The organism is Streptomyces sp. NPDC056738 (assembly GCF_042790435.1).
In the GTDB taxonomy this organism is placed as follows: domain Bacteria; phylum Actinomycetota; class Actinomycetes; order Streptomycetales; family Streptomycetaceae; genus Streptomyces.
Map to the genome: position 1 here is coordinate 1 of NZ_JBHTZF010000001.1, position 56,148 is coordinate 56,148.

The following is a 56,148-nucleotide window of genomic DNA, read 5'->3' on the forward strand; positions in this document are numbered from 1 at the left end:
GGGGGGGGGCCGGGGTTGCCGGGGCCGCCCCCGGGGGGGGGGTGGGTGTCCATTTTGCCCGGGGCCCCGGGCGGGGGGGGGGGGGGGCCCGGGCCCCCCCCCCCCGCCGGTCCGTCAAGCGAGGACGACGCCGCACACACTCATCAACGCAGCTGAACGGGAGGCGCCCAAGCGGGGTCGCGGCCGACGTAAGCGACCAGCCGGTCCAGAGGCGTGTGCTTGCATCGATGGCGACTTCGGGACTGAAGGGCTCTCAACCACGAGCAGGGGCAGCGACGCCAGGCCGGCCGTGGGGGCAGTTCCCTCCCCCGGTCGTCCTGGGGACGCGCATCCGGCGCAGCAGGGCGCGGGTGAGCCGGGTGTCGAGTGTGGTGCGCCAGGTGATGCCAGGATACTGGGAATGCAGACGTGACAGGGCTCTGGTGCCCAGTCCGCAGTCGCGGAAGGGTTCGTCCAGGGTGACATCGGTGATCACGCCCTCGGCGCACGCCTCGCACGCGCGATAGGTCACCCGCCCGATCACTCTGCGGATGTGCACCAGCAGGAGGCACTCCCCACTTGCGTCCTCCGGCGAGGAAGACAGCAGGATCTCGACGCCGCGATAGGCAAGCAGCCTGCGATGCCATCGGCCCCGACGCCGTTTGGTGCGCCGGTGCCTTCCCTCGGCGGGCCGTGGTGTGGGGCGCGCCCAAAGCCCGTCCCGAACAGGAGGGTTACTCGTGGCATACGTCTGATTTACCTGCATAGCCATCGCGGGTGCCCCCTCACCACGGACGCATGTCACCCCGCTGCAAATCGTCTTGACGGCTCCGGCACCTGAGCGAGCGAGGCATGCCCTGCGATTCATCGTCCAGGTCGGCATGATCGGACTCATCAGGGCATCGACCGCTTCGAACTCACCCGCGACCGAGTTCACCTCCTTCGCGGGCCCCTACATCGTCGGCGAGATGAAGCGCTTTCCGCGACACCTCCTGGGCCGTCCCACGTCATCGGCCGTATCGGTCTTCGACCCTCACGCAGCTCTACCGGGGCGAGATCATCTCCCTGTCGCCGACGGGCCCCAGCAGGGCCGTTGGACATCAGTCTGAACCGCAGTAGGTCAGGTCGGAGACCTTCGCAATCGACTCGACCACGATTCCGTACCACAGTTCGGCAGCGCCGTGATTGCACGAGCAGCGGTCAAGACTGTGTCGTCCGTGAGCATGCCCTGCTGAAGGAGCCGCTCGGCGCTGATGGATGCAGTCCTGCACCAAGACGCCCAGCACGGCCACGTCAGGAAGCAACGGCTCCACCAGCGCCCACTGCTCATTCGTCAGGTCCGACGGATACCCACACCCAACACCGCTCAGTGTGCGCCCAACGAACGCTTCAGCAACGTGACACGGCAGATCTCAAACGCAGCCTCAGGGGCCAGGAAGGGTGCCGACCGCGTGGCAGGGAGGCAGGACCCGGCTGCCTCCCTGCTTGCCCTCGTTGTGGGGCTTGTACGCCAGCCTTGCGTCAGAGGGACTTGGCGGCTTCCCGGATGACGTCGAGGACGAAATCGGGCTGTGACAGCATCGGCACGTGGCTGCTGTCGACGGGGCGAGGGTGTGCACCCATGCGGGCGACGGCAGCACGCTGCAGCTCAGGGTTTACCGTCTCGTCCTGGTTGCCCACGATGAACCAGCTCGGCTTCGTGCGCCAGGCGGTGCCGGGCACCTGCTGGTCGAAGATGTCGGCGATCGGCACGGCACCCGTCGCCAGCACTAGCTTCTGCTCGGCCTCGGGCAGGTCGCCGCAGAAGTGGCCGATGCCCGACTCCTTCAGGTACACGCGGTTGTCGGCGACCTCGATGTGCCCGAACACCGGCGTCTTGTCGAACTTGTTCTGCTGATCCTGCGAGGTCTCGGTCTCGTCCGGGGCGAGCGCGCAGATGTACACCAGCGCGCCGACACGGTCGTGCATGCCCGCCTTGGTGATCAGGGTGCCGCCGTACGAGTGACCCACGAGCACGACCGGCCCAGGAACGTGGTTGATGCCGCGGGTGACGCACGCGACGTCTCCCTCGAGCGAGTCGAGGCCGTGCTGCGAGGCCCAGACCGTGTGCCCCTCGGCCTGAAGCGTGGGGATGAGTTTGCTGAAACACGAGCCGTCAGCCCAAAGCCCGTGCGCGAAAACAATGCTGGCCTTGTCCGTCATGATTTCCTCCTTCAGGAAAACCCGGAAACCGGCAAATTGCAGTGTGTTGGCTTTCCGCCTGATGGCCTCGTGTGGCACTCAGGCCGGATTTATGACCTGCCGCAGGTCCGAGCTCTTGTTTCGGGCCCAAGGCGTCATGCGGGCGAACATCTGACGTGGTGTTCGAAGTCGGTCGAAACGCGTGGACGGTGCATTGTCGCGAGCTTCCGGGAACCGGGGGCCACGCTCCACGGGATTCGAGTCCGAGGACCATCACCACGACCATCATCACCTCACTGACGGGGCCAATCCCTCACCTGTTTACGTGATGGAGTCGAGGGCGGCGTAGCAGATCGCCGGCGAGTCCGAACCACTCAGACTGCGCTGACCAGCGCAAACAACGGCTACAGGCGGCCGCTCACCCAAGACGGGGTGAGCATGGCGGATTGCCCTGCCCCTGGGCGGCCTGGCCGCGACAACGGCGCAGCGTGAGCCCCTCGCTCCCGCGCCAGAGGCGAACCCCCCGGAGCAGCCGGTGCTTTATACACGTAACTGCGAGTAAGTCTCACACCACCCGCGGGTTGGCCTACCTGCCATGCGAACCGCCGCACTGAATTTCGATCATGGTATTTGATCTAGAGTCCGGCCTATGCTGGGCGCGGAAAATTCTGTTCCTCGCATGCCTTCGCAGTGTCCATGCCGGTACTTCATCTGACGATGGAGATCGGCGCCGCCTCGAGCGCCGTTTCGCTGCGGCGCGGAAAATTTCACGGTGGTGCGCGTGTATCCGGGACCGTTGCGCGGCCGAAGCGAACCGGTGGCCAATGCCATCAGTGCCGTCCGAAGCGCAGTACACCATGGATCGAGCAGCCTGATCATGGTGAGCGGGCCGCCGGGTATCGGCAAGACGGCTCTGCTGCGAGAGGTGTCCTCCCAAACTGCCCGGATGGACGTACGGGTGGCTTCCGGCGGCTGTGAGCCGATGGACCAGGTCACCCCGGGCGCGCCAGTGATCGCCGCGCTGCGTAAAGGCCGCTCCCCCCTGGTGGATGCCGAGGAGTACGAGCAGATCGTCGCACTTTCCGGCCAGCCACTGCTGCTCGCCGAGCGGATCGCTGCCGTGCTTGAGTCCGCTGTGGCATCAGGGCCTGTGCTCGTGTGCCTCGATGACTGGCAGTGGGCGGATCGTGTCAGCCGGTTCATCACGAGGATGCTTCTCGACCGGTTCTTCGGCCTGCCCGTCCTCTGGTTGTTCGCCAGCCGCGACGAGGACGCTCTTACCGATTTGGCGGGATCGGACCCAGGCTCGATCGAACACATTCGGCTGGCGCCATTGACGACCGCCGACCTGGTGGACATCGCCCAGGATCGGCTCGGTCGCCTACCGGACGCGCGCACCCGCAGTTTCCTCGACGCAGCAGCCGGCAGCCCGCTGCTCGCCACGCAACTCCTCGACGACCTGGCACTGGCCGAGGTGCCCGGAAACCAGAACACCCTCTCGTTGCGGTTCAACACCGCCGTCGCCGAGCGTCTGTCGCAGGTGAGCCATGACGCGCGGACGCTGGTCGGCCTTGTGGCCGTAGCCGGTCGACCTGTGTCGCCCCGAGAAGCGTTGTACATGCTCTCGACCGCAGACAACGCTGGCGTGGGAGATGCAGTTGCCGAAGCATGCGCGTCCGGGCTGATCGAAGCCGACGGTGATTCCATGGCGACGCCTCACGATCTTGTGCGTGACGCGATTGTCGCGGCGATGCCGCGCGAGGATGTGCGCACATTCCATCGTCGGCTGGCCAGGTACTACTTCGAGTCGAAGGGCGACGTGCTCCTCGCCGCGGCGCATGCCAGCGATGCGGCAATGCCTGGCGACGTCACCAGCGCCCTCATCCTCGTGACCGCCGCGGAGCGCCTGGAGGACGTCAGCCCCGACGACGCGGGGGACCTTGCCGTACGTGCGTTCCGCATCCTGGCTCGCGAGCACGAGGAGTGGCTGGCGATGGGGCGGCGATGTCTGTCGGTGCTGCGCCGCACCGAACGGACGGACGATGCCATCAATGTCGCCGACCGGATCCTCGCGCGCATCGACGACACGAACGTCGCTGGCGAGGTGGAGAGCGAGGCGGCCCAGGCTCTTTGGCTCGGCGGCCGGCTCGGTCAGCTGCTCACCCGGGTCGAGCGGGTGCTGGCCAACGGTCCGCTGGCCCCCACGGTGGAGGCGCGACTGCGGTCTGCCAGTGCACTGGCCAACAGCCGCTTGCTGAGCGGTCAGCACGCAGCGAAGTTGGCCGAGGCTGCACTGGAGGGCGCCCGTGCGAGCGCCGACTCTGAGGCGATCGTCCTCGCGCTGCGTGCCTCCGGTGAAGCGGCACGTAACAGAGCTCTTCACCGGGAAGCACTGAAGTCGTTCCGCGAGCTGCGGACCTTGAGGGGATCCCTCCACCTGTCTGATGAGATCACGGAGCTTCAGTTCCTCGACCGCTACGACCACGCCCAGACCTTGCTCGATGAGGCCAGGGCGAACAGCGCGGACCGCACGACAGCGATCCTGCCGGCCTTGCAGTGCGCCCAGATCTGGCAGGACTACAACCTCGGCCGCAGTGACGAGGCCGAGGCGGGGGCGCGGACCCTGCTCGAGTTCGGGCGGGAGCTGGGAAACAATCTCTATGCCTTGGACGCGATCGTCGTGCAGACTGCGGTCGCCCTGCTGCGCGGGGACACGGAGGTCGGTGCCACCCGGTTCGCTGCCGCCGAGCGGCTGGCGGGCGCCGACAACGAGGTATGCCGGCCGGCGCTGATGGTTATGCGTGGTTGGCTTCGCGTAAGCCAAGGCGATATCGCCGCCGCGACGGCCGCATTCGGCCCACTCATGTCAGGCGATGCGAAGACCTGCAACTACTGGCCGCTGTGGCCGTGTTGGATGGGCCTGTTCTTCGCTGTCGGCTCCGCGGCGGCAGATCAGCGCTTCACCGACATGGTCGTGCAGGAAGCCGAAATCGCCGCTGAGCGCAATCCGGGTGTCGCCAGCTTCGAAGGGCTGGCTCTCAACGTCCGCGGCCGCAGCACCGGCGACCTTTCGCTGATCGCCGAGTCTGCGCAAGTGCTCGCCCGAAGCCCCCGTCCGCTTCTGCGCGCATTCGGGGCGGAGAGCTACGGAGAGGCGCTGCTGGCAATCGGGGACCGCTCCGCCGGACTCGCGCAGCTGGACAGCGCATGGGACAACTACGACCGGATCGGCGCAATCAAGTACCGCAACAAGGTCCAGAGCGTTATGAGCGACGCAGGCACCCGTCGGCGCGCCAAGTGGGCAGCCGCGGCCGCCCGCCCGAGCTCAGGCTGGGGCGCGCTCACTGAAGCGGAGCGTCGTGTGGCTGCCCTCGTCGCCAGCGGGCACACCAACCGATCTGCCGCCAAGGAACTCGGCGTGTCCGTGAATACAGTCGGAACCCACCTACGTCTGGTCTTCAGCAAGCTCAAAATCCAATCGCGGGTGCAGTTGGTCAACATCCTGCATGCCGAAGGGCGCGGATAGACACACCGCCGGTGAACGACAGCCTCGGGTTACTGTGTGGCCGGCAGTCACGGTCCAAGCCCGCGACTGCGCCGCACGCTTGTCCGGTCCCTGGTCGATCAGTCTCCGATTCGGGCAGCAACCACCGCCAGTCCGCCCGGCCTCTGCGCGAGCGGACCGCGCTCCAGCTCCCATGCCGTCCTGGCCCGATGTCGCGATCGCCCTCGCCACCAGCGCAACCGCGCCCTCGGCCTTCGTCGCCCGACACTTCGATTCTTCGTAGGTTGCTGCAGGTCGCGCGCCGAGCGCGGGAACCACATAAAGTCGGTACCAAATGCCACCATATGGGTCCAGGCGGCTGTGGACGCTGCGAACTCGGTGCCAGGAATGTCCCGCATGCAGACCGGTCCTCCGGCTCTGGTGTTGTAGGAAGGAGCCCGGTGTGGGCGTGACCCCCGGCTTCCGCGGCAAGAAGGGGTTCGATCTCAGCCGTCTCCCTCCGGGCCAATATCCCACCGAGGACTTTCCCGTGCTTTCTGCGGGGCACGACGCCGCGCATCAGCACCGATGAGTGGCGGTTCACGGTAACGACCCAGGCTGGCGACCGGAAAGTGTGGACGTGGACCCAGGTGATGGCGCTGCCACAGCAGGACATCGCCGCCGACCTGCACTGCGTCACTCGTTGGTCAAAGTTCGACACACGCTGGCGCGGGATCGCTGTCGAAGATGTCTTGGGCCAGGTCGACACGACCGATGCCTTCGTAGTCGCGCACAGCTACGGCGGCTACACCACCAACCTGCCTCTGGTGGACATCCTGGGCGGTCGGGCCTGGATCGTGCACAGCTTTGACGGCTTTGCGTTGTCGCCCGAGCACGGGGGGCCGGCACGGCTGCTCGTGCCCCACCTGTACTTGTGGAAGTCGGCCAAGTGGCTTAACGGGCTCACGCTGAGCAACGTGGACAAGCCAGGCTTTTGGGAGTCAGCGGGCTACCACAACTACGGCGATCCCTGGCGCGAACAGCGCGGCTGGAAGGACTGACGACCGCGTCGCGCGAGCGGCGCCTGAGACTCTCATCAGGGAGGCAATCGTGCGTGGTTTGACCCCCGGCTTCCGCACCCGGAGACGTGGTGATGGGGACCGCCTTCCCCCGGGCCAGTTCGTGACTGAGGATTTCCCGGTGCTCTCTGCCGGCCCCACGCCCGTCATCGCAACCGACGGCTGGACTTTTACCCTGACGACGGAAGCCGGTGCCCAACGCTCCTGGACGTGGCCCCAGTTGATGGCGCTGCCACAGGAGGACTTCACCACCGACCTGCATTGCGTTACCCGCTGGACCAAGTTCGGCACCCAGTGGCGCGGGGTGAGCCTGGATGTTCTCCTCGAAGGCGTCGTCACCGACGCGCGGTACGCATGGGTCGAGTCCTACGGCGGCTACACGACCAACCTGCCGCTGGCGGACCTGCAGGCGGGCAAGGCGTGGATCGCCCACACCTACGACGGAAGCCCCCTTGCGGCCGAGCACGGCGGGCCCGTACGACTGCTGGTCCCGCACCTGTATCTGTGGAAGTCCGCGAAGTGGGTCAGTGGAATCCAATTGCGGGTCAACGACCAGCAAGGCTTCTGGGAGTCCTTGGGCTATCACGACTACGGCGACCCCTGGAGCGAGCAGCGCACGTGGGGCGACTGACCGGGAGGCCACGATGGGCAACTGGACCACAGCTCAACTGGTGTCACGGACCGAGGAATCGGACACAGCCCGGACACTGCACCTTCAGGTCCCGAATTGGCCGGGTCACCTGTCCGGTCAGCACATCGATGTCCGGCTCACCGCCGATGACGGCTACCAGGCTGTTCGCAGCTACTCGCTCTCGGCGCCGGTGGACGGCGACCGGATCTCCATCTCCGTGCAGCCCGCCCCGTACGGCGAGGTATCGCCGTACCTGGCCGAGGAGTTTCCCGAAGGTGCTGAGATCGAGATTCGTGGGCCTCTGGGCGGCTGGTTCGTGTGGCGCCCAGACCGTGTAGAGCCGGTCCTGCTCGTCGCTGGCGGCTCGGGCGTAGCCCCGTTGGCTGCGATGCTGCGGACCCGTGTCGCACAGTCCGCAGGACCGCCGTTCCGTCTTGTCTACTCCCTGCGCAGCCCGCAGGAACGCTGGTTCGGCGACGCGCTGGACGCCCTCACCGACCAGGCGGGCGTGGGGGTGGACTACATCTACACCCGGCAGGCCCCTGAAGGTGCAACACGCCCGGTCGGCCGGATCGCGGAGGGGGACCTCCGGCTCAACGATTTCGACCCGGCTGTGGGACCGCTGTGTTTCATCTGCGGTCCCACAGCATTCGTAGAGCGGTGCGCCAACATCCTCGTCGCGCTCGGACACCGCCCGGACCAGGTGCGGACCGAGCGCTTCGGCTGAAGCTTGATCCAGGAGACAGCCATGACCATGCAAGATGGGAACGTGCTCGCCGGCCCGCTGTCGGAGGTCTTCGCCGTAGATCTGACGACCGCGCAGCGCCTATGCCCAGGTTGCGGAACCGACAGCGCTGTGGGGGCCCTCCACGTCTACGGCATGGGAGCCGCATCGGTCGCCCGTTGCCCGACTTGCGGGGATGTCGCCTTCCGAATCGCGCGGCATCCAGGCGTCCTCTGGCTCGACTTCGGAGGCGGTGGAGCCTTGCGCATTCCCATTCCTGAGTGAGGTTCTTCTCAGCGGTGATCACTTCAAGAATGGAGGATGCGAGTTGCGTGGGCAATGTCAACGATCCGGCTCGGATCACCAGGCCGCGATGGATGAACACGCGCAGACAACGACGCCCCCAGCCGCCTCGGCCGGATCCGCGACTGTCCCACGCACGGCACGCGAAGGATGCGGAGCGCCGATTCCGGTGACGCGGCAGGCGTCAGTTCTCTGACGGGATCCGCGCGGCGATCTCCCTCGCAAGCCGGTTCGCCTGCGGCGAGAGGGAATGTCCATCCTGCCCGATCGTCAGCAGGAGCTGGAGCAGGTCGTGTGCTTCCTGCAATGTCAGCAGGGCCAGTCTCTCGGTCTGATCGTCCATCGACGCAAAGTCGATCTCGTCGAGATCGAGGTGGTCGTAGTTGTCCATGGCGAGGCCAACTCCCTTGCCTGTGTTTGCGTTGCGGGCCGGCTCTGCCTGCGCTCTGCCAGGAGTATCTGCGCTGAGGCACGCAGAGCTTTTCCGGCAGCCCGTACCTGGTTCAGGTCGTGCTCAGTTGGCGCAGGTGTCGATCATGGAGGACAGTGCGCCCTTCTCGGCGTCGGTGGTGGTCAGTTTCCAGACCGCTTTGATGTGGGTGTAGTCCTTGGCGTAGGTGCACCAGAAGGCGTGGTTGGTGGGTTTCCAGTCGGCCGGACCGCTGTCGGACTTGGAGGAGTTCGATGACTCGGAGGCGATGAGGAGCTGGGGGTCTTTGAGGTCGTTGCCGAAGGCTTTGCGCTGCTCGGCGGTCCAGGTGTCGGCGCCGGAGCGCCATGCTTCGGCGAGGGGGACCATGTGGTCGATGGTGGCCTGGGCGACGACGGTGACGGTGGTGTCGTCGTAGGCGGAGTACCAGGCGCCGCTGGTGGGTTGGCAGGTGTTCGGCTGGTCTTGGATGTTCTTGCCGTCGCGGGCGAGGACGTCCTGGCGGGTGGTGCATCCGTCGGGCTGGGTGGACCAGATGTCGAACTTGTCGCGGGCGTAACCGTCCATGGAGTGCGGGGCGGCTACGCTCAGGGCGGCGAGTTCGCTGCGTGCGGTCGCGGTCGACGGGGGTGCGGGCGGCTCGGCCAGGGCCGGCCCGGCAGCCAGGCCGAGGATGACGAGGGAAACTGTGGGCAGGCCGAACATGGTGCGGCGGAACATGAACTCTCCAAAGGATGTGGGGGGTTGGAGATGCGCGTTCTTGAGGTAAGCGCACTGCCCACCGGCTGCGCTACGCGCGTTGAGCGGGCGTTTCAACCCCTCCACGCCGCCTTCACCACGCCGTCACCACCGTAGAAGCGCGCAACCGAACAGCGGGCCGGGCCTCAGGTGATTGGCCCGGCCGCACCGGCGTTACCACCGCTCGCCCGGCGAGGAGCAGTCCCGGGCGAGCGGGTGGTTCAGGTCCGGTCAGCGGTGGAAGTGGTGGCGGCCCCAGGAGGCGTCGTCGACGAAGCGGCCGTGGTCGTTGCGCAGGGTGGCGGTGTCGCGGTCGTTGTTCCACACGTAGGCGCGGCGGTCCTGGAACAGGTCGGTGCGACTGTCGCGGCCAATGCCGGTGTGGACACGGACCGTCGCACGGCCGGCCAAGCGGTAGTGGTCGAAGGTGTAGGTGTGGCCGTCCCGGTCAGAGAGGGTCCAGCCATCCAGGTTCACGCCACGGCGACCGTTGTTGGTGATCTCCACCCACTCCGCGTTCAAGGAGCGGTTGGAGCGGTCGTCACGGCCCGGCGAGTCGTACTGCACATCGCTGATCTCCACCGCCTGGCGGTGCGGGCGGGGATCAGCGGCCGATGCCGGGACCGCGATCGCGGCGGTGATGGCAGCGGCGGTCAGCGCGGCAGCGGTCAGGCGACGGGCAGACGTGGAAACGGTCATCGGGAATCCCCCTGCAATGGTGCGGGCACAGCCCTGAAACGCCCTGGTGGGTGCCGGGTTGTGCGGTGTGCGGGTGGCGGCCGGCCGGCCGCGCATTCACACCATGCCCGCCGACTCGTCAGGATGTGAACGCCATCCGGGGTGCGTTACCGATCAACCGCATCGCCGTGACACTTGGCTGCAAGAGCCATCCATACTGCATATGCGCGAAGTTGACGCATGCTCGGCTTCAGCGACCCTGCCGCAGTTGGCCTTCGGGCACTGTTCGCCATGCAGCGCCACCCCACCCGGCATCGAGTCGTCACCCGAAAGTGAGTAACAGCACTCCTGGGAAAGCATGGGAGCCGGCGCGCAAGCCCTCTTTTCGGTCGAGACGGCGCTCATGCGTCGGGAACACGCCGCCTTGTAAGGGCGGACGTAGCTGTCGGCATGTCTGTCCAGGTCACTACGGCTATAGCGGTGGCCCGGGTGAGCGGCACATCTCGACCGCGGCAAGCCGTCGTTGACCGTGGTTGACCGCACGATGTAGCACGGCCAATGCTCGATCCATGAACGGCTCTGCCCAAAGATCACCAGTAGACACTCTCGGCTCAAGCGTCCAGCTTACGGATCTGTCGTTGCGTCACCTTGTGTCGGACGCGACCAGAAAGCCGCTCCAGTTCGGAGCGACCCGCTTGTTGAGGAACGCGGGCCAGGGCGCGTACAGCAGTGCCAATCAGCGGGGTTCGCAAGGGCGCACGTTCGACCAGGTCTCCTAGGGTGCGGATGGATGCGGGGTGCGGCGGCAGCAAGGAGAGCAGCCAGGTGAACCCGGCGAGCGCAGGCAAGTTGTACGGGTCGTAGCCGCCGTCCCAGCGGCCCCCTCCGTCGGCGGCGAGGTCCAGCCAGGGCGTCACCGTCCGGCGGATCTCCTCGGTGCTGATCGGGGCGGTGAGGGCCAGCGCCCTGCGACCTGGGCGTATGCACGACGCCACGGGCGTCCGCACGAAGGCATCGCGGTCTGCTTCCAGCACTTCCCCGACGTCGAAGTCCTCCTGGACGACGGCTACCTCGGCCTGAGCCGCGACCACCGCGGCCAAGCGATCACACCGCCCAAAAACCGCGGCCGGGAGCATTGCCCGGCAGAGTCGAGCAGTGGGAACGGGACCGACACGGACACTCGTCCGACCGCATCACCGTCGAACACGCCCTCGCTGATCACAAACGCTGGAAGCAACTGACCCGCTGGACACACCGGCGAGATGTCCTGCCCGACACCTACCGCGCCATCGCCGGCCTCTCCGACCGCACCACTAACGTCTGAAAACCGGCCACGGCCAGGCCGAACACGCCTCACCCGCTTCACGCACCAACTCGTAGTCCCGCGCGCCGAACTGAACGACCGCAACGAGACCACAGACAAGGTCAGGACCGGGTAGTCCGGGACGCAAGGTACCGGCTGAAAACTTCGTGGCTGTCGGGGGTGAAGGACCATTCCAGTAGCGCCGATCCCAGATCCGGCTCGGTCAGCCAGTCGTGCCAGGCGATCTCATCGGGGTCGGCGGTCACGGTGTCCGGCACCACGGCTTCGTGCACGCCGAGCCAGTGAGGGCTCAAGCCGCTGCGGTTGATGAACGTGAACAGCAGGCGTGGCAGTGCACGGATGCCCAGCTCCTCGGTCAGCTCCCGCGCGGCGGCCTGTTCATAGGATTCGCCAACATTCACGGCGCCACCGACCATGACCTCGTGGAGCCCGGGGAAGCGCGAAAGGTGCTCAGACCGTCGGTGGACGAGGATCCGGTCACGCTCATCACGGCATACCGTCACGGCGATCCGGTGCAGCCAGCCCTCCTGGATGGCCTGCCGTCGGCTGACCACCACCCCAGCAAACGGTCTTGATCGTCGACACGTTCCACCCGTTCGTCCACGGCACACACCCTGGCAGAGCCCACTGACAACGCGCAGCGGGCGCTGCGCTGGACATGCATCTCGGGGATGGGCGTCAACGGGTTCTGTCGGATCAGAAGAGTTCGCCGAGTTCGGGGAGGGCTTGTTCGACTGAGGTGATCCGGTATCCGCCGCGCTGGTAGAGGCCGCCGTCTCGTCCGTGGAGGGTCCAGGCTTTCGCGGCCGCGCGGTCAGGTGTTGCCGCCATCAGGTGGAGTGTGAGGACCGGTACGTGCGTTGGTGAGCCGGCAGGGGGCGGGCATCAGCCTCGGCGACCATCAGGTGCGGCGCGCTGCGCCGGTCGGGACATGCCTCCCGGAACAGCGCGCCAGCGGAGGGGATGCCTTCGGGCAGCAGGAGGTGAGCCGGGGCATCGTCGCGCTCGGCGGCGCGACGATACGGCTGCCCGAGCGGGTCGGCTGGGGCAACGCCATGCGCTACCTCCTCACCGGTGACGAGTTCGACGCACACGAGGCCTGGCGCATCGGCCTGGTGCAGGAGGTGGTCCCCGCCAGCGAGCACCTGGACCGGGCGCTGGAACTGGCCCACCGGATCGCGGCACAGGCCCCGCTCGCGGTCGAGGCCACCCTGGCCGACGCGCGCACCGTTCTGGCCGGGCCCCTCGCGAGGTCGGCGGCCGCCCTGCGCGGCGAGGTGGGCCCGCGGCTCTTCGCCACGGGCGACGCCGCGGAAGGCGTCGCCTCCTTGATCGAGCGCAGGGCGCCCGTCTTCCGGGGTGCCTGACCGGCCGCCGAACACCCCGGCCACCGGCGGCTCCCGCCCGCGAACAGAGAGAAGAGCGCATGCACGCACGCATCGGCGACCAGCCACGGCACTACGAGAGGCTGGGTCTGACACCCGGTGTCGTCCAGGACTGGGAGGACGGGCTGCGTCGGTGGTGGGGCGGGCTTCTGGCCTCTGCGTGCGAGCTCGGGACGGGTGCGGCCCTGGCTACCCTTTCCTCGTGGCCATGCCGACTCTCACCCCGATGGGGTTCACCCCGGACGAGATCGCCGAGGCCGTCGGCATCTACGCGAGCAACCCCGAGTACTACCGCAGCTCTGGTGAGTACGACCCCGAGCACATCGCGCCCGACCACATCGAGGCCGACCTGCGCGAGGAGGCCGGCGGCGAGGGAGGCCATGTCCTGCTCGCCCGTGACGCCGAGGGCCGGGCCGTCGGACTGGTCTGTCTGCTGGACCGGCACCCCACGGACGGATACCCCTGGATCGGGCTGCTGATCGTGCACGGAGACCAGCGCCGCCGGGGCATCGGCCGACTGCTCGTGGCGGCTGTCAAGGACCGGTTCCGCCGCCAGGGGCGGGACGGTCTCAGGATCGCCGTCCTGGAGAACAACCCCTCGGCCTCCGCCTTCTGGAGTGCACTGGGCTGGCAGGAGATCGACCGCCGCCGCGACATCCAGTGGGGCCGGCCCTGCATCGTGATGCACAAACCGCTGGCCTGAACCGGACACGCCGTCGGCTCGGGCCGATTTCGCAGCGCTTGGGCCAAGCGTGACCAGCCGCCCTGAACCACCGCACCCCCGACGCCGGGCCTCCCGGCCGGACCAAGGTCCCGGTCCTCAGGAGCCGGCCGTTCCGCCCGGTCACCGGTCCTGCGCCGCCTCGGCGAACACCTCCGCGGCAATCCGGTACCCTCGAAGGCCCGCGCGGCTCCCGCGTACGCGGCGATCTGGATGAACACCTCGGCGACCTCCTCGGGCGTGGCACCGTTGTTCAGCGCGATGCGGAGCTGTCCGCGCAGGGGTTCCAGGGTGCCGAGGACGGCGGCGATCGTGACGGAGACCAGGGCGCGGGTGCGGGTGTCGAGGACCTCGTCGCGGGGCCAGGCAGCGCCGAAGGTCTGCACGGTGGCGAGCCGTTTGAAGCCCGCCCCGTTGGCGGGCTCGCCCGGGGTGGGTTCGAGGAACCGCTCCAGCGGGATGCCGAGCAGGCGTTCCGCGTGAGCGAGCGCCTCGGCGTAGCCGCCTTCCTCCTGAGGGGTCGGCATGGTTCCTCACCTTCCGGAGCCGGAGCCGTGGCCGTGCGGGGCCGTCGTCGTCGGTGTCCGGTCGTCCGACGGCTCTTGGGGGCGGTGCGTCAGTAGCCGGTGCCGCGCTTGACCTGGGCCCGTTCGGTCCCGTGGGTCGCGCCCTTGGCGTCCAGCGTGCGGCACGCGTCGGCGATGTCCTGGCCCAGGCGGTCGATCTGCTCGCGGCTCATGGTCTCCTTGACCAGGGCGCGCATGATCTTCACCCGCTCCGCGTTGGGCGGGAGCGTGTACGCCGGCACCATCCAGCCCCGCTCGGCCGAGAGCTGCCAGGCGATGTCGGACTCGTCGTAGGTGTGCTCGCCGGCGAGGCGGAAGGCGACCAGCGGCAGTTGTTCGAGGTCGGCGCCGATCACTTCGAAGCGGCCGCTGTCGCGCAGGTTGTCCGCCAGGGCGCGGGCGTTCTGCTGCATCATCTTCATGACGTAGGTGTAGCCCTGACGGCCCAGGCGTACGAAGTTGTAGTACTGCGCGAGGACCATCGAGGCGCCGGTGGAGAAGTTCAGCGTGAACGTCGCGTCGGTCTTGCCCAGGTAGTTCTCGTAGAACACGAGGTCCTTGGCCAGGTCGGACTCCTCGCGGAAGACCAGCCATCCGATGCCGGGGTAGACCAGGCCGTACTTGTGCCCCGAGACGTTGATGGACCGGACCTGTTCGAGCCGGAAGTCCCATTTCGAGTCCGGGTAGAGGAAGGGCCACACGAACGCGCCGCTGGCGCCGTCGACGTGGATCGGGATGTCGAGGTCCCGCTTTTGGCGGACCTCCCGCAGGAGTTTGTCGATCCCGACGACGTCGTCCTTGTGGCCGGTGAACGTGGTGCCGAGGACGGCGACGACACCGATCGTGTTCTCGTCGAGGTGGGGTTCCACGTCCTCCGGGCCGATCGTGTACTTGCCCTCGGCGAGCGGCACGATCCGCGGCTCGACGTCGAAGTAGCGGCAGAACTTCTCCCATACGACGTGGACGTCTCCCCCGAAGATCAGGTTGGGCCGGTCGGTGGACAGGCCGGCCGCCTGGCGGCGCTCGCGCCACTTCCACTTCAGCGACAGCGCGCCGAGCATGATCGCCTCGGACGATCCCTGGGTCCGGCATCCGGCCGTCGGGCCCGGCGCGTGGAAGAGGTCGGCGAGCATGCGCACGCACCGCTGCTCGATCTCGGCGGAGATGGGGTACTCCGCGTGGTCGATGAAGTTGCGGTGGAGGTTCTCGGCGATCAGCCGTTGCGCCTCAGGTTCCATCCAGGTGGTGACGAACGTGGCGAGGTTGCGCTGCGGGTCGCCCTCCATGGCGAGATCCACGTCCACGAGCCTCATCGCGTCCGTCGCGGACATGCCTTCCTCGGGGAAGGTCTCCGCGGGAGCGGGCTTGGTCAGGAACCGGTTGCCGAAAAGACCCTCATCGTCACGTTTAGTCATAAAATGATTCAAGCAGCGCCAGGGCCGCTACGGGCGGGGGACACACCCAAAGGGGCTACGGCCCGGGCCCCGGTCCGGCCCGCCGGCACCGGCTCGGTCACGGGCCCCGTTCCACGCCGCGGCACCGGCTCGGTCCCGGGCCACTCCTCGGTTCGGCCGTCGCATCGTCCTCGAACGGTGACTCAGGAGCGTTGCCGTCGCGGTCAGTCGTCGATGGCCTGGTAGACGGCGGTCCAGAGGTCCTGCCACATCGGCAGGCTCTGGTCCCCCGCGTGGGCCCGCTGCATGACGAAGATCGCCGTCATGTCCTCGGCGGGATCGTTGTACCAGGCGGTGCCGTACAGACCCGGCCAGCCGTAGCTCCCGGCCGAGGGGCCCAGGTGCGTGCGGTGGGTGCGTACCGACATCCCGAAGCCCCAGCCCATCGTGGCGAAGTACCCCGGCCAGAACCCGGAGACCGCCTTCTGCGCCGGTGTCAGGTGGTCGCTCGTCATCAGGGTGACCGACGGCCGCGAGAGCACCCGCTCGCCGTTGCGGGCGCCGCCCGCGAGCAGGGCCGAGGCGAAGGCGAGGTAGTCCTCGGCGGTCGAGACGAGCCCGCCGCCGCCTCCTTCGAACACCGGCGGCCTGCTCCACCGCCCGTCGGGGCCGTCCTCGACCACCGGCTCACCGTCGGCGTCGTCGCGCTCGTACGCCGTCGCCAGCCGGCCGGTGCTCTCGCCGGCCACGCTGAAGGCGGTGTCCTTCATGCCGAGCGGACCGCAGATCCGCTCGCGTACGGCGTCCCCGAAGGACATGCCCGTCGCCCGGGCGATGAGCACGCCGGTCACGTCGGCTGCCGTGTCGTACATCCAGCGCTCACCCGGTTGATGGACGAGCGGGAGCGTGCCGAGCCGGCCCAGCCACTCGTCCGCCGGCGGCCTGCCGAGTGCGTCCAGCGCGTCCGCGATCGGGACCGTTCCCGGTTCGGCCGGGACCATGCCGGTGCCCAAGGTGTAGGTCAGCAGATCCCGCAGCGTGATCGGGCGTTCCGCCGCGACGGTGTCGTCCAGTGGTCCACCGGGATCGGCGAGCACGGTCATGTCCGCCAGCTCCGGCAGGAGATCGTCAACCGGGTCGTCGAGGCGCAGGGTGCAGTCCTCGACGAGGGTCATGGCGCACGCAGCAACGACCGGTTTCGTCATCGAGGCCATGCGGCAGATCGTGTCGCCCGCCATCGGCGTCCTCGAGCCCGCGCCCTGGAACGCGAGCGTGCCCGTCGCCTCGACGTGCACCTGGCCGTGCCGGGCGAGGACGACCACCATCCCGGGGACGAAGCCGGCGTCGACGTGACGCTCGGCCAGTTCCCGCACCCGGACCAGCCGTTTCGACGAGAAGCCACCGGCAGTCATCAGGTCTCCTTCGTGGATACCCCGGCCTTCAGGCTGGGGAGGAAACGAAGCTCCTGCGGAGCAGGGCAGGGAAAGCCGGTTCGCCCCTTGGGCGGAGCGGCGTTGTAAGTGGCGGCCGTTAGGTTGTTCGCGTGCATCTGCGGTATTCTTTCCGGATCGAGCCGACGCCGGGTCAGCGCATAGCGCTGGCCCGTACGTTCGGCTGTGCCCGGGTGGTCTACAACGATGCGCTGGCCGCGAGGAAGGCCGCCTACCAGGCGGACAGGTCGCGTATCCCGACGGGTGTTCTGGCACGGCGGGTGATCACGGAGGCGAAGCGGACGCCCGAGCGGGCGTGGCTGGCCGAGGTGTCCGTGGACGCCTTGCAGTCCTCCCTGCGGGACCTGGATACGGCGTACGCGAACTTTTTCGCGTCGGTGTCGGGGAAGCGGCGTGGTCGCCGTGTGGGCCTGCCCCGGTTCAAGTCGAAGCGGGAGACGCGGCAGTCGGTCCGGTTCTCGAAGAACGGGTTCCGGCTGCGGGACAACAAGCGGCTGAACCTCGCAAAGATCGGGGACGTCCGGGTCCGCTGGTCCCGGGAGCTGCCGTCGGCTCCATCCTCGGTGACCGTGATCAAGGATCCGTCGGGCCGGTACTTCGCGAGTTTCGTCGTGCAGGTCGAGCCCGAGCCGCTCGCGCCCGTCACGTCCGAGGTCGGCATCGACCTGGGGCTGATGCATTACGCCGTTCTGTCCGACGGGCGGGTGATCGACAATCCGCGCTTCCTGCGGCGTGCCGAGCGGAGGCTGAGGAAGGCGCAGCAGGCGTTGAGCCGCAAGGCGAAGGGGTCGAGGAACCGGGCCAAGGCCCGGCTGAAGGTCGCTCGTGCGCACGCCCGGGTGGCCGATGCGCGCAGGAACTGGTGCCACCAGAGCGCTTCGAGGCTGGTCCGCGACAACCAAGCGGTCTACCTCGAAGACCTGGCGGTCTCCGGCCTGGCCCGCACCCGGCTCGCCAAGTCTGTGCACGATGCCGCGTGGGGCATGTTCCGCCGCGTGCTGGCGGACAAGGCAGCCCGCTACGGCCGGCATGCCGGCATCGTCTCCCGCTGGCTGCCCTCCTCGCAGACGTGCTCGGTGTGCTGGGTCGTGGACGGGACGAAGCAGCTGCACGTACGCATCTGGCGGTGCGAAGGCTGCAGTACCGAACATGATCGTGACCTCAATGCGTCGCGAGTGATCCTCGCCGCCGGGCAGGCGGAGAGGCTAAACGCCCCTGGAGGGCCGGTCAGCCCTGGAGTGGAAACCCCACGCCAGGCACGGCCCGTTGAACGGGGAACCCACCCGAAGGCCCAGCCGGTCACCACCGGCAGCCAGGCGGGAATCCCCGCCCTTTAGGGCAGGGAGGATGTCAAACGTCTCCTCCTCGGCCCGTCGGCAACGTACACCTCGCGCCCCGGCCTCCGCTCCGGGAGATGAGGGGCCGCGCCGCTTCGTCCACGGACTACTTGCTGACGGCGAAGCGCATCAGGGCGTGCTCGTCCCCCTGCTTGATCTTCCCCGTCGTATTGATCACTTCGAGCTTCCAGCCGGTGTCGACCCGCAGCGCCTTCGCCACGGCGCAGCCGTTGTCCTGGGTGAGCAGGCTGGGCCAGATGTCGGCGACCTGCTGCGAGCTCCCGCCGGTCGCGTCGTACACCTTGAAACTGATGTTGCGTGCCTTCTCGAAGGCGCTGCCCTTCTTGTACGCGGCGGCGACGAACACGATCGACGTGATGTGGGGCGGGATCCCGGCGAACTCGACGGTCACCGTCTCGTCGTCGCCGCTCCCGTGCCCGGTCTGGTTGTCGCCGCTGTGGACCAACGAGCCGTTGCCCATGGGGTCGAGGGAGTCGAGGCCGGCGAGGCGCACCGGGTCGCGGCCCTGCATGGCGATGGCGATCAGGTCCAGGTCGGTGCCCGACTTGCGGCGCAGTTTGCCCAGCATCCCGCCACTGCTGCCGGCCGTGGGGTCCCAGGACACGCCGATGGACAGATGGGTCACTCCGGCCAGGTCCGCGGGGCCGTCTTCCTTGGTGAGCGTGATCATGTCTGGGCTGTTCCTCTCGATCAGGGCTACTACAGGCAGAGTTTGCCCGGGCCCTGGTTGGTTCCACAGACGCGGGGTGTTCTTCGCCGGCGTGAGCGGTGTGCGTGCCTCACCGGCGTGGTGTCCTCCCGGCCGGTGCGGCTGTCCGGGGTGGCTCAGCCGGTGGGTGGCCGTATTCGATCGGTGCTTGGTCCGAAGTCACCGCCCCTTTCCGGAGGCATATGCGGCAGGGTGTGCTGCTCTCGGCCTTGCGCGGGCCATGTCATGCCCCCTATAACCGTCCGTGCAGGCATCGGTGGGGATGGCCGGAAATGGCAGGTGTCGTCGGCCAGGGGGATCCTCAGCTCCGCCGGGATCAGCAGCAGCGTCCGCAGACCCACGGAGACCGAGGACATGACCGACAACGCCTTTCGCGATGCCATGACCCGCCTCGCCGTCGACCCGGCCTTCAGGGCCGAACTCGACGGTGACACCGAGGAGGTGGCCCGAAGACTGGGCCTGACACCCGCCCAGGTCGGTGAACTCCGCGCCCTGCGCGTCGAGTCCGGCACCGTCGGGGGACCGGCCGCGCTCGACCCGCGCCTGTCCAAGTCGTCCCTGTTCTTCGGGAGCGCGGCACACGCGCTGGCACACCATGACGTTCCCGATGTCCCCACCGACCATGTGTCGGGCGATCCCGTCACCGTCGATCACACGCCTGACCAGCCGCCTTTCCCCGCTGACGGCCACGTGGGCGTCGGGGGCTTCGGCACTGACGGCCACGTGGGCGTCGGCGGCCTCGACACCGACGGCCATGTTGGCGTCGGCGGCTTCGACGTCTCCGCCACGGGTTCCCAGAGCCTGCTCGGCGGAGGGCTGGGCCAGGGGGCAGCGGCCGATGTCGGCGGCGGATTGGGTGAGTTCGGGGACGGCGGCCTCGGTGGCGGCGGCGACTTCGGCAGCTTCGGGGACGGCGGCTTCGGTGACGGTGGTGCCGGATCCGGTGGTGGCTTCGGCGACGGCGGGTTCGGGGACGGGGGCCTTGGTGGCGGCGGCGACTTCGGCGGATTCGGGGGCGGCGGGGCCGATGGCGGCTTCGGCGGCGGGTTCGGTGACGGCGGCTTGGGCGGCGGTGGTGCCGACGGCGGGTTCGGTGGCCTCGGTGACGGCGGCTTCGGCGGCGGGGACAGCGGTGGCGGGTTCGGGGACGGTGGCCTCGGGGGCGGTGGCGGGTTCGGCGACGGCGGGTTCGGTGACGGTGGTGCCGGGTCCGGTGGCGGACTCGGCGGGTTCGGTGGCCTCGGGGGTCACGGCGGTGGCTTCGGTGGCGAAGGCGGCGGCGACGCGGGGCACTTCGGGCACGGCGGCATCTACGACCGCGGCGAGGACGGCGGTGGCGGCGGGGACAGCGGTGGCGAGGGCGGCGGCGGAGACAGCGGCGGCAGTGGCGGCGGCGACCAGGAGAACACCGGACGCCGTCCCGGCGGCGGAGAAGGCGGCGGAAGCGGCGGCGGAGAGGGTGGCGGGGGCGGCGGTGAAGGCGGTGGCGGCTCCGGTGGCGGTGAGGGCGGCGGCCACGGCGGCTCCGGGGGCGGCGACGGCGGGGGTTCCGGCGGCGGCGACGGCGGTAGCGGCGAAGAGGGTGGCGGGCACGGTCACGGCGGCGGATCCGGCGGTGGCGGTGAAGGCGGCAGCGGTGGCGGTGGCGGTGATCAGGAGAACACCGGGCGGCGGCCCGGCGGCGGCGGTGGTGAGCCCGGTGGCGGTGACGGCAGTGGTGGCGGGGGTGGTGACCAGGAGAACACCGGGCGCCGGCCCGGCGGCGGCGGTGAACCCGGCGGAGGCGACGGCGGGGGCGGCGAAGGCGGCGGCGGTGGCCGCGCGGGCGTTCTCGGCGGTGCCGAGCGCGTGCGCGGCGGTGTGAGCGCCCCCGGCCTCGACGGCCTCTCCACCCACCTCTCCCCCGCCGCGCCCGACACCGACGGCGGCTTCTCCGGCGGAACGTCTCTCAGCGGCTCCGGCGCGGGCTGAACCGGCGCATGCTCTGCCACGCCTGCCGCGTCCACGTGCGGCGCGACTTCCCGTACTGCCTGCACTGCGGCACCCTGCGCCGCGGCGCGGCACCGACGTCGTACGCCGCGCCGCACCTGCGCGGCCTCGACGATCCCGCCCTGCTCGTCCCGCTCACCGGCCCGGTCACCACGCTGGGCCGGGGCGCGGACAGCGACGTCGTCCTGGCCGACGCCAGCGTGTCGCGCCGCCACGCCCGGATCGTCCGTACGGAGTCGGGTTTCCGGATCGAGGACCTGGACTCGTTCAACGGCACGGCCGTCGCGGGCGTCGACCTGCACGGCGGCGCGGCCCACCTCGCCGACGGCACCGAGCTGTCCGTCGGCGACGTACGGCTGGTGTTCGAGCAGCCCCGCGAGGCCCACATCGGCCAGCGCACCCAGGTCGTGGGCACCCAGCTCACCCAACTCCCCACCGCCGCGCAGGAGGAGGCGGCGCCGGAGGCGAACGGGCCGCTCACCGCGCGCCCGCGCCGCCGCTCCGGGTGGGCGCTCAAGCAGGTGCCCGCCGACCGCGGCGAGGCCCGCTGGGTGCTCAACAACACCCGTACCGGCAGGTACTTGGAGCTGGACGAGCGCCAGGTCTTCCTCTGGAACGCCGTCGACGGCGAGAACACCGTACGGGACCTGCTGTTCGCCTACGCCGACCGCTACGGTGAACTCGCCCTGCCGCGCATCGAGTCGGCGCTCGCCGCGTTCGCGGACGCGGGACTGCTGCGCGGCTTGCCCGGCCGCCCCGAGGACGTGCAGCGGACGGGCTGGCGGCGGGTGGGGCACGCCGTGTACCGGGCGCTGCTGAAGCTGGAGATCTCCGTCCCCGGCCTCGACCGGGTGGTCGCCCGTCTCTACCAGGCCTTCGGGTGGCGGCTGTTCACCCGCACCGGCGTGACGCTGGTGTGGCTGTCGGTGGCCGGCGGGCCGGTCGCGTTCTTCGTCGCGCAGGGCCGGCAGCATCTGCTGGACTTCGGCGGGGCGGGCGTCCGGGGCCCGGTGCTCCTGGCCGCCGGGTACATCTCCGCGCTGGTCGTCCACGAGCTGACGCACGCGCTGGCCGTGAAGTCGTACGGCCGCAAGGTCCGGCGCGGCGGGTTCCTGCTCATGATGGGCATGCCGTTCGCGTTCGTGGACACCAGCGACATGTGGTTCGGCACCCGCTGGTCACGTGTGGTCGTCGCGCTGTCGGGGCCGCTGTCGACGGCGGCGCTGGCCGGCTGGTGCGCGGCCGGCGCGGCCTTCCTGCCCGCCGGGGCGGCCTCGGCGATCCTGTTCCAACTCGCCTTCGGGCTCTACCTGAACACGCTGTACAACTTCAACCCGCTGATGCCGCTGGACGGTTACCAGGCCCTGACCGATGCGCTGCGCGTGCCGCGGCTGCGTGAGGAGGCGAGCGCGTACTTCCGCACGGGCCTGTGGCGGGATCTGCGCGCGGGCAGCCGGCCCGGCCCGCGGCAGGCGGGCATGGCCGCGTACGGCCTGGCGGTCGTCGTGGGTACGTACGGCTTCCTCGTCCTGGCCCTGCTGGCCTGGCGCTCCCGGATCGGCGACCTGCTGGAGGGGTGGCTGTCCCCGGCGTGGACCGGGGTCGTCGAGGCCGTCGTGGTAGCTCTGGTGGCCTTCCCGGTGTGGTCCGCGCCGGTGCGCTGGCTGGTCCGGCGGGTGCGGTGCCGGCGGGACGCGCGGGGCGCGGCACCGGCTCCGACGATGGGGACGGCCCTGAAAGGGACGGCATGAGCGAGGACGCCGTCGGATCCGGCCGGTGGGCCGTGTCCGGTTACGAAGAGGTGCGCGCGCTCGGCGAGGGGGCCGGCGGGCGGGTCGTCCTGGCCCGGCACACCGCGACCGGGGTGCCGGTGGCGGTCAAGTACCTCGGTGAACACCTGCGCTGCGACCGGGAGTTCCTCGCCCGCTTCCGCGCGGAGGCCCGGCTCCTCGGCGAGCTGCGGCACCCGTGCGTGGTGCGGCTGTACGAGTACGTCGAGGCGCGCGGCGGGGCCGCGATCGTGATGGAGGCGGTGGACGGCGTCAGCCTGCGCCACCTGCTGCGCCGGCACGGGGCGACCGGCCCCGAGGCCGCCCTGGTGCTGCTCAAGGGCTCCCTGCTGGGCCTGGGCGCGGCGCACGCGGCCGGGGTGGTCCACCGCGACTACAAGCCGGAGAACGTCCTGGTCCGCGCCGACGGTACGAGCGCTCTCGCCGACTTCGGGATCGCCGTACGCGCCGGACGCGAGACCGAGGCCGCCGGCACGCCCGCCTACATGGCGCCCGAGCGGTGGCAGGGCGAACCGGCCGGGCCGGCCGGCGACGTGTACGCCGCGGCGGCGGTGTTCCACGAGTGCCTGACCGGGCGCCGCCCCTTCACCGGCGACGACGTGGCCGCGCTGCGTCTGCAGCATCTGCGGGCCCCCGTCCCGCTGGAGGACGTACCCGATCCCGTACGGGGGCTGCTGCGCCGGGGGTTGGCCAAGGACCCGGAGCAACGGCCGGGCATCGAGGCGTTCCTGGCCGATCTGGAGCGTTCGGCCGTCGAGGGGTACGGGGCCGGCTGGGAGGAGCGCGGACGCCGCAGGCTCGCCGAACTCACCGCGCTGCTCGCCCTGTTGTTCCCGTTCACCGCGACGGCGACGCTCGAAGCCCCGGCCCGGGCCCTGACCCTGCTGGGGCGGGTGAGGCGCAGCGGATGGAAGGCCGCCGTGGGGGCGGCCGCGCTGGCGGTCGTGGCGGGCGGGGTGACGTCCGTTGCGGCCCGTCCGCACGACACGTCGACCACGGTGGCCAGTTCGGTGCCCTCGGCCCTCGACTCACCGACTCCGACGGCCTCTTCGCCGTCCGCGTCCGCGACCGGCGCCTCCCCCACGGCCGACACCACCCCCACCACCACCCCCTCGGGCAGCCCGGCGCTCTCCCCCGCCCCCACGGTGAGCGCCGCCCCTCCGGCGGACTCCCCCGCGCCGACGACCGCGAGCCCGGCCACGCCCACACCCGGCACGGTCACGATCTCCATCGGCTCCTGGCAGCGGGGGCAGGCCCCCGGCTCGCTGGTCGCCGCCGTCACCGTCGACACGACCGGCACCTCGCCCGTGACCGTCACGGCCGACTACTACGTGGACACGCCCGCCGACCCCTACGGCCACCAGACCCGGGTGCTGTCCGGGAGCACGCACTACCCCGTGACCTTCGTGGCCGACTTCGCCAACCACCCGTGCCGCGGCACCTGGACGGTCACGCTCACCAGCACTCCGGCGGCCGCGAACGGACCGCAGACGGCCACCCTGGACGCGCCGCCGTGCTGAGCGCCGTACCGGGCGAGGACGCCGTACCCGGCGAGAAACGGACCGACATGACGACAGCCACCACCGTCGCCGGGCGCACCCTGTCGGGCTGGTCGCGCGACGCCCGCCACGGCACCTGGCACGCGCTGCTCCCGGCCCGGTCCGGTGAGCCGGTGCTCGGCGCGCTGCGCGTCGACCGTGCCCTGCTCGCGCCGCGGGGCACGCGCGAACGGCTCGCGGCGGCCGTACTCGCCGTCGCGAGGCTCCGGTTGCCCGGGGTGCTCGGCACCGTCGACCTCGTCGCGGAGGCCGGGGAGGTGTGGCTGATCACCGCCCGGCCACCGGCCCCCACCCTCGCGGACCTCCTGGCCCGCGGGGGTACGGGCCCCGACGCGGGAAGCGCGGCCAGCGTCCTGAACGAGACCGCGCAGACCCTGCTCGCCCTGCACGCGGCCGGCCTCGCCCACGGGGCGCTGGCCGCGGACACCGTGGCCCTGGCCCCGGACGGCGTCGCCCTGCTCGCCGAGGCGGGGCTGGGCACGGTGCTGGGTGACGGCACGGGGGCCGGTGACAGCACGGGGGCGGGTGAGGGCATCGGCACGGTGCCGGGGGGCGGGCCGGGCTCCGCTCGGCGTGCGGCGGACGTCGCGGCCTGGGCCGGCCTGGCCCGCACCCTCGGCGAGGCATGGGTGCCTGCCGGCACCCCGGCGGCCGCTGTGTTCGCGCGCTGTCGCGCCACCGCCGGTTCCGAGGGGCTGGCGGCGGCCCGGGCGGCCCTGGTCGCCGGGCGCGCGGCGCTTCCGGAGGGTTTCCTGCGGCGTACGGAGCTGCGCGCGGCGGTGGCTGCGGCGACGGTGACGGTGACGGCGGTGGACGGGGCGGGGGTGGATGACCGGCGTGTGCGTCCTCGGGAGGGGGGTGGTGGAGCCCTCGGGTCCGGTGTCGCTGGTTCCGGTGTAATTGGTTCCGGGGCTGCCGGTTCCGATATCGCCGGCCTTGAAGCCGCGGGGTCTGGGGAGTTCGGGGGTACGGAGTCCAGGGGCGCAGAGTCTGTGGGGGCGGGCGCTGCGGGCGCGAGTGCCCGGGACGCAGGCCCCGGGGGTGCAGAGCCCAGGGACGCGGGTGCCCGAGACGCAGGTGCCCGGGACGCAGAGTCCGGGGACGCAGATGCCCAGGCTGCAGGCTCCGGAGGTGCAGAGCCCGGGAACGCGGGTGCCCGAGACGCAGGTGCCCGGGGTACAGGCACCGGGGGTACAGGCCCCGGGGGTGCAGAGCCCGGAGACGCAGGTGCCCGGGACACCGGCTCCGGACGTACAGAATCCGGACGTACGGAGTCCGGGGGTGCGGGTTCCGAAGGCACAGGCACAGGTGCCGGGGCCGCGGCCGGGGTTCCGGATGGGGACGGGTCCAGGCGCGCCGTGCCGGACGAGCAGCTCACCCTGCCCGGCCGCACCGGCTCCCGCTCCGCCCCGCGCCGGCCCCGCTCCGCCGCCCCGGACGACCAGGCCACCCTCCTCGGTAAACGCAACCGCACCCCCGCCGGGCCCTCGGCGACACCAGCCGACCCCCTGGCAGCGGCACCCGCCGGGGCGACGGCGCCGGCCCCGACCGGTGAAGGCGAGGACGACGGCGAGATCCTCCTGCGCTTCGGTCCCGGCGTCCCCCTGGAGGCGCAGGACGTCCTGCGCGCCCAGTGGCGTACCGCGCCCGTACCGTCCGACAGCCGTCCCCGCCGCTGCAGACGGCGGGCCTGGATCGCCACGGCGGCCTTCCTGTCCGCCGCGGCCGTCCTGCTGTGGCTGCTGCTGCGCCCCTCCCCCGCCCCGACGGTCACCTCCGTCGAAGTCCGGTCGCCCGCCGGGCGGTTGCACTGCGGGCAGACCGCCGATCTGGTCGGCGTCGTGACCACCGACGGCCGCGGCGGCCCGGTGACGTACCACTGGCTGCGCAGCGACGGCCACGACTCCGGCGAGCTGGTCCGCACGGCCCGCCGGGGCGAGCGCCGGGTCACCGTGCACCTGCGCTGGACGGTCCGCGGCCCCGGCAGCTTCCGGGGAACGGCCCGCCTGCGGGTCACCCACCAGCACAAGTCGCCCGAGGCGGAAGGGGTGTTCAGCTACACCTGCTCCTGACGGACCCGGCCACCGGGCGGCGGCCAAACCGGCTGTCTGCCGGGCGGATCACCCCTCGGGTCCGCTGATCAGCAGGCCGGTGGCGCAGAGGTGCGTCAGTTTCTCGTCGCGGTCGACGGCACCGGTGTCAGCAGGCCTCGTGCCTGGACGGCGGGGAGGGACAGGGTGCGATAGCCCACGCTCTCGAACAGGACGGTGATCCTGTTCCCCTCCTCGCTCATCACCTCGCCCTCGCCCCACGTCCGGTGTCCCACCCGTGTCCCGGGCGGGAAGGCGCCGTCGGACGCCACGGGCCCGAGCGGCTCAGGGCCCGTACCGGACAGGATGTCCTCGGTCCGGAGGGGGGCCTCCTTCAGCTCCTTCGTGCGGGCGCAGGTGTCGCAGCCCGCGCAGTCGCCTTCCGCGAGGCTCTCCCCGAAGTATCCGAGCATGTGCCTGCGGCGGCAGCCGTTCGTCTCGGCGTACGCCCGCATCATCTCCACCCGGGAACGCTCCAGATCGACACGGGCGGAGGCGATCCGCACCGCCTCGCGGACGCAGGCGTCCCGCCGTGCCCCGGGCACGGCCGCGATGGCGCCGCGGTTGCGCGTCGTCACGGCTCCGGCCTCCTCCAGCAGGTGCAGCATCGACGTCAGCGGGGTCGGAGACAGTCCGGTCCGTTCGCGCAGAGCGGTCGCCGTGACCGGTCCCGGGTGCTCGCGCACCGCGTCGATCAGCCCGCCCAGGACCTCCGGGTCGGGGGGTGCGCCGGTCCGGAACCGCTGCACGCCGAGGTCCTCGGGCCGGTAGGCGAGGATCGCCGTCGACGGCTTTCCGTCGCGGCCCGCCCGGCCGATCTCCTGGTAGTACGTGTCGAGGGAACCCGGCACCGACGCGTGCAGCACGAAGCGGATGTTCGGCTTGTCGATGCCCATGCCGAACGCGGAGGTGGCGACGACCACGTCGAGTTCGCCGTCCCGGAAGCGGTCGTGCGTGCGGGAGCGTTCGGCCGCCGCCAGCCCCGCGTGATAGGCGGCGCTGTCGAATCCGAGCGCCGACAGTTCCCGGGCGTACTCCTCCGCCTCCCGCCGTGTTCCCGCGTAGACGATGCCCGGTTTGGCCTCGGCCGCGGCCCGCTCCACCACCCACCGGCGCTTGCCCGCGTTCTCCCGGTGCCGTACGACCTCCAGGGTGATGTTGCGGCGGTCGAACCCCGCGACCACCTGGTGTGTCTCGCGCATGCCGAGGCGCTCCACGATGTCGGCCCGCACGGGGGCCGCCGCGCTGGCGGTGAGGGCGAGGAGGGGAGGCCGGCCGATGCGTTCGCGGACGTGGCACAGGGACAGGTAGTCGGGCCGGAAGTCGTATCCCCACGAGGACACGCAGTGCGCCTCGTCGACCACCATCAACGCGGGGCCGGCCGCGGCGATCTGCTCCACCACCTCGTCCTTCGCGAGTTGCTCGGGCGAGACGAACAGGAAGTCCAGGCGGCCCTCGCGTACGCGCTCCCAGACCGCTTCGTTGTCCCGGGGGCGCTGGGCGGAGTTGACGGCCGAGGCATCGGATCCCTCGATGCGGGCGAGATGGGCGACCTGGTCCCGCTGGAGCGCGATCAGGGGCGAGACCACGACGGTCGGCCCGTCCAGCAGCACCCCCGGTACCTGGTACACGGCCGACTTCCCGGCGCCGGTCGGCATCACCACGATGGTGTCGCGTCCCTCCATCACGGCTGTCATGGCGTCGAGTTGGGAGGGGCGCAGTCGCTCCCAGCCGAACACCTCGCGGGCGCAGCGGCGCAGACGTCTCCTGAGTGACCTGGTCCTGAAGTATCCGACCTTGGCACGCATGGCACTCCTGACGCCGTTCTCCGGTGAGTTCGGCGCTCGTGTACCCCCGAAAGGGACGGGAAACGGTCCGCTCGCAAGGAGTTGCGGTTCCTCGGAAGGTGCGGTTCCCCGGCCGTCGGCGGGAGGCCGGGCCCGACCGGCGGGTGGGGGTCAGGGTTTGTTCGGCGGGACGTGGCCGCGGGGTGTCAGGGCGGTGGGCCGGCCCAGGCGTACCGGGACCCCGGGTGAGTACAGGACGCTGACCGGCGGACGGTCGGGAGCCGGGAGTCCGGCCGCCGCGAGGAGGTTCTCCTCGCATGTGATCAGCTCCGCGCGGTGCAGCGGCCAGCGCGGATGGTCGTTGGCGAGGTAGCCGGTGCCGCCGGAGAAGGCGTTGTGCATGCCCCAGCGGGCCGTGAGGAACTGCTCCAGCCCGGTCGGGTCCGGGACGGGCCGGCCGACCCTGACGACGATGCGGCTCCGCGCCCGGGGGGTTCCGGGCCGGTGCCGGGCGCTCGTGTACGTGACGGTGTCACCGTCCGTTCGTACGTCCATGCGGGACCACAGGTACGGGAGGCGGAAGCCGAGGCGGCCCAGGAGCACCGGCACGAGCCGCGAGGCGTCCATGGACCGGAAGACGACCCCGCGGCGGCCGTACGCGTCGACCGAGTAGAGGCGCACGTTGGTCTCCGGGAAGGAGCCGAAGTACGGCACGCCGGGGAGCCGGAGCCAGCCCACCTTTTCCATCCGGAAGGCGACGAGACCGACGTAGGTGAGCCCGTCGTAGGTGTCCGCGGTGAGCCCGTGCGGCAGCAGCGGGGTCACAGCCGCGGGGTCGACGGCCCAGTGGATAAAGGTGAGGTCGAGCCACCGCTGGGTGAGGAGCGGGCTGCGCACCGCGGCCGGCGCGTCGGGCGTGATGGGCGTGGGGTGCACTCCACAAGGGTGCCGGATCGGGGGCGGGAGGCGGTGGGATCTCCCTGTCCCGCTCCGTGCCGGCCGGTGGCCACGGGAGCGTGTGGCTTCTCAGCCGTGCAGGGGGATCCTGTAGCGGCGGGCCGGTGAGGGCGGCCAGCGCAGGTGTACGCCGGTCGTGCGGGCGATGAGGCGCAGGTGGGGGCCGGTGTTGCCGACGTACCAGAGCGGGCGTTCCGCCCGGGTCCAGGCGTATGCGGGTACGCCTGCGTCCAGGAGGGTCATCAGGCGGGGTTCTTCGAGGGTCGCGGCGGCGAGGGCGTACAGCGCGGTCAGTCTGGGGGCGATCACGCCGTAGTCGAGCATCCGGGCCAGGGGGTGTTCGTCGAGAATGGTGTCCTCGGTGGGCAGCGTGACGGGGTACACCGGCGGGAAGGACCGGCCGAGGTCGAGGAACCACTTCACGGTCGCGTGGCGGGGGTCCACGAGCCGTGGCCCGAGCGGGGCCAGCCGTCCCAGCATGAGCCGCGGCCGTACGAGCATCGCGTGGGTGAACAGGACGCGGAGCAGGGCGACGTTCATCATGAACCGCTCCACCTGCGATTCCGGCGCGGCCAGGTGCTCGTGGCGCAGGTAGCCGGCGACGATGCTGGCGTTGTGGGCGCGGTACCAGGCGGCGGGCGACGGCTCGCGGATGCAGTCCACCCAGTACGCGACGCTTGTGCCGCTCGCCTCCCCCGGGGCGCCGGCGCACAGCAGGCCCGCCTCCACCTTGTCCCTGAGGAGCCCCTCGTTCACGGAACGCCACCAGGCGCTGCCCGGGTGCGTGCCGGACTCCGGGGCGAGCACTCCGCGTGCGGCGGACCAGCGCAGGAAGCTCAGCTCGGCGTGACCGTAGCGGCGCAGGGGCTCGGAGGAGTGCGTGTAGAACTCCTGCGCCAGCGCGAGGCGGGCGTCCACGTCGTCCCGGACCAGCGCGATCCGCCGCTCGGCTCGGGAGGCTGCGTCTGCATCGGACATGGGGATCCCATCGGCCTGCTGTCGCGTGAGGAGCCGAGAAACCCGGACCTTGCGCGCCGCTCCCCTCTCTTCAGGATCCGTGGTGGCGGCGGGTTCTGCTAGTCATGCCTGAGGAGCCGGTGCCAGCGCCTGGAAGCCAGGGGGGCGTCGGTGGGCGCTTCTACTGGAGGCCCGCTGGGTCCAGTCCTCGTCGTCATTCCTGGGCCTCGGAATCGGAGGACGTCCGGCGTCGCTCGATCGCGGCGTTCTGACGCGCCTGCTCGAGTGCATACCGTTCTGTCGCGACGCCATCACCCTGCTGCGGCAACGACGCGTAGCGGTCACTGGCGATCTGGTCGAAGCGGGCGCAGTAACGGCTGGCTGCCGCTTTGAGCGCTTCCGGGGCCGGCAACTGTTCCTCCGCCGTCCGCAGGGAACGCAGCAGATCCCGGGTCAGCCGCATGAGCCGGTTGAGTTCGCCCTGGGCAGTGAAGCTGCCCGTCGGACAGTGGCCTTGCTCGGCCGCGGCGCGGCGGGCCTGCTCCTCCATGGCAAGGATCACCGACTGGCGTCGCCGCTCGAGCGTACGGAAAGTGGAGCTCCCCGGATCGGCGACCACCGCCTCCGCCGCTTCGACAGCCCTGGCCAGTTTCGGTGAGAACCGTGTGGCGGCGAGGGCTTCGGCGTCCCTCTGCTCACGTTCAGCCTGAAGCCGCCGCTCGCGCAGCCCGGGCCATTCAGGAAACTCTTCTCGCCCCTGGCGCTGGCCTCTTGTCCGGGGTGCGGCCTTTTCCGCGCGGGTCAGACGCTCGTCCCAGTCCCCGCGCAAGGTGAAGCTGTAGGAACGACATCCCACGCTCCCCCATTCGCCGAATCCGTGCGACCAGCGTCCGGCGTCGAGCCTGACAACCGGCTCCCCGCAGTGCCGACACAACTCTGTCTCCTGACCGATCAACGTCCCGCCCCCTGTGTTCGTGCCACCGGCGGCGATCGCCTTGATACGGCCGGCGACGGCATCGTGTCACCAGGCACCGACATCGCCTCGAGAAGCCCACCGCGCAGAGGCCGGCAACGCGTTCCGGTAAGTCCGGCAACCGGGTGCCGCTGACGGGGTGTTGACGTGGTTCTCGTGTCTGCCCGGCACTCTGGGCGAACGGGGATTCGGATTCGCCGGCGAAGCTGCCGACTTGAACCGGCTTCCCCATGGCCTCAGTTCGGCGGTGCGGCTCGGCTCGCACGGGCGCGTCCCCCGCGGCCACTTCGGCACTGCCCTCCTCAACGACCGCGTCCTGCCCCCTGGCACGCACACCACACCTTTAACTCGAACGGGTGAATCGCGTTGATCTTCGCTTCCTGAATAACCCCTCAGAAGTGTCGTTTTTCCTCTGTCGTCACAACTTTCGTTCGATGATGTTTACGCGGCGACCCGGGTGATAGAGGCATAGTGACAGGTAGCAAAAATCCGCGAGTCAACAAGCTTCTGGTCGTCTTAGGGGCGGGCAAGGTGACGGGCCGCGGACCGACCTGTAGCAACACTAGGAGACAACCGTGCCCGACGCCGATCCGATCTTTCTCAGAAAGCGACTGAGCACTCAGCTGCAGGCAGCCCGCAAAGAGGCCGGCTTCTCGCAGCCGAACGTCGCGGAGGCGATGGTCTGGTCCCTCTCCAAAGTCATGCGCCTGGAGTCGGGCAGGGTGAAGATCTCCATCACCGACCTCAGGGCATTGATCGATTTCTACGGACTCTCCAAGGAGAAAGCCTCCGAGCTTCTCGCCAGCGCCCAGGAAGCACGACGCCAGCCATGGTGGCACGAATACCGGCAACTCCTTTCCGAAGGGTTCCAGTCATATCTCGGATACGAGGCGTCCGCATCGGTGATCCGGAACTTCGAAGCCCTTTACATTCCGGGACTCCTGCAGACAGAGGAATACGCCCGGACCGTACTGGACCAGTCCGTCGTACCGGAGAAGGACGACCTCCTGGAGCTCCGCATGAGGCGCCAGGAACGCGTGATCCATCAGTCCAGCGGCGTGGAACTCAACTTCCTGATCGACGAGTCCGCTCTCCGGCGCGTCGTGGGCAGCACCGCGATCATGGAGGCCCAACTGGAGTATCTGGCCACGATGAATGACCTCCCTCACGTCAGCGTGGGGGTCATTCCGTTCGCCGCGGGCCTGTACCCACTCCTGCGCTCACCGTACGTGATCTTCGAGTTCGCCAGTCCGGAACAGGACCGCGTCGTCTACCTCGAAAACCCTGACGGCAGCGTCATCCTCCGGGACAAGGCGACGGTCGGAGTCCACCGCAGCATCGAAGAATACCTGGAGTCATTCTGGGAGGTGGAGAACCAGTTCGCGCTCCCGGTCAACGAATGGCGCAGCTCACCACAGGCGGCCTGAAGAAGAGAACTCCGGCCGTCATACGCCGATCATCGACGGAACTCCGGAAACATCCTTGATGGACTGAAGGAAATAATTCCAGCATGGAGGGCTGATGACCAGGACGGATCCGCCGGGAGTTTTGGAATCCCGCACCATGATCGAATCTCCGCGCCTCACTTCGACACAGTTTTCCACACCGCTGACAGAGCTCTTGCACCATATGCGCGCCGGATCCGATAAGACCACAGCTCCCCCATCCGATTACCCGGACACCATCAGCGAGTTCCAGTTTCGCCAATCAGTATGACGCCAGCACCGTTGGCTGCCAAGGCCATCAAAATTACCCGGCTCGGCACGAAAAGGGAGGGAAAATGATGAGAAGAGACCACGAAATACTCTAAACTCGCAGCTCGGCAAGGGGTTTTCCGGCCAATAGCGCTTGGAGAGTCGTCGCAGCGGAAAGGGGAGTCGATCGGCCAGCCGGCAAAGCATCGGCCGAGGACTCCCCCATCGCGAAGCGCCTACGTCCACTCAAATGAACAAGGAAGCCTCATGGCAGATAGTAGCCCGACCCGTGTCGACAGGAAGGGTGCCTGTGGCTGCCCAGGCGCCCGCACCCCCGCGATGCCGGGCAACAACTACGGCACGTCACCGGCCACTTCAAAGATAGATCGGCGTTGGGGAGGGGTCTCATGACCTCTCCCTCCAGGCGCCCCCCAGCGTCGCGATCCCAGAAACTGCTCTCGATAGCCGTCGCTCTGCTCGGGGGGCTGTCGGCGAGCCTGGGCTCCTACATCGTCGCCAAGGAGCTGCACGCTTCCAGCCTCGACGCCGTCGGATGGGCAGGCTGCACCTTCATCGCCGTCTCCATGCTCGTCCTCAGAATCCTGGATGAACTCCGTTAGTCCGGCCGGGACTTCACCAGCTCTCCAGCCTGCCTGGCAGGGCGGCGACACGGGCCGGAGGGGACCGCGGCCGACGGCGTGAGCCGGTCCGCGTCGAGTGTCGCGGTGAGTGCTGCCGCGACACTCGACGTCCCTGCCGCAGGAAGTCCACGAGGGCGGCGCTTCCTCCGCGCGCTTCCTCGGTTGAGCCGCAACCGAATACAGTCGTGCCCCCGTAGCGGCTTGCGGCATGATCCATGGGTGATCATTGTGCGGCCCGTCCTGGAGATCCCGAGTCATGAGTCCTTCGACCTGTGGCCGGTCTCTGACGTCACGCCCTACACCTTCCTGGCGCTCGACGGAACGCTGACGCCGGCTGACGTGGGTACCGCGGTGATGGCGCTGGCCGCCTGCAATGACCTCGATCCCGGGGACGACCGTCCACCGCGTCCCGACGACCCGCTCGGCGGATTCCTCCACGGGCTGCTGACCATGGACCCGCTGTTCGCGGCGGGCGGGCTTCAGGTGACCGCCACCGTCACCGGCACCCGTCTGGTGCCGGGCTGCTGCAGCGGCCTGGAGGACCGGGGCGACTGGCTGGACGTCCTCGACGGTGACGGTTGCGCCGCGTGGCTCGGTCACGATCCCTCACCGTCCGCCGAACGCCACGGCTCCATGGTCCGCCTGACCGTAGACTCGGGTGCGGAGACCAGTCAGTGGATCGACGTGCCCGTGGCCGAGCTGCGTCACCTGCTGGCGGCAGCGGAGGAGGATCTTGCCGACTTCCTGGCCCTGGCCACCCGCTGGGCCGCCGAGCACCTGCCGGACCACGCGGAGCGCGTCGGCGATGCGATCGCCCGTGCTGTGGCGCTGCCGCCACGCAACTGAGCGGCGCGCACCGGGCGTTCGCCGATCCCGGATCGCTCCCTGGCCCACGCCCCTTCAGACACTCCCTGTCGAGCGTGCCGCAACGAAAAAGACCCCGTCCCGGGCAACCGGGACGGGGTCTTCGCAGAGCGCCGGGCAGGCCTTGCACCTGCATTTCCCCGCAGGAAGCGGGGCGTCTTTCCTTGGACCACCAACGCAACACCGACCAGCGCGACTTCCGCCGTTCAGCTCAAGATCAATCGTAACAGGACGGCGTGCCAGGCTCCAGGCCCGCAGGGCTGATGGCCTGATGGGCACGGGCCGGTGCCCTGCCTGGCCCGTCGGTGTGCACGCTGATGTGCTCAGGCGCGTACGGATGAACGTGCCCGGGAAGGACCGCGTGTCGTGGCTGCGGTGGTCGGTGCCCTTGAGAGCGAGGTGGCGCAGGGCCGCGAACTCGGCCTCGGTCCCGTTCAACAAGGATCCCTGGGTGAGATGCTCGGCACCCCGCCGTCCTCGCCGCCCAGCGCAAGGAGCGTGCTCGCATCCGCAGCGAGAAGGGCCTGCGCTGGGGCGGACGACCGACGAAAGTCGCGTGACCCCGATCAGGGCACCGACAACACTGGCGCCATGACCGATGATCGTGAAGCTCTGCAGACCAGCTGGGATCAGACCCGTGACCATCTCGGCGCCGCCCGAGCCCACCTCACACGCCTGCCAGACATCGATCTCTCAGCGACGCTGGAGTTCCTGGAGCACAACGAGCTGGGACTCGCCTTCGACTGCCTGGTCGATCTCGCTGACGACCTCGACCTGCCGCTCAGTTTCTGGCAGTGCTTGGACCGAGCGGCTCGTGAGATGCGGCTTTACAGCGATGCACTGCACAGGCCCCACCTCACGGCTGCCGACTTGTGCCGCCGTCACCTCGCCGCTGCCTCCGAGCAGGAATGATCCGCCAACCCGGCGAACCTTCCCGGTCAGAGCACAATCTCGAATCCGGAGGACTCGTCCCACGGAACCGCCCCCCACAGGTCCGCCACGGCGGCCCAAATGCGGTGCACCAAGGCCCAGTCGGGGTTGTCTCCGCTGAGGGTGACGGTGGCGAGCAAGTCGCTTCCCCAGATGCCCCACTCGTCATCGGGTGACGCGTCGATCACCCTCTCCGCGATCTCGGCCACGCCGACGTGTACTTCCAGTGTCAGCAGGTCCGCGACGGCGCCAAGGCCGTCACTGCTGCCCGTGCCGAGTCTGAACGCGGCCACCCAGTCCTCGAACGGCCCCAACCACTCGCCCCACAGACCGCCGCCGCCCTCCAGCAGGTGGTCCAGCAGGCGATCGAGCGCCTCGTCGCCTCTCTCTTCTCCGGAACGGCAGAAGAAGCTGAGTCGGTAGGCCACGATTCCCTCGTCGTCCGTGCTTGATCGGAAGCTGTTTCCAGTCGGCCATCATGCCCGCCGCACCCACGAGCGCGGTCGGCGAAGTCCGATGGCGCAGCCCAAGAGGTTCATCGATTGTGACGCCCTTGGGCGTGATGGGCATCGGGCCGGCGCTCCACCCGTAATGCCGGTGTGCACGCTGATGTGCTCAGGCGCGTACGGATGAACGTACCCGGGAAGGACCGCGTGTCGTGGCGGGGCGGCGAGGGTGGGGCTGACGCTTGGGCCGGGCGGTCGTCGGCCGGGCGACCGGGATCAGGAGGCTGAAGCGCATGCTTGTTCTGGGCCGCTCGCAGGTCGAATTCCTGCTCTCCTTGGACTCGCTGATCGACGCCCTGGCCCCGGCGATGGCGGACCTCAGCTCCGGTCGCGCCTCAGTACCCGACCGCGTCGCCGCCCTGGTGCCCGAACGTGACGGCTTCCTGGCGGCCATGCCGGGTTTCCTGCCGTCGGCCAGGGTGCTCATGACCAAGCTGGTGTCGCTCTTCCCGCACAACGACGGGGTGTCGCTGCCTACGCATCAGGCGCTGATCGCGGCGTTCGATCCGGACACCGGCGAGCCCGTGGCCCTGCTGGACGGTACGGCCATCACCGCGGCGCGGACCGGAGCCTGTTCCGCGCTGTCGGCACGGCTGCTGGCCCGCAAGGACGCGACGGTGCTGGCGGTGCTGGGCACCGGGGTGCAGGCCAGGTCCCACGCCCACGCGATCTGCCGGGTCCGCCCGATCCGGCACATCCGCGTGGCCGGCCGGGACCCGGTGAAAGCCGCCACCCTGGCCGGGGAGCTCTCAGCCGTCCTGGAGGCCGAGGTCCGGGCCGTGTCCGGCTACGCCGAGGCGCTCGAGGGCGCGGACATCGCCGCCGCGACGACCCACGCCGTCGAACCCGTGATCCGCCGCCCCTGGCTGACGCCCGGGGTGCACATCACGTCCGTGGGGTACAACCCGGCCGGCCGCGAGATCGACGACGCCACCGTCGCCGAGGCGCTGGTGTGCGTCGAATCGCGCCGCGCCGTGCTCTCCCCGCTCCCCGCGGGCAGCAACGACCTGCTCGCGCCGATCCGCGACGGCCTCATCACCCCCGATCACGTGCACGCCGAACTGGGCGAACTCATCACCGGCAGCAAACCGGGGCGCACCTCGCCGGACCAGATCACTCTCTACAAGTCGGTCGGTGTGGCGGTGCAGGACGCCGCGGCCACGGCCCTGGTCGTGGCGGCCGCCCGCGAGCGGGGAATCGGCGAGGAGATCACGCTGGGCTGATGCCGCCGGCCACGTTCGCCCGTACGCGGCTGAGCGCACCCGTGAATCCGCCGCCTCGCCGCCTCCAGGCCACCGGCTCTGCTCCGACACCGGCTGCGCCACCGGTTCCAGGCATCGAAAAACCCCGTCCCGGGCAACCGGGACGGGGTCTTCACAGAGCGCCGGGCAGGCCTTGCACCTGCATTTCCCCGCAGGAAGCGGGGCGTCTTTCCTTGGACCACCAACGCAACACCGACCAGCGCGACTTCCGCCGTTCAGCTCAAGATCAATCGTAGCAGGACGGCACGCCGTGCTCCAGACCTGCGGAAACGACCGTCACAGCGCTGCCGGCCCTGGCAGGGGTGTCAGCTCAGCCAGTCGTGCCAGCGGGCGTGGATCGGTGCGCACTTCCCCGACGCCCTCGCCTTCTCCGCCCGGCGTCTCACGTACGCCTCGCCCGCAGGCGTGAGCTCACCCGATGCGCTGACGTACGTGCTCGGCCCCATCAGGACCACAGGATTGGCGCACGGCGGCGTCACCGGGCGAGTGGCCCACCAGACGAACCCCGCGACCAGCGCCACCGCGACCCCCGCCACGGCACGCCGCCGCGGGGGCCGCTTGCGCGGTGGCCACTCCGTCCAATGGATGATCACGCGCCGAGAGTAGCCCCCGGCGACAAGCGCAGCCGCCGCAACCGACTATCCCCGTGCGAGCCCTTGCCCTGCGTGCAGGGAAGTCCCCTGCGGGCTGTCCGTCTGGGGGGCTTCCACCGCCCGAACGGGATCAGGCAACTCAACTGCTGCGGCACCTGGGATGGGTTGCCTCGTGCAGACCGTGGCGGGGCAGGCAAGGTCCGTCCAGGCCTTGGCATACCGATGGTGGTGGACGCCGTCGTCGGGCGGGGGACGCCCTCCCGCCGGCCGCCTGCCCTGGCCGGCAACTGGCAGCCGGCCCTCGGCAGACGCGACGCCTCGACGGCAACCGCGGTGCTGGACGCCTCGGTGTACCGCGTTGCAGCAGCACGCCTTCCCCATCAACCGTCGGCCGATCGACGGCGACGGCGTCTGTCAGTCCGGGTGTGTCCACCACGCGCACCCGACTACTCGGGGCCGGGCACGCCGGCGACGGTGCCGGCGCACTGAACAGCGCGGTCACCCACGAGGTCTTGCCGCCGGAGTAACCTCCGAAGACCCCGATGGTGATCGCCGTGTCGGAGTGCCGGTTCAGTTGCCGGCGAAGCGAGTTCAGTTCCTGGCGAAGCAACTCGAGCCGTTCGGCGTGCGAGCGTTCGGGACTGTCCGTGGCGGGCGGGCGCGCGACCTGCGCCGGGGAACTGGGGAGTCGCTGGTCGTACAGGATCATCGTGCCCCTCCCTCACGAGTCGGACGGATGCACCGGGCGGCCGGAGCCGGCCGACGGACGTCAGAAGAACCGGAGCCGGACCGGGGACTCCTCGCCGGGCTCCCGGACAAAGAGCTCTCCGCCACGGCTGGCGATCTCCTCCAGGTATGCGTAGACCTGGATGGCGCGGTTGATCGTGTCCGTCTTCGTGTCACCTGACAGGCCGGCGGCGGCTTCCAGGGCCGCGGAGGACCGGGCACTGAGGTTGACCGTGACGCGTTCGGCGGTGGTGGTTTCTCGTCGGCTGGATGCGGTGCTCGCAGTCATCTTCCACGCTTCCTCAATCGTCGCACCGCCGACCCCCGTCGGGCGGTGACGGACCACACTGCGCGCACACGTCGGGCGATCGACACGCCGAAGCAGGCATACCCCGGCCTTTGCCGCGGCTGCCTACTTCCCCCAAGTCGTGCAATCGGCACCCACGAGCGAACCCCAACGATCGCCCATGAGCCCGCACCCCCGTAGCTCCCCACCTGTGCCAGTGTGGTGATGTCGGTCCAGTACACTCCTTATCCCCCGTGACGTCAAGTTAAAAACCATCTGATCGGCGCTTGTTACGCGGATTATTCGCATGTGGCATTCCGTTCAGACTCTCAACTCCTGGCATCCGGGCACAGAGATACGGGACAGAAGAGCGGCCCCTCCAGGAGCTTGAAGCGGCCGCACCGCCCGCGCGCGGATGCGCGTGCAGGCGGACCGCCATGTGGGAGACCATCACCCCGAGGGCCGGCCGGCATGGGGGAATCGCCTCCAACTGGGCGTCACCGGAGGGAAGTCGTCCGAGGCGCCCCCCTCCGGCGCCCCCGCACCCCCGGATGTCCGGTAACTCCGTTGCGCAGCACGGGAACCGCCATGGGGACACCCTCACGCCGGGGCCATCACGGGCGGACCGCACCCCGGACGGTACGACGGCGGCCCACATCGGCATCACGCGCAACAGGAGCCACCCAGCCCTCCAACTGGCATATAAACAGCATGCATTGGGCGCCTTATCGGCATGCATCATCTGGTCATCCGCCTTACGGCGGTGCTACTTTGTTGCGTAGAGTCGACTCAAGATCACTAAGGGTGGTTGCAGTCGCTCCGCCGGGACCGCGCACGAACGGCGGCCGCGGCCCTTCCAACATCGACGTCGCGATGGATGGCAAGCGCATGACCCACACCAACGGCTCAACCACCCGCACCACCGACCTGACCAACGAACAGCCCGACGAGGGCCGCGGGGTCCTGATCGACAAAGAGACGGCCTCCGTCCTCATCGACGTCCGTCACCTCAAGGCCGAAGTGCGACTGGTGACCTCCGCCGAGTCGCCCACCGCCCGCAGCATCCCTCTGCTGGCCGTCGGGGTGATCGCGGTCCTCGCGATGACGGCGGTCGGCTCGGTCCTGGCCTCGGCCGGCGCCTCCGCCCCCATCATCGCCACTACAGCCGGCGGCCTGTTCGTCTTCTCCTTCGCCGCCGGGCTCTATGCGGTCTTCCGCACCCCCCGACGACGGCGCCTGCTGCGCCGACGCCGCCCGCGCGCCTGACCGCCCCGCGCACCGACGCGCAACCGGCACCCGCGTCAGCGGACAAGCCGAACGACGCCTGACGCCGCCCCTGACACATCACCCGGGTGGCCGCCCGCCGTACCGTGCATTCTCGGCACCAGTTCCACGACAGCGGGCGGCAAGGCTTCCCGGACCGGACAGTGTCCGGGGCCAGGCGTTCACGAATCTCCCGGTCCGCAGTGCGCGACCCTCCCCCGCCACCACCCGCGGTATCAACCCAGGGATCAACTCCCTTTCTCAGCATGTGAGTTCACGAAGCAGAATCGCCTCACCAGGAAGCTTCGGTGGACTTGGTCCGCAGGTTGCCGCGCAGACGGCGGCAACCTGATTCGCACTCCGCGCCCGCGTGTGGCCCAACTCCCGTGCCCAGGAACCAGGTCGGAGGGACAGGGCAGCCTCCGTGCGGGAGCCTGCGGAGTTCCGGGCCGCGCGACCAGCTCTCGTCGGCGACGCAGGGATGCGTGGGCGTGAACCGGACAGGAGCGTGTGGCCGGGGTCCCGGCCGGTAGGCGGGCGTCTCTAGGGTGTTGGCCGAGGAAGTCCACTGGCCGGTCCGGAGGTGTCATGCCCCAGCGCATGAGGTTGAGCGCGATAACCCTTGACTGCCCTGATCCGTTGGCACTGGCGGCGTTCTACCGGCAGGCCACCGCCCTCGAACCGCACCCGAAGTCGGACGTGGACTTCGCGGGTCTCAACCGTGAGGACGGACTCTTCATCGGTTTCCAGCGAGTGGACCGCTACCGGGCTCCTAGCTGGCCCGGTCAGAGCGTGCCGCAGCAGCTTCACCTCTGCTTCGAGGTCGAGGGGGACCTGGAGGAGGCCGAGGCCCGGCTGCTGGAACTGGGCGCGGGCAGGCTCAACCACCAGCCACACGCACCCAGGGCGCTCATCCTCACCGATCCCGCCGGACATCCCTTCTGCATCACCAAAGGCTGAGCGAGGGCGTAGGGGCCGCGAACCGGCCCGAATCATCGGCTCCGGGGACGAAAAAAGACCCCGTCCCGGGCAACCGGGACAGGGTCTTCGCAGAGCGCCGGGCAGGCCTTGCACCTGCATTTCCCCGCAGGAAGCGGGGCGTCTTTCCTTGGACCACCAACGCAACACCGACCAGCGCGACTTCCGCCGTTCAGCTCAAGATCAATCCTAGCAGGACGGCACGCCGGGCTCCAGACCTGCGGAAACGTGCGGCGGCGCAGGGCGAAGGAGTGAGGGTGAACGCTGTCGCGGAGGTAGCGTTCAGCGTTCACCCTCGGGGGGCTCAGGTGGTGGGCGGGTGTGGTGTCAGTTCGTGTCACGGGCCGGGGTGGTGGTGTCGCGGATGGCCTTGGCCACGGCCTTGTAGTCCTTCTTCAGGATCGCGTCGTGGTTGCTGGGGACCTTCGCGCTGATCTCGATGTTCGGGTTGCGGGCGGTCACCGCGTCCAGGGCGGCGCGGATCCGTTCCTGTTCGTCGCCCTTGCTTCCCAGGGACGCGCCGGAGGCGACGACGTAGCGCACCGGGACGGTGATGCCGTCCAGGACCGGGGCCAGTTCGCGTTCGCGGGCGAGCTTGCCGAGTTCGATGTTGGTGGCGGCCATCTGGTCGGCGTTCATCCGCGGGGCCAGGCCCGTGGGGCGCAGCAGCGGCAGGAACCAGCCCATCCTGCGGAACAGTTTCCGGATCCGCGCCTCCATGGCCTCGTCCAGCCAGTCGTAGGGCTGGGCGCCTTCGACCAGGACGGCGCCCAGGGCGCGCGTGGGGTTGCGGTGGGCCCAGTGGGCCCCGACGAACGCGCCGTAGGACCAGCCGGCCACCACCGCGCGGTCCACGCCCCGGGCGGCCAGGACGGCGTCGACGTCACGGACGGCCGCCTCGAAGGAGTAGTCCGCCGAGCGCCTGGATTTGCCTCGGGCGCGTTCGTCGTAGGTGATGTGGCGCCATCCGGGGCCCAGTTCGGCGATGACCCGCCGCCAGTAGCCCTGGGTGGCGAACTGGCCGTTGAGGTAGAGGACGGGGATGCCGGGGCCGCCGGTGTCGGTGACGGCGAGGGCGGTGTCGTCGACGGGGACCATGCCGGTCCATGTCGTGCCGTTCGAGGGGGTGTTGTTCCCGTTCCCGTTCTTGGTCATGAGGGTTCTCCTGTGTTGGTGGGTCGTCTGTCGGGGCGAGGGGGCTCAGAGGCTGCGGGTCGTGATGTCGCCTCGGGCGGTCGTGGCGTGGATGTCGAGTGCGGTGGTGCCGTCGTTCTTGAGGGTGTTGGCGATGCGGCCGGTGCCGGTGTCCGCGGCCAGGGCGGCCGAGACGCCGGGGGCGGCGGTGACGGTGATGTCGCCGAGTTGGGTGTCCAGCGTGAGCGTGCCGCGTACGGCTTCGGCGATACGGATGTCGCCGCGGGCGGTGCTGATCCGTGCGGGGCCGTCCAGCCGGCCGACCTCGACGTCGCCGTCGCTCGCGGTCAGGTGCAGGCTCGCGGCCTGATCGATCCGGATGTGACGCCAGGCGCCGTCGAAGGCGATGTCGCCGAGGCGTCCCTCGCAGCGCAGTTCGGCACTGGCGGTCGTGGCCTCGACGCGGGAGCCGGCGGGGAGCCGGACGGTGACGTCCAGGGATCCGGCGGCGCCGAGGAGGCCGTTGCCGGTCTCGGGGGCGGTGATCCGCAGGACGCCGTCGGCGCAGGTGACGGTGGTCCGCTCGGCGGCCTTGGTGTCGCGGCTCTTGGCGGGGTCGGCGGGCAGGACCTCGACGGTGGTGTCGGTGCGGTCCGCGGCGATGAACCGGACGCGTCCGGCGGGGAGGTCCAGGACGGCGGAGACCGGGGCGGGGGTGGTGAACGTCTGCATCGTGCGCTCCTTTGCTCAATGTCGTTTCTGACATTGGAAACGCTACGTTGCTTTCCAATTTCGGGCAACATAGTCGTTGCATGAAAGCGGCATCTGCGCAGGTGGTTGCGGTGAAAATGTTGCAACCGGTCAGGGAGTAACGCAACATCCCTCGACTCGATCATTGCAATGGGTGAGAGGTGAACGCTATAGTGAGCGGGTCCAGGGACCGTTGCGAGGGATCACCGAGGAGACCGCGATGCCGGGAGGCAGACTCACCCAGCAGGAACGCCAGCAGATCGCGCTGGGGCTGGCCGACAGCCTCCCCTACGCCGAGATCGCCCGGAGCCTGGGCCGTCCCACCTCGACGGTCACGCGGGAGGTGATGCGCAACGGCGGTCCCACCGCCTACCGCGCCCATCTCGCCCACCGCGCCACCGAGCGCCGCGCCCACCGGCGCAGGACCTCCCCCGCCCGCGGGACGGAGGCGCCTCCCCTGGCGCACGGACGCGACGCCGAGGCGGTGGCCGAGTACGAGGAGACCTTCACCACCGTCCTCATGGGCTCGGGCATGCCCAAGATCCCGGCCCGGGTGCTGACGTGTCTGTTCACCTCCGACGCGGGCAGCATGACCGCCTCCGAGCTCGCCCAGCGCCTCCAGGTCAGCCCGGCATCCATCTCCAAGGCCATCACGTTCCTGGAGAGCCAGAGCCTGGTGCGCCGGGAGCGCGACGAGGGGCGCCGCGACCGATACGTCGTCGACAACGAGCTCTTCTACCAGGCGACGATCGCCAGCGCCCGCGCCAACGACGAGGTCGTCAGGACCGCGCGCCAGGGCGTGGCCGTCCTTGGCCGTGACACCCCCGCCGCCGTCCGCCTGGAGAACGTCGCCCGCTTCCTCGACTTCATCAGCGAGAGCATCACCCGCGCCGCCGAACAGGCCCGCGAGGTCCTCCACACCGGTCCCAGGACGGCCCCGCAGGACACCGCGACGGAGGACGCCGACCACGACTAGCGCGGGCCGGCCGGCAGGACGCTCAGTGCTGTACGGCGAGTCCGGGGCGGTGGCGCAGCATCGCCTCCAGGACCGCCTCGGGCGGCACCGGCAGGGTGTTCGTGGTCATGTTGGCCGGGCCGAAACCGAGCCGTGCGTTCATGGACGCGGTGCCGCGGACGAGCCGGGGCGCCCGGGCCAGATAGGCGTCCGGGTCGTGCAGCACCAGCTCGATGAACCGCTGCGAGGTGTTGCGCACCCGCTGCTCGCGTATCCGAACGGCGGCTATCTCCTCCCAGCCGAACCGGCCCAGGCTGACGTGGTCCACTCCCGTGTCGTCCAGCACCAACTCCGGCCGGCCGCGGAGCAGTCGGCGGCCGATGAGCACCGAGCACAACCCGAAGAACGGCACGGCCAGCGCCCCGGCCACCGTCATCTTCACGTCGCTGTGGGCGGCCAGGAAGCCGACGCCCGCGGCGACGAAGACCAGCGAGCCGGCCAGCATGGCCCACACGCGGCCCTTGGCGAGCGGGTAGACCGTCGGGGGCAGGGGAACGCCGTCATTGATCACGGGCTCAGACGATAGGACCGGAGCCCTGGCCGACGGAAGCCCTTTATCGCAGACCCTCCGTACGCAGACCCTCCGATGCGCGGGCCATCCGGTGCACAGACCCTCCAACGCACAGGCTCCGGTGCGCGGGCCGTCCGGTGCGCGCACCTGCCCGTGTGCGGGCCCCGTTCAGGTGCGGGCGCGGCCGACGCGGATGTCGCCGTGACCGGTGCGGGCGCGGATCCTCACGGTGTCCTCGGTCCGCTCCGGGGGCCCGGAGGCGGTGAGGGTGTTGCGTACCCGGCCGGAGCCCGCGCTGATGTCGAGCCAGGCGGCCGTGCCCTCACGGACGCCGACCTCGACGGCGCCGTGCGCGGTCTCCAACCGGACGGCGCCACAGGCCACTTCGTCCACGCGCACGGTGCCGTGGGCGGTGGTGGCGGTCACCGAGCCGGCGGCGCGCCCGATCTCGATGTCGCCGTCGGCGTTGCTCACCCGCAGTTCGCCGGTCGCGGTGTCGACGCTCGTGCCGCCGTGGGAGTTCCTCAGCACGGCGGGGCCCTCGATCAGGCCGACGCGCAGGCTGCCGGTGCTGGTGGTGATCTCGGCCTTGCCCTCGACCCGTTCGACGGTGACCGAGCCGTGCGCGGCGGTCAGGTGCAGCGGGCCGGTCGTGGACAGGCGGGTGTCGCCGGATGAGGTCTTCACCCGGACCTCGCCGAACCGGCCCTCGCCAAGGACCTGGGTCCAGGCCCCGCTCACGTCGAGGTGGGAGCCCGTGGGCAGTTCGACCGTCACGTCGACGGTGCCGGGGCGGCCGAACCGGCCGGAGCGGGGCGTGCGGATCGTCAGGGTGCCGCCGGTGTGTCCGACCTCGGTCCGCTCGGCCGTCCGCGCGTCGAGGCTCTTCTCGGGGTCGCGGGGGCGTACCTCGACGACGGTGTCGGTGCGTTCGGAGGCGGTGAAGCGGATGGAGCCGGCATCCACGCGCGCCGTGACCTCGATCGCGTCGGGGGTGTCGAAAGTAGGCATGGCCGCCCCGTCCTCCGGGTCTTCAGGTCCCGAGTCCCAAGGCCCAAGGCCCAGGTCGGGGATCTCAGGTCTCAGGTCTTCGGGTCTCAGGTCTTCGGGTCTCAGGTTTTCAGTGGTCCCGCTGGTGGGGCGGGTGGTGTGTGAGGTGGTGCGGGCGGATGCCCGGGAGGGGCGGGGTCAGCGGACCCAGCCGGTGAAGCTCTGTCCGGCCCGGGCCCGCTCGGGGGCGCGGGTGCGGGGGCCGCCGTCGACCGCGGCCGCCACCGCGCGTACCAGCCAGGCGTTGACCGACAGGCCCTCGCGGCTCGCCGCCTCCTCGGCGCGTGCCTTGAGGTGGGCGGGCAGGCGCAGGTTGACGCGGGCGGTGCCGCCCTCGTCGCCGTCGGCCGGGGCCGGGGCCCTGAAGGGCTCGGTGGACTCGGCCGGTTCCGTGGCGGGCTCGTCGTCGGCGGGGGGCAGCGTCACCACGAAGGCGGGGTCCAGGCCGCGCAGCCGTACGTCGACCGAGCCGGGCGCGAGCTCACGGGTGATCTCGTCCATCGCGGCGGACAGGACGTTGAGCATGACCAGCCGGGTCGCCGACTCCAGCGGGGCGGTCAGCCGCTCGGCCAGCTCGCCCGCTTCCTTGCCGCCGGCCTCGGCGGCCACCGCGAGTTCCCGGCGGAGAGTGTCGACGTACGGCGTGAGATCCATGGCGCCATAATCGCATCATTGTGGCACCACGCACAAGCAGCAGGCCCGGCAAGCAGGGGTGCGCTCCCCCTGCGGGCCCTTCATCTGCGGGAACGTGAGGGGCCGTCCGGGACATCGTGGCGCCATGCGCGAGGCGGTTGACGGTCGCGCCCAAGTTCTCTGCGGGCGGCGGGAGTTCGGGGGCCGCCTGGCCGGTCCCGGGCGTCAGCCGACGGGGTCGACGCCGGCCCGGAGCAGGCCGTAGGTGTACGCGTCCTCCAGTGCCTGCCAGGACGCGGCGATGACGTTCTCGGCGACGCCCACCGTGGACCACTCGTGCGCCCCGTCGGTCGTGGAGATCAGGACCCGGGTGGTGGACTCCGTGCCGTGCCGGGCTTCCAGGATGCGGCCCTTGTAGTCGACCACGCCGAGGCGGGCGAGCTGCGGGTAGATCTGCTCCAGGCCCACGCGCAGGGCGCGGTCCAGGGCGTTGACGGGGCCGTTGCCCTCGGCGGCGGCGACGATGCGCTCACCCTTGGCCCACAGTTTCACCGTGACCTCGCTGGCGTGGCTGCCGTCGGGGCGGTCCTCCAGGATGGCCCGCCAGGACTCGACCCGGAAGTAGCGCAGCGGCCTGCCCGCGACCTCGGCGCGCAGCAGGAGTTCGAAGGAGGCGTCGGCGGCCTCGTACGTGTAGCCCTGGAGTTCGCGCTCCTTGACCCGCTCGACGACCCGGCCGACCAGTTCGCGGTCGCCGCCGAGGTCGATGCCGAGTTCCTTGCCCTTGAGCTCGATGGAGGCGCGGCCGGCCATGTCGGAGACGAGCATCCGCAGCCGGTTGCCGACGAGTTCGGGGTCGATGTGCTGGTACAGGTCCGGGTCGATCTTGATGGCGGAGGCGTGCAGGCCGGCCTTGTGCGCGAAGGCGGAGACACCGACGTAGGGCTGGTGGGTGGAGGGGGTGAGGTTGACGACCTCGGCGATGGCGTGGGAGATGCGGGTGGTCTCGCGGAGCTTGCCCTCGGGCAGGACCCTCATGGCGTACTTGAGTTCCAGCGCGGCGACCACGGGGAAGAGGTTGGCGTTGCCGACCCGCTCGCCGTAGCCGTTGGCGGTGCACTGCACGTGGGTGGCGCCCGCGTCGACGGCGGCCAGGGTGTTGGCGACCGCGCAGCCGGTGTCGTCCTGGGCGTGGATGCCGAGGCGGGCGCCGGTGTCCGCGAGGACCGTCTGCACGATCGCCTGGACCTGGGCGGGGAGCATGCCGCCGTTGGTGTCGCAGAGCACGGCCACGTCGGCGCCGGCCTCGTGCGCGGCCCGCACGACCGCCTTGGCGTAGGCGGGGTTGGCGCGGTAGCCGTCGAAGAAGTGCTCGCAGTCCACGAAGACCCGGCGGCCCTGCGCCACGAGGTGGGAGACGGTGTCGCGGACCATCTCCAGGTTCTCCTCCAGCGTGGTGCGCAGTGCCAGTTCCACATGCCGGTCGTGCGCCTTGGCGACCAGCGTGATCACCGGGGCACCGGAGTCCAGGAGTGCCTTGACCTGGAGGTCCTCGCTCGCCGTGGCGCCGGCCCTGCGGGTGGCGCCGAAGGCGACGAGCCGGGCGTGCTCGAGGTCGAGTTCGCTCTGCGCGCGGGCGAAGAACTCGGTGTCGCGGGGGTTGGCGCCGGGCCAGCCGCCCTCGATGAAGCCGACCCCGAAGTCGTCCAGGTGCCGCGCGATGGCCAGCTTGTCCGCCACGGTGAGGTTGATGCCCTCGCGCTGCGCGCCGTCGCGCAGCGTCGTGTCGAAGACGTGGAAGAGATCGCCGAGTTCGCCGGTGACGTTCCCGGTGTGTTCGCTCACGCTGATACTCACGCCGATCGTCTCCTGTTCGGGATCTCGGTCCACCGGGATGGCCGGCTGCACCGTCCATCTATGGCCCCTCGCGCTCGCTTCCCGGTCGAGGATGGGCACAGGGCGCCGGGGCCGAAGGGCGGCGGGCCGGGGGTCATTGCGGTGGGTTGCCGTGTTTGCGGGAGGGCTGGGGCACGTATTTGGTGCGCAGGACGGCGAGGGCGTCGATGAGCCGGACGCGGGTCTCGGCGGGGTCGATGACGTCGTCCACCAGGCCGCGTTCGGCGGCGTGGTAGGGGTGCATGAGCTGTTCCCGGTACTCCTTGATGTGCTGTTCGCGGGCGAGGGCGGGGTCGGCGGCGGCCGCGATCTCGCGCCGGAAGACGACGCCCGCGGCGCCCTCCGCGCCCATCACCGCGATCTCGTTGCCGGGCCACGCCAGTGACAGGTCTGAGCCGATGGAGCGGGAGTCCATGACGATGTAGGCGCCGCCGTAGGCCTTGCGCAGGATGAGCTGGATCCGGGGGACGGTGGCGTTGCAGTAGGCGTAGAGGAGTTTCGCGCCGTGCCGGATGATGCCGCCGTGTTCCTGGCCGACGCCGGGCAGGAAGCCGGGCACGTCGACCAGGGTCACGAGCGGGATGTTGAAGGAGTCGCACATCTGCACGAAGCGGGCCGCCTTCTCGCTGCCCTTGATGTCGAGGACGCCGGCGAGGGCGGCGGGCTGGTTGGCGACGATGCCGACGACGTGGCCGTCGAGCCGGGCCAGGGCGCACACGACGTTGGGTGCCCATGCCTCGTGCACCTCGAAGAAGTCGCCGCTGTCGACGAACTCCTCGATGACCTCGCGCATGTCGTAGGCGCGTTTCCCGTCGCCGGGCACCAGGTCGAGCAGGGCCGGGGTGAGCCGGTCGGGCCGGTCGGCGGTGGGCTCGGACGGCGGCTGTTCGCGGTTGTCGGCGGGCAGGAAGGACAGCAGGTAGCGGACGTCGGCGAGGCAACTCTCCTCGTCGTCGTAGGCGAAGTGGGCGACTCCGGACAGGGTGGTGTGGGCGTCGGCGCCGCCGAGTTCGTCGTGGCCGATCCTCTCCCCGGTGACGGCCTGCACGACGTCGGGGCCGGTGATGAACATCTGCGAGGTGCCGCGCACCATGAACACGAAGTCGCTCAGGGCCGGAGAGTAGGCCGCGCCGCCCGCGCAGGGGCCCATCATCACGCTGATCTGCGGGATGACCCCGGAGTTGCGGACGTTGCGCTGGAAGATGCCGCCGTAGCCGGCGAGCGCACTCACGCCTTCCTGGATGCGTGCTCCGGCGCCGTCGCACAGGCCCACGATCGGGGCGCCCGCCGTGGCGGCCATGTCCATGATCTTGTGGATCTTCTCGGCGTGGGCCTCGCCGAGGGAGCCTCCGAAGATGCGGAAGTCGTGGGCGTAGGCGAAGACGGTACGGCCGAAGACGCGGCCCCAGGCGGTGACGACGCCGTCGGTCCAGGGGCGTCTGTCCTCCAGGCCGAAGCCGCTGGCCCGGTGTCGGCGCAGTCCTTCGATCTCGGTGAACCGGCCGTCGTCGAAGAGGAGTTGGAGGCGTTCGCGGGCGGTGAGCTTGCCCTTGGCGTGCTGCGCCTCGGTGGCCTCGTCGCTGGGTCCTCGGCGCATCCGGGCGCGTACGGCGGCGAGTTCGGCGACCGTGCCGCGCCGCTGCCCGACCGGTGTGTCGTCCAGGGCGGTCATCGGAGTCCTTTCGTTGACGCCACGTCCTTGAGTCGGAAAGAAGGAGAAGCCTCTGCGGAGCAGGGCGGGGAATACCGGTTCGCCTCCCCGGCGAGCCGGCGCCTATCTCCGTTGCCTTCGGGCAGCGACGAGTTGAGGCGTACTGTTTGAGGCGTGCGGGCCGTTCATGTGAAGCGGGCCTTCAAGTACCGCTTCTATCCGACCGATGCGCAGGCTGCCGAGTTGTGGCGCACGTTCGGCTGTGTGCGCAAGGTCTACAACCTGGCTCTCGCGGTGCGCACGGAGGCGTGGACGCGGCAGGAGCGGGTGAACTACAACCAGACGTCGGCGATGCTGACGGCCTGGAAGAAGACCGAGGAACTCGCCTACCTCAACGGCGTCTCCTCGGTGCCGCTCCAACAGGCTCTGCGGCATCTCCAGGTGGCGTTCACCAACTTCTACGGCAAGCACGCGAAGTACCCGCGCTTCAAGTCGCGGAAGAAGTCGCGGAGGTCGGCGGAGTACACCGCCAGTGCGTTCCGGTTCCGGGACGGCAGACTGACCCTGGCGAAAATGGCGGAGCCGCTCGACATCGTGTGGTCCCGTGCCCTGCCTGTCGATGCATCGCCGTCCACGGTGACGGTGTCGCAGGACGCCGCCGGCCGCTGGTTCGTGTCCCTGCTCTGCCAGGACCCGACCCTTGGGCCGCTGCCCGCCACGGACGCGGCCGTCGGCATCGACGTCGGACTGGATCACCTGGTGGCCCTCTCCACCGGAGAGAAGATCACCAACCCCCGGCACGAGCGGCGCGACCGGGCCCGGCTCGCCCGGGCCCAGCGACAGCTCGCCCGCAAGGCCGGGGGCGAGGGCGCGAACCGGGCCAAGGCCCGCCGGAAGGTCGCCGGGATTCACGCCCGCATCGCCGACCGCAGACGCGATCACCTGCACAAGCTCACCACTCGGCTCGTTCGTGAGAATCAAACGATCGTGATCGAGGACCTCACCGTCCGCAATATGGTCAAGAACCGGAAACTGGCCCGCGCCATCAGTGACGCGGCATGGAGCGAGTTCCGGAGCATGCTGGAGTACAAAGCGGCCTGGCACGGGCGGGAAGTGGTCGTGGTCGACCGCTTCTTCCCCTCCTCCCAGCTCTGCTCCACCTGCGGCAGCCGGCAGGACAAGATGCCGCTGCACGTCCGAACCTGGACATGCCACTGCGGGACGACCCATGACCGGGACGTGAACGCGGCGAAGAACATCCTGGCCGTCGGGCTGACGGCGTCCGTCTGTGGAGCTGGCGTAAGACCTCAACGGAACACTCCGGGCGGGCACTCGGCGATGAAGCAGAAACCCCCACGGCGCGAGCCGTAGGAATCCCCTCCTTCAGGAGAGGGAGCCAGTCAACGTTCCCCTTTCCGGCCGTCGTGATCAGCCGTCCGTGCGACGGGCCGACCGTCAGGTTCCGTCAGGGCACTTGAAGGCGGTTGGAGCGCCGGACGACGATCGCCGGGGGCGCGCCGGGTGCTCCGGCGGCGCTCGAGTTCTCCTCGAGTGCGGCGTGCGACGCTCGCGGTCGTGAGCTCCGATGCGGACGGTCAAGAGCCTTCTTGGAGCGCCGAAGGGGCCGCCGGCGTCCCCACAATCCCCCGAGGGCGCCGGTGGGTCTCCCGTCCGTCCGCCGACGGAGGGAGGCCGGCGGTGGCGGGTCGGCGGGTGCGGTCCGAGCCGCGGGTGGTGCCGGAGCGTGGGTTCTGGTGGTGGCGCCGTCGAGATTCGGTCGCTTCGGCGTCCGGGGTCCTGCCGTCCGAGCTGTGGCTTTACGAGCACAGGTCACCCCGTGGCGCATATTGGCGCCACTAATGGGTCGTCATGGCACCACGGGTGTGCCACAGTGGGGCCACGTAATCGGAGCGACGCCGGGCACGGCGTACGACACGAAGGAGCCCCCCACCATGTCGATCACCCTCAACGACCAGGACAAGCTCACCCTGCGCACCGCCGCCTACGGGGCCGTGACGCTGATGGCCGCGGCCGCCGGCGCCGACTCCCCGCACAAGGTGGCCACCCAGGGCAGCATCGCCCTGACCACCGGCACCGGGCTGGTCGGCCATGTGCTGGCGGAGAAGTCCTCGGTCGGGGACATGAGCGGCAAGTCCGCGGCCGAGATCGCCGACCGTGTCCTGCCCGCTCTGACCGCCGCCATGCAACTGCTGAAGAAGCTGGCCCCCGAGGAGGCCGACAACTTCCGCGGCACCGTCCTCGTCGCCGTCGAGGCGTCCGCCCGTACCTCCAAGGGCGAGCCCGGCCCCACCCTCACCGCGACCGCCCAGAAGATCACCGCGGCCCTCGACGCCGCCTGACCCACCGGCACCGGTACGCCTTCGGCACCGCTCCCGCTGCACACCCTGGCTCCGCCGGAGAACCCTCCGGCGGAGCCGCCGTCTTCGCGCCCCCTCTTTGCCGTGTCCCGCCGGCGGGACACGGCGCGACCCGCCGGCGGGACACGGCAAGGCGCCCGTGAACCGCCCTGCCCCGGTGCCGAGTTGTCTTGAACCACTCCCCCGCGTGCGTGAGCGTGGGAGTCATCCAATGCCGTGACAGGCGCAGCGGAACGAGGGGGCACACGTGGGAGACACCGGCACGGACACGGACGTGGTGATCGCGGGCGCCGGGCCCACGGGCCTGATGCTCGCCTGCGAACTGCGGTTGGCGGGCGCCGAGGTGATCGTGGTCGAGCGGCTCGCGCAGCGCTCGGGCGAGTCGCGGGCCGGCGGGGTCCACTCGCGCACCCTGGAGGTGCTGGACCAGCGCGGCGTCCTGGAACGCTTCCTGGCGGAGGGCGAACTGCAGCCGGTGGGCCACTTCTCCGGCCTCTACCTCGACTTCGACGAGTCGGAGTCGCGCCACCCCTACCCGCTGATGATCCTGCAGTCCGCCATCGAGCGGCTGCTGGAGGAATGGGCCCTCGAACTCGGCGTGCGGGTGCGCCGCGCGTGCGAGGTGAACGGCATCCGCCAGGACGAGAGCGGTGTGACGGTGGAGACCGGCGGGGCGGCGCCCGCGGTGCTGCGCGCCCGCTACCTGGTGGGCTGCGACGGCGGGCGCAGCACGGTGCGCAAGCTGGCGGGCATCGACTTCCCCGGCACCGAGGCGACGATGACGGCGCTGATCGGTGACGTCGAACTGCCCGATCTGCCCGAGGACTACGTCTGGGTGCGGCGCACCCCGGCCGGTGACTACTCGGCGATCGCGTTCGAGCCGGGCTGGCACCGGGTGATCACCTCGGAGTTCGACCGGGTCGCGGACCGCGAGGAGAGCGTGACGTTCGAGGGGCTGCGTGCCTCCCTGATACGGGTCGCGGGCACCGATTTCGGCATGCGCAACCCCCGGTGGATCTCCCGGTTCAACGACGCGGCCCGGCAGGCCGACCGGTACCGCGACGGGCGGGTGCTGCTCGCGGGCGACGCGGCGCACATCCACTTCCCGGCCGGCGGGCAGGGCCTGAACATGGGCGTGCAGGACGCGGTCAACCTCGGCTGGAAGCTCGCCTCGGTGGTGCGCGGCCTGGCGCCGGAGAGCCTGCTGGACACCTACCACGCCGAGCGGCACCCGGTCGGGGAGCGGGTGCTGCACAACACCCGGGCGCAGTCGGCCCTGGTGCGCCCCGGGCCGCAGACGGACGCGCTGCGCGAGATATTCGGTTCCCTGATGGTGTTCGACGAGGTCAACCAGTACCTGCGCCACCTGCTGACGGCCCTGGACATCCGCTACCCCCTCGACGGCGACCACCCGCTGACCGGGCGCCGGGTCCCCGACGCCGACCTGAAGGCGTCCGGGGGCGCCACCGGGGTCCACGAGCTGCTGCACACCGCCCGCCCGGTCCTGCTGGACCTGTCCGGCGACGCGGCGACGGCGGCCGTCGCCGCGGGCTGGGCCGGCCGCGTGGACGTCGTCGAGGCGCGCGCCGAGGACGAGCAGTGGATCGTCCCGGCCCTCGGCGAGATCCCCGCCCCGGCCGCGGTCCTCGTCCGCCCGGACGGCCACGTCGCCTGGGCGGCCGCCGCCGGCACGGTGCCCGACGCCGCCGCGCTGCGGACCGCCCTCGAAACCTGGTTCGGCCCGGCCCTCGCGGGCTGAACGGCCTTCGCCCGAAACGAACGGCCGACCGCTCCCGCTCCGGCGGGAGCCGGCCGTGACGACCCCACGAAGGGAACACACCGACCGTGAACAGCACGTGGTTGCGACGCTTCACCACGACGGCCGCAGACGGACCGATCCTCGTGTGCTTCCCGCACGCGGGGGGCTCCGCGACGGCGTTCAAGGACCTGGCGCGCGTCCTGCACCCGGACGTCGACGTGGTGTCCGTGCAGTATCCGGGCCGCCAGGACCGCTACCGCGAGGAGCCGTTCACGGCGCTGGAGCCGCTCGCCGAGGCGGCGACCGAGGAGCTGGCCCGTGAACTGGCCGCGGACGGGCGGCCGTACGCCCTGTTCGGGCACAGCATGGGCTCGCTGGTGGCGTTCGAGACGGCCCGCCGGCTCGCCGAGCGCCAACTGCCCGCCCCGCAGCGGGTGTTCTTCTCCGGCCGGGGCGGCCCGGACCTGCGCGACAGCGCCTACGACCTCTACGACGACGCCGACATGCTGGCCGAGGTGCGCCGGCTGGGCGGCACCGACCAGTCCATGCTGGAGGACCCCGACATCCTGGAGCTGGTACTGCCGGCGCTGCGGGCCGACTACCGCATCCTGGGCACCTACCGCGGGCCCGTCGACGGCGGGCCGCTCACGGCCCCGGTGACCGCGCTGATCGGGGACAGCGACCCGATCGCGACGGTCCAGGACGTCCACTCCTGGCGCGAGCACACCACCGGCGACTTCCGGGTGGAGGTGTTCCCCGGCGGGCACTTCTACCTCTTCGACCAGCTCGAGAAGGTCGCCGCCGCCGTCACGGAGGGACTTCTCACGCGGACCGCCGCGTCCTGACCGCAGGGGGACATCCAGCAGGCGGAGCCCGGGGCGACCCGGGCTCCGCCTCGTGGCCGTGCCGCGCTCAGCGGGTGAGCCCGAGCTGACTGGTCGCCGCGTCGACCGTCTGGGCCAGCAGGACCGCGATGGTCATGGGGCCGACGCCGCCGGGGACCGGCGTGATCAGGCGGGCGCGGGTGCGGGCGGTGTCGAAGTCGACGTCGCCGACGTTGCCGGGGTTGTATCCGGCGTCGATCACGACGGCCCCCGGCTTGACGTCCTCGCCGCGGATCAGGCGCGGGCGTCCCACGGCCGCCACGACGACGTCCGCCTCGCGCACGGCCGCGGCCAGGTCGGCCGTCCGCGAGTGGCAGTAGGTGACGGTGGCGTCCCGGGCGAGCAGGAGCATGCCGACGGGCTTGCCGAGGATCGCGCTGCGGCCCACGACGACGGCGTGCCGGCCCGCGAGGTCGACGTCGTACTCGTCCAGGAGCCGCATGATGCCGCCCGGGGTGCACGACGCGAAACCGGGCAGTGCGAAGCTCATCGCCGCGAAGGAACTCGTCGTGACCCCGTCGACGTCCTTCTGCGGCGCGATGGCCTCGAACGCCGCCCGCTCGTCGATGTGCGGGCCCACGGGGTGCTGCAGCAGGATGCCGTGCACACCGGGGTCCTGCGAGAGCGACCGCAGCCTCTCCACCAGCCCGGCGGTCGTCGTGCCGGCCGGCAGGGCGACGAGCCGGGACTCGATGCCCGCCCTCGCGCAGCGGGCCCGCTTCATGCGGACGTACGTCACCGACGCCGGATCCTCACCCACCAGCACCGTTGCCAGGCAAGGCGTCACACCGGTCCGGCGGGCAAGCTCCGCCGCCCTGGTCGATGTCTCCTCGACGAGACGCCGGGCAGGGCCGGTGCCGTCCATGAGCTGGGCTGTCCGGGTCGGGGACATGGTCGCCTCCAGGCGTCGCTGACCACTCGCCCAGGCGCACGGCATCGACCGATCGGTCAGGCCGCTCCCCGGTGGTGCTCCACCTCAGCGCCAGTCACGGCCCGCACGCCACTTTAATAGACGCCTGTGCGCCGCTCATGAACGCAGGATCAAAGGTGCCCGCTCAGGTGCAGGCCGCTCAGGTGGAGGTGTTCGCTCAGGCGTAGGTGTGAAAGCCCCGGCCGGACTTCTTGCCCAGCAGGCCGCCCTCGACCATGCGCAGCAGCAGCGGCGGCGGCGCGTACAGGGGCTCCTTGAACTCCTCGTACATGGCCTGCGCGATGGAGACGGTGGTGTCCAGGCCGATGAGGTCGGCCAGGCGCAGCGGGCCCATCGGGTGCGCGCAGCCCTGTTCCATGCCCTGGTCGACGACCTCGGCGGTGGCGAGGCCCGACTCGACCATCCGGATCGCGGACAGCAGGTAGGGGAAGAGCAGGGCGTTGACGAGGAAGCCGGCCCGGTCCGGGGAGGCGATCGGTTTCTTGCCCAGGGTGTCGCGGACGAAGGCCAGGGCCCGCTCGCCGACCGCCTCGTCGGTCAGGACGGAGGAGACCAGCTCGACGAGGGGCAGTGCGG

General features: G+C 70.3%; 50 protein-coding genes, 6 pseudogenes and 1 riboswitch (1 of these 57 only partly in view). Of the genes and pseudogenes, 26 read left to right on the forward strand and 30 right to left on the reverse strand.

The genetic code is table 11. The features are described 5' to 3' along the window. Positions 1-253: 253 nt before the first annotated feature. Positions 254-538, reverse strand: a complete 285-nt coding sequence (locus tag ACFRIC_RS00005; protein WP_382778168.1) for an N-acetyltransferase — start codon at positions 536-538, stop codon at positions 254-256. Positions 539-842: 304 nt separating this feature from the next. Here ACFRIC_RS00005 and ACFRIC_RS00010 point away from each other — a divergent pair. Beyond that, positions 843-1,002, forward strand: a pseudogene (locus ACFRIC_RS00010) (sigma factor); the annotation flags it as partial. 498 nt (positions 1,003-1,500) lie between these two features. Here ACFRIC_RS00010 and ACFRIC_RS00015 read toward each other — a convergent pair. Continuing rightward, complete coding sequence (locus ACFRIC_RS00015; RefSeq protein ID WP_382778169.1) at positions 1,501-2,259, reverse strand: alpha/beta fold hydrolase; 759 nt, start codon at positions 2,257-2,259, stop codon at positions 1,501-1,503. Between the two features lie 673 nt (positions 2,260-2,932). Between ACFRIC_RS00015 and ACFRIC_RS00020 the strand changes: the two genes are divergently transcribed. The 5 genes and pseudogenes from ACFRIC_RS00020 (at position 2,933) to ACFRIC_RS00040 (ending at position 8,363) form a co-directional block, all read left to right on the forward strand. Then, positions 2,933-5,686 (forward strand): AAA family ATPase, encoded by a 2,754-nt coding sequence (locus ACFRIC_RS00020; protein ID WP_382778170.1) that lies wholly within the window; start codon positions 2,933-2,935, stop codon positions 5,684-5,686. Between the two features lie 421 nt (positions 5,687-6,107). Next, positions 6,108-6,705, forward strand: a pseudogene (locus tag ACFRIC_RS00025) (molybdopterin-dependent oxidoreductase). A 49-nt stretch (positions 6,706-6,754) separates the two neighbouring features. Continuing rightward, positions 6,755-7,354, forward strand: coding sequence for a molybdopterin-dependent oxidoreductase (locus tag ACFRIC_RS00030; RefSeq protein ID WP_382778171.1), 600 nt, complete (start codon positions 6,755-6,757; stop codon positions 7,352-7,354). 13 nt (positions 7,355-7,367) lie between these two features. After that, a complete protein-coding gene (locus tag ACFRIC_RS00035; RefSeq protein WP_382778172.1) occupies positions 7,368-8,081 on the forward strand; it encodes an FAD-binding oxidoreductase in 714 nt (237 codons plus the stop codon). Between the two features lie 27 nt (positions 8,082-8,108). Next, positions 8,109-8,363 carry a DUF6510 family protein gene (locus tag ACFRIC_RS00040; protein WP_382778851.1) on the forward strand — a complete coding sequence of 85 codons (255 nt, stop codon included), beginning with the start codon at positions 8,109-8,111 and terminating at the stop codon, positions 8,361-8,363. 202 nt (positions 8,364-8,565) lie between these two features. Here ACFRIC_RS00040 and ACFRIC_RS00045 read toward each other — a convergent pair whose 3' ends face one another. The 4 genes from ACFRIC_RS00045 to ACFRIC_RS00060 form a co-directional block, all read right to left on the reverse strand. Then, positions 8,566-8,772 carry a DUF6417 family protein gene (locus tag ACFRIC_RS00045; RefSeq protein WP_382778173.1) on the reverse strand — a complete coding sequence of 69 codons (207 nt, stop codon included), beginning with the start codon at positions 8,770-8,772 and terminating at the stop codon, positions 8,566-8,568. A 123-nt stretch (positions 8,773-8,895) separates the two neighbouring features. After that, a complete protein-coding gene (locus ACFRIC_RS00050; protein ID WP_382778174.1) occupies positions 8,896-9,531 on the reverse strand; it encodes a DUF1524 domain-containing protein in 636 nt (211 codons plus the stop codon). 249 nt (positions 9,532-9,780) lie between these two features. After that, positions 9,781-10,248, reverse strand: a complete 468-nt coding sequence (locus tag ACFRIC_RS00055; protein ID WP_382778175.1) for a lamin tail domain-containing protein — start codon at positions 10,246-10,248, stop codon at positions 9,781-9,783. 590 nt (positions 10,249-10,838) lie between these two features. Further along, a complete protein-coding gene (locus tag ACFRIC_RS00060; RefSeq protein ID WP_382778176.1) occupies positions 10,839-11,144 on the reverse strand; it encodes a hypothetical protein in 306 nt (101 codons plus the stop codon). Positions 11,145-11,190: 46 nt separating this feature from the next. Here ACFRIC_RS00060 and ACFRIC_RS00065 point away from each other — a divergent pair. After that, a pseudogene (locus ACFRIC_RS00065) lies at positions 11,191-11,551 on the forward strand (transposase); the annotation flags it as partial. A gap of 101 nt (positions 11,552-11,652) precedes the next feature. On the opposite strand, the pseudogene ACFRIC_RS00070 reads toward ACFRIC_RS00065, so the two are convergent. Both ACFRIC_RS00070 and ACFRIC_RS00075 read right to left on the reverse strand, forming a co-directional pair. Further along, positions 11,653-12,215 (reverse strand): annotated as a pseudogene (locus tag ACFRIC_RS00070) (NUDIX hydrolase). A 32-nt stretch (positions 12,216-12,247) separates the two neighbouring features. After that, the gene (locus tag ACFRIC_RS00075) at positions 12,248-12,382 is read right to left on the reverse strand and encodes a hypothetical protein (protein ID WP_382778177.1); all 135 of its coding nucleotides are present in this window, start codon (positions 12,380-12,382) and stop codon (positions 12,248-12,250) included. A gap of 74 nt (positions 12,383-12,456) precedes the next feature. Here ACFRIC_RS00075 and ACFRIC_RS00080 point away from each other — a divergent pair, with 74 nt between their 5' ends. Both ACFRIC_RS00080 and ACFRIC_RS00085 read left to right on the forward strand, forming a co-directional pair. Beyond that, a complete protein-coding gene (locus tag ACFRIC_RS00080) occupies positions 12,457-12,918 on the forward strand; it encodes an enoyl-CoA hydratase-related protein (protein WP_382778852.1) in 462 nt (153 codons plus the stop codon). A 226-nt stretch (positions 12,919-13,144) separates the two neighbouring features. After that, entirely contained in the window at positions 13,145-13,639 is a 495-nt protein-coding gene (locus tag ACFRIC_RS00085) for a GNAT family N-acetyltransferase (RefSeq protein WP_382778853.1), read from the forward strand. A gap of 254 nt (positions 13,640-13,893) precedes the next feature. On the opposite strand, the pseudogene ACFRIC_RS00090 reads toward ACFRIC_RS00085, so the two are convergent. The 3 genes and pseudogenes from ACFRIC_RS00090 to ACFRIC_RS00100 all read right to left on the reverse strand — a co-directional run. Then, positions 13,894-14,184: pseudogene (locus ACFRIC_RS00090) on the reverse strand (carboxymuconolactone decarboxylase family protein); the annotation flags it as partial. Positions 14,185-14,273: 89 nt separating this feature from the next. After that, complete coding sequence (locus ACFRIC_RS00095; RefSeq protein ID WP_382778178.1) at positions 14,274-15,638, reverse strand: glutamate decarboxylase; 1,365 nt, start codon at positions 15,636-15,638, stop codon at positions 14,274-14,276. A gap of 203 nt (positions 15,639-15,841) precedes the next feature. Beyond that, positions 15,842-17,029 (reverse strand): serine hydrolase domain-containing protein, encoded by a 1,188-nt coding sequence (locus ACFRIC_RS00100; protein WP_382778179.1) that lies wholly within the window; start codon positions 17,027-17,029, stop codon positions 15,842-15,844. A gap of 131 nt (positions 17,030-17,160) precedes the next feature. On the opposite strand from ACFRIC_RS00100, the gene ACFRIC_RS00105 reads away from it, so the two are divergent. Continuing rightward, positions 17,161-18,405: an RNA-guided endonuclease InsQ/TnpB family protein gene (locus ACFRIC_RS00105; protein ID WP_382778180.1), complete on the forward strand. Its 1,245-nt coding sequence runs from the start codon at positions 17,161-17,163 to the stop codon at positions 18,403-18,405. Between the two features lie 106 nt (positions 18,406-18,511). Here the strand turns inward: ACFRIC_RS00105 and ACFRIC_RS00110 are convergent, their stop codons facing one another. Together ACFRIC_RS00110 and ACFRIC_RS00115 are read right to left on the reverse strand one after the other, a co-directional pair. Next, positions 18,512-19,096, reverse strand: coding sequence for a TerD family protein (locus ACFRIC_RS00110; RefSeq protein ID WP_382778181.1), 585 nt, complete (start codon positions 19,094-19,096; stop codon positions 18,512-18,514). A gap of 198 nt (positions 19,097-19,294) precedes the next feature. Next, the gene (locus ACFRIC_RS00115; protein ID WP_382778182.1) at positions 19,295-21,031 is read right to left on the reverse strand and encodes a hypothetical protein; all 1,737 of its coding nucleotides are present in this window, start codon (positions 21,029-21,031) and stop codon (positions 19,295-19,297) included. Positions 21,032-21,114: 83 nt separating this feature from the next. On the opposite strand from ACFRIC_RS00115, the gene ACFRIC_RS00120 reads away from it, so the two are divergent. Genes ACFRIC_RS00120 through ACFRIC_RS00130 form a run of 3 tightly spaced genes read left to right on the forward strand, consistent with a single transcriptional unit; the run spans position 21,115 to position 26,545 of the window. Further along, complete coding sequence (locus ACFRIC_RS00120) at positions 21,115-22,875, forward strand: FHA domain-containing protein (RefSeq protein WP_382778183.1); 1,761 nt, start codon at positions 21,115-21,117, stop codon at positions 22,873-22,875. Continuing rightward, complete coding sequence (locus tag ACFRIC_RS00125; protein ID WP_382778184.1) at positions 22,872-24,434, forward strand: protein kinase; 1,563 nt, start codon at positions 22,872-22,874, stop codon at positions 24,432-24,434. The genes ACFRIC_RS00120 and ACFRIC_RS00125 overlap by 4 nt, the downstream gene beginning before the upstream one ends. 47 nt (positions 24,435-24,481) lie before the next feature. Beyond that, positions 24,482-26,545 carry a hypothetical protein gene (locus ACFRIC_RS00130; RefSeq protein WP_382778185.1) on the forward strand — a complete coding sequence of 688 codons (2,064 nt, stop codon included), beginning with the start codon at positions 24,482-24,484 and terminating at the stop codon, positions 26,543-26,545. Between the two features lie 95 nt (positions 26,546-26,640). Here the strand turns inward: ACFRIC_RS00130 and ACFRIC_RS00135 are convergent, their stop codons facing one another. The 4 genes from ACFRIC_RS00135 to ACFRIC_RS00150 all read right to left on the reverse strand — a co-directional run bounded on the left by ACFRIC_RS00135 (position 26,641) and on the right by ACFRIC_RS00150 (position 31,219). Continuing rightward, entirely contained in the window at positions 26,641-28,371 is a 1,731-nt protein-coding gene (locus ACFRIC_RS00135; protein WP_382778186.1) for a RecQ family ATP-dependent DNA helicase, read from the reverse strand. 150 nt (positions 28,372-28,521) lie between these two features. Continuing rightward, positions 28,522-29,286 (reverse strand): YqjF family protein, encoded by a 765-nt coding sequence (locus ACFRIC_RS00140; RefSeq protein ID WP_382778187.1) that lies wholly within the window; start codon positions 29,284-29,286, stop codon positions 28,522-28,524. Between the two features lie 90 nt (positions 29,287-29,376). Further along, positions 29,377-30,285, reverse strand: a complete 909-nt coding sequence (locus tag ACFRIC_RS00145; RefSeq protein WP_382778188.1) for a hypothetical protein — start codon at positions 30,283-30,285, stop codon at positions 29,377-29,379. A 193-nt stretch (positions 30,286-30,478) separates the two neighbouring features. After that, on the reverse strand, positions 30,479-31,219 hold the full coding sequence (locus ACFRIC_RS00150; RefSeq protein WP_382778189.1) for a hypothetical protein: 741 nt from the start codon (positions 31,217-31,219) through the stop codon (positions 30,479-30,481). A gap of 593 nt (positions 31,220-31,812) precedes the next feature. On the opposite strand from ACFRIC_RS00150, the gene ACFRIC_RS00155 reads away from it, so the two are divergent. Beyond that, positions 31,813-32,664, forward strand: coding sequence for a helix-turn-helix domain-containing protein (locus ACFRIC_RS00155; protein ID WP_382778190.1), 852 nt, complete (start codon positions 31,813-31,815; stop codon positions 32,662-32,664). An 18-nt stretch (positions 32,665-32,682) separates the two neighbouring features. On the opposite strand, the gene ACFRIC_RS00160 is transcribed toward ACFRIC_RS00155, so the two are convergent. After that, positions 32,683-32,892 (reverse strand): DUF397 domain-containing protein, encoded by a 210-nt coding sequence (locus ACFRIC_RS00160; RefSeq protein WP_382778191.1) that lies wholly within the window; start codon positions 32,890-32,892, stop codon positions 32,683-32,685. Between the two features lie 446 nt (positions 32,893-33,338). Between ACFRIC_RS00160 and ACFRIC_RS00165 the strand changes: the two genes are divergently transcribed. The 4 genes and pseudogenes from ACFRIC_RS00165 to ACFRIC_RS00180 all read left to right on the forward strand — a co-directional run bounded on the left by ACFRIC_RS00165 (position 33,339) and on the right by ACFRIC_RS00180 (position 35,348). After that, entirely contained in the window at positions 33,339-33,551 is a 213-nt protein-coding gene (locus ACFRIC_RS00165) for a hypothetical protein (RefSeq protein ID WP_382778192.1), read from the forward strand. A gap of 240 nt (positions 33,552-33,791) precedes the next feature. Next, positions 33,792-34,418, forward strand: a complete 627-nt coding sequence (locus tag ACFRIC_RS00170) for a hypothetical protein (protein WP_382778193.1) — start codon at positions 33,792-33,794, stop codon at positions 34,416-34,418. A gap of 473 nt (positions 34,419-34,891) precedes the next feature. After that, positions 34,892-34,996 (forward strand): annotated as a pseudogene (locus tag ACFRIC_RS00175) (IS630 family transposase); the annotation flags it as partial. 31 nt (positions 34,997-35,027) lie between these two features. Further along, positions 35,028-35,348: a MafI family immunity protein gene (locus ACFRIC_RS00180; protein ID WP_382778854.1), complete on the forward strand. Its 321-nt coding sequence runs from the start codon at positions 35,028-35,030 to the stop codon at positions 35,346-35,348. A gap of 26 nt (positions 35,349-35,374) precedes the next feature. Here ACFRIC_RS00180 and ACFRIC_RS00185 read toward each other — a convergent pair whose 3' ends face one another. Continuing rightward, a complete protein-coding gene (locus ACFRIC_RS00185; RefSeq protein WP_382778194.1) occupies positions 35,375-35,794 on the reverse strand; it encodes a hypothetical protein in 420 nt (139 codons plus the stop codon). 311 nt (positions 35,795-36,105) lie between these two features. Between ACFRIC_RS00185 and ACFRIC_RS00190 the strand changes: the two genes are divergently transcribed. Continuing rightward, positions 36,106-37,095, forward strand: coding sequence for an ornithine cyclodeaminase family protein (locus ACFRIC_RS00190; RefSeq protein WP_382778195.1), 990 nt, complete (start codon positions 36,106-36,108; stop codon positions 37,093-37,095). Between the two features lie 344 nt (positions 37,096-37,439). On the opposite strand, the gene ACFRIC_RS00195 is transcribed toward ACFRIC_RS00190, so the two are convergent. Beyond that, positions 37,440-37,727 (reverse strand): hypothetical protein, encoded by a 288-nt coding sequence (locus ACFRIC_RS00195; protein WP_382778196.1) that lies wholly within the window; start codon positions 37,725-37,727, stop codon positions 37,440-37,442. Positions 37,728-38,496: 769 nt separating this feature from the next. Then, entirely contained in the window at positions 38,497-38,742 is a 246-nt protein-coding gene (locus ACFRIC_RS00200) for a hypothetical protein (protein WP_382778197.1), read from the reverse strand. 885 nt (positions 38,743-39,627) lie between these two features. Here ACFRIC_RS00200 and ACFRIC_RS00205 point away from each other — a divergent pair. Continuing rightward, a complete protein-coding gene (locus tag ACFRIC_RS00205) occupies positions 39,628-40,005 on the forward strand; it encodes a hypothetical protein (protein ID WP_382778198.1) in 378 nt (125 codons plus the stop codon). A 585-nt stretch (positions 40,006-40,590) separates the two neighbouring features. Beyond that, entirely contained in the window at positions 40,591-40,962 is a 372-nt protein-coding gene (locus ACFRIC_RS00210; RefSeq protein ID WP_382778199.1) for a VOC family protein, read from the forward strand. Positions 40,963-41,307: 345 nt separating this feature from the next. Here ACFRIC_RS00210 and ACFRIC_RS00215 read toward each other — a convergent pair whose 3' ends face one another. Together ACFRIC_RS00215 and ACFRIC_RS00220 are read right to left on the reverse strand one after the other, a co-directional pair. Then, a complete protein-coding gene (locus ACFRIC_RS00215) occupies positions 41,308-42,135 on the reverse strand; it encodes an alpha/beta fold hydrolase (RefSeq protein WP_382778200.1) in 828 nt (275 codons plus the stop codon). A 45-nt stretch (positions 42,136-42,180) separates the two neighbouring features. Continuing rightward, positions 42,181-42,846: a DUF4097 family beta strand repeat-containing protein gene (locus tag ACFRIC_RS00220; RefSeq protein WP_382778201.1), complete on the reverse strand. Its 666-nt coding sequence runs from the start codon at positions 42,844-42,846 to the stop codon at positions 42,181-42,183. Between the two features lie 238 nt (positions 42,847-43,084). Between ACFRIC_RS00220 and ACFRIC_RS00225 the strand changes: the two genes are divergently transcribed. After that, the gene (locus ACFRIC_RS00225; protein ID WP_382778202.1) at positions 43,085-43,840 is read left to right on the forward strand and encodes a helix-turn-helix domain-containing protein; all 756 of its coding nucleotides are present in this window, start codon (positions 43,085-43,087) and stop codon (positions 43,838-43,840) included. Between the two features lie 22 nt (positions 43,841-43,862). On the opposite strand, the gene ACFRIC_RS00230 is transcribed toward ACFRIC_RS00225, so the two are convergent. The 5 genes from ACFRIC_RS00230 to ACFRIC_RS00250 form a co-directional block, all read right to left on the reverse strand. Then, positions 43,863-44,390 carry an STM3941 family protein gene (locus ACFRIC_RS00230; RefSeq protein WP_382778203.1) on the reverse strand — a complete coding sequence of 176 codons (528 nt, stop codon included), beginning with the start codon at positions 44,388-44,390 and terminating at the stop codon, positions 43,863-43,865. 168 nt (positions 44,391-44,558) lie between these two features. Next, positions 44,559-45,401, reverse strand: coding sequence for a DUF4097 domain-containing protein (locus ACFRIC_RS00235; RefSeq protein WP_382778204.1), 843 nt, complete (start codon positions 45,399-45,401; stop codon positions 44,559-44,561). Positions 45,402-45,578: 177 nt separating this feature from the next. Beyond that, positions 45,579-46,094 carry a hypothetical protein gene (locus ACFRIC_RS00240; RefSeq protein WP_382778205.1) on the reverse strand — a complete coding sequence of 172 codons (516 nt, stop codon included), beginning with the start codon at positions 46,092-46,094 and terminating at the stop codon, positions 45,579-45,581. Between the two features lie 204 nt (positions 46,095-46,298). Continuing rightward, positions 46,299-47,930, reverse strand: coding sequence for a citramalate synthase (cimA, locus tag ACFRIC_RS00245; RefSeq protein WP_382778206.1), 1,632 nt, complete (start codon positions 47,928-47,930; stop codon positions 46,299-46,301). Between the two features lie 133 nt (positions 47,931-48,063). After that, a complete protein-coding gene (locus ACFRIC_RS00250) occupies positions 48,064-49,641 on the reverse strand; it encodes an acyl-CoA carboxylase subunit beta (RefSeq protein WP_382778207.1) in 1,578 nt (525 codons plus the stop codon). A gap of 153 nt (positions 49,642-49,794) precedes the next feature. Here ACFRIC_RS00250 and ACFRIC_RS00255 point away from each other — a divergent pair, with 153 nt between their 5' ends. The 4 genes from ACFRIC_RS00255 (at position 49,795) to ACFRIC_RS00270 (ending at position 54,602) form a co-directional block, all read left to right on the forward strand. Next, a complete protein-coding gene (locus ACFRIC_RS00255; protein WP_382778208.1) occupies positions 49,795-50,991 on the forward strand; it encodes an RNA-guided endonuclease InsQ/TnpB family protein in 1,197 nt (398 codons plus the stop codon). 581 nt (positions 50,992-51,572) lie between these two features. Continuing rightward, positions 51,573-51,980, forward strand: a complete 408-nt coding sequence (locus ACFRIC_RS00260; protein WP_382778209.1) for a hypothetical protein — start codon at positions 51,573-51,575, stop codon at positions 51,978-51,980. A 265-nt stretch (positions 51,981-52,245) separates the two neighbouring features. Then, complete coding sequence (locus ACFRIC_RS00265) at positions 52,246-53,757, forward strand: FAD-dependent monooxygenase (protein ID WP_382778210.1); 1,512 nt, start codon at positions 52,246-52,248, stop codon at positions 53,755-53,757. An 86-nt stretch (positions 53,758-53,843) separates the two neighbouring features. After that, positions 53,844-54,602: a thioesterase II family protein gene (locus ACFRIC_RS00270; protein WP_382778211.1), complete on the forward strand. Its 759-nt coding sequence runs from the start codon at positions 53,844-53,846 to the stop codon at positions 54,600-54,602. Between the two features lie 67 nt (positions 54,603-54,669). Here the strand turns inward: ACFRIC_RS00270 and ACFRIC_RS00275 are convergent, their stop codons facing one another. Together ACFRIC_RS00275 and ACFRIC_RS00280 are read right to left on the reverse strand one after the other, a co-directional pair. Beyond that, a complete protein-coding gene (locus ACFRIC_RS00275) occupies positions 54,670-55,533 on the reverse strand; it encodes a bifunctional 5,10-methylenetetrahydrofolate dehydrogenase/5,10-methenyltetrahydrofolate cyclohydrolase (protein ID WP_382778212.1) in 864 nt (287 codons plus the stop codon). Between the two features lie 21 nt (positions 55,534-55,554). Continuing rightward, positions 55,555-55,641: riboswitch (ZMP/ZTP riboswitch) on the reverse strand. An 88-nt stretch (positions 55,642-55,729) separates the two neighbouring features. Beyond that, positions 55,730-56,148: the end of a 3-hydroxybutyryl-CoA dehydrogenase gene (locus tag ACFRIC_RS00280; RefSeq protein ID WP_382778213.1), read on the reverse strand. The gene runs 466 nt beyond the window's last position; only the last 419 of its 885 coding nucleotides appear in the window; its start codon lies beyond the right edge, outside the window; its stop codon occupies positions 55,730-55,732.

Excerpts from the sequence above, each read along its gene's own strand:
- ACFRIC_RS00190 (WP_382778195.1), top strand. The coding sequence starts at position 36,106 with ATGCTTGTTCTGGGCCGCTCGCAGGTCGAATTCCTGCTCTCCTTGGAC.
- ACFRIC_RS00180 (WP_382778854.1), top strand. The coding sequence starts at position 35,028 with ATGACCGATGATCGTGAAGCTCTGCAGACCAGCTGGGATCAGACCCGT.
- ACFRIC_RS00045 (WP_382778173.1), bottom strand. The coding sequence starts at position 8,772 with ATGGACAACTACGACCACCTCGATCTCGACGAGATCGACTTTGCGTCG.
- ACFRIC_RS00145 (WP_382778188.1), bottom strand. The coding sequence starts at position 30,285 with ATGTCCGATGCAGACGCAGCCTCCCGAGCCGAGCGGCGGATCGCGCTG.
- ACFRIC_RS00260 (WP_382778209.1), top strand. The coding sequence starts at position 51,573 with ATGTCGATCACCCTCAACGACCAGGACAAGCTCACCCTGCGCACCGCC.
- ACFRIC_RS00110 (WP_382778181.1), bottom strand. The coding sequence starts at position 19,096 with ATGATCACGCTCACCAAGGAAGACGGCCCCGCGGACCTGGCCGGAGTG.
- ACFRIC_RS00250 (WP_382778207.1), bottom strand. The coding sequence starts at position 49,641 with ATGACCGCCCTGGACGACACACCGGTCGGGCAGCGGCGCGGCACGGTC.
- ACFRIC_RS00215 (WP_382778200.1), bottom strand. The coding sequence starts at position 42,135 with ATGACCAAGAACGGGAACGGGAACAACACCCCCTCGAACGGCACGACA.
- ACFRIC_RS00220 (WP_382778201.1), bottom strand. The coding sequence starts at position 42,846 with ATGCAGACGTTCACCACCCCCGCCCCGGTCTCCGCCGTCCTGGACCTC.
- ACFRIC_RS00075 (WP_382778177.1), bottom strand. The coding sequence starts at position 12,382 with ATGGCGGCAACACCTGACCGCGCGGCCGCGAAAGCCTGGACCCTCCAC.
- ACFRIC_RS00240 (WP_382778205.1), bottom strand. The coding sequence starts at position 46,094 with ATGGATCTCACGCCGTACGTCGACACTCTCCGCCGGGAACTCGCGGTG.
- ACFRIC_RS00275 (WP_382778212.1), bottom strand. The coding sequence starts at position 55,533 with ATGTCCCCGACCCGGACAGCCCAGCTCATGGACGGCACCGGCCCTGCC.
- ACFRIC_RS00050 (WP_382778174.1), bottom strand. The coding sequence starts at position 9,531 with ATGTTCCGCCGCACCATGTTCGGCCTGCCCACAGTTTCCCTCGTCATC.
- ACFRIC_RS00100 (WP_382778179.1), bottom strand. The coding sequence starts at position 17,029 with ATGACTGCCGGTGGCTTCTCGTCGAAACGGCTGGTCCGGGTGCGGGAA.
- ACFRIC_RS00085 (WP_382778853.1), top strand. The coding sequence starts at position 13,145 with ATGCCGACTCTCACCCCGATGGGGTTCACCCCGGACGAGATCGCCGAG.
- ACFRIC_RS00040 (WP_382778851.1), top strand. The coding sequence starts at position 8,109 with ATGCAAGATGGGAACGTGCTCGCCGGCCCGCTGTCGGAGGTCTTCGCC.
- ACFRIC_RS00055 (WP_382778175.1), bottom strand. The coding sequence starts at position 10,248 with ATGACCGTTTCCACGTCTGCCCGTCGCCTGACCGCTGCCGCGCTGACC.
- ACFRIC_RS00135 (WP_382778186.1), bottom strand. The coding sequence starts at position 28,371 with ATGCGTGCCAAGGTCGGATACTTCAGGACCAGGTCACTCAGGAGACGT.
- ACFRIC_RS00205 (WP_382778198.1), top strand. The coding sequence starts at position 39,628 with ATGACCCACACCAACGGCTCAACCACCCGCACCACCGACCTGACCAAC.
- ACFRIC_RS00095 (WP_382778178.1), bottom strand. The coding sequence starts at position 15,638 with ATGACTAAACGTGACGATGAGGGTCTTTTCGGCAACCGGTTCCTGACC.
- ACFRIC_RS00210 (WP_382778199.1), top strand. The coding sequence starts at position 40,591 with ATGCCCCAGCGCATGAGGTTGAGCGCGATAACCCTTGACTGCCCTGAT.
- ACFRIC_RS00200 (WP_382778197.1), bottom strand. The coding sequence starts at position 38,742 with ATGACTGCGAGCACCGCATCCAGCCGACGAGAAACCACCACCGCCGAA.
- ACFRIC_RS00035 (WP_382778172.1), top strand. The coding sequence starts at position 7,368 with ATGGGCAACTGGACCACAGCTCAACTGGTGTCACGGACCGAGGAATCG.
- ACFRIC_RS00125 (WP_382778184.1), top strand. The coding sequence starts at position 22,872 with ATGAGCGAGGACGCCGTCGGATCCGGCCGGTGGGCCGTGTCCGGTTAC.
- ACFRIC_RS00235 (WP_382778204.1), bottom strand. The coding sequence starts at position 45,401 with ATGCCTACTTTCGACACCCCCGACGCGATCGAGGTCACGGCGCGCGTG.
- ACFRIC_RS00120 (WP_382778183.1), top strand. The coding sequence starts at position 21,115 with ATGCTCTGCCACGCCTGCCGCGTCCACGTGCGGCGCGACTTCCCGTAC.
- ACFRIC_RS00225 (WP_382778202.1), top strand. The coding sequence starts at position 43,085 with ATGCCGGGAGGCAGACTCACCCAGCAGGAACGCCAGCAGATCGCGCTG.
- ACFRIC_RS00130 (WP_382778185.1), top strand. The coding sequence starts at position 24,482 with ATGACGACAGCCACCACCGTCGCCGGGCGCACCCTGTCGGGCTGGTCG.
- ACFRIC_RS00165 (WP_382778192.1), top strand. The coding sequence starts at position 33,339 with ATGACCTCTCCCTCCAGGCGCCCCCCAGCGTCGCGATCCCAGAAACTG.